Annotated in this window: 50 protein-coding genes and 1 pseudogene (1 of these 51 only partly in view); 19 read left to right on the forward strand and 32 right to left on the reverse strand. The window is 61.6% G+C overall.

The features are described from left to right. Window positions 1–105: 105 nt before the first annotated feature. The 10 genes from AC3IT9_RS03025 to cbiE all read right to left on the reverse strand — a co-directional run bounded on the left by AC3IT9_RS03025 (window position 106) and on the right by cbiE (window position 9066). On the reverse strand, window positions 106–1485 hold the full coding sequence (locus AC3IT9_RS03025) for a PepSY-associated TM helix domain-containing protein (protein ID WP_489271994.1): 1380 nt from the start codon (window positions 1483–1485) through the stop codon (window positions 106–108). A gap of 110 nt (window positions 1486–1595) precedes the next feature. After that, window positions 1596–3713 (reverse strand): TonB-dependent copper receptor, encoded by a 2118-nt coding sequence (locus AC3IT9_RS03030; protein WP_489271995.1) that lies wholly within the window; start codon window positions 3711–3713, stop codon window positions 1596–1598. A 108-nt stretch (window positions 3714–3821) separates the two neighbouring features. Beyond that, window positions 3822–4265, reverse strand: coding sequence for a DUF2946 domain-containing protein (locus AC3IT9_RS03035; RefSeq protein ID WP_489271996.1), 444 nt, complete (start codon window positions 4263–4265; stop codon window positions 3822–3824). A 21-nt stretch (window positions 4266–4286) separates the two neighbouring features. Then, complete coding sequence (locus AC3IT9_RS03040; protein ID WP_489271998.1) at window positions 4287–4766, reverse strand: copper chaperone PCu(A)C; 480 nt, start codon at window positions 4764–4766, stop codon at window positions 4287–4289. Window positions 4767–4813: 47 nt separating this feature from the next. Then, window positions 4814–5212: a DUF2946 domain-containing protein gene (locus AC3IT9_RS03045; RefSeq protein WP_489271999.1), complete on the reverse strand. Its 399-nt coding sequence runs from the start codon at window positions 5210–5212 to the stop codon at window positions 4814–4816. Window positions 5213–5322: 110 nt separating this feature from the next. Further along, a complete protein-coding gene (locus tag AC3IT9_RS03050) occupies window positions 5323–5646 on the reverse strand; it encodes a helix-turn-helix domain-containing transcriptional regulator (RefSeq protein ID WP_150727822.1) in 324 nt (107 codons plus the stop codon). 4 nt (window positions 5647–5650) lie between these two features. Then, a complete protein-coding gene (locus tag AC3IT9_RS03055) occupies window positions 5651–5986 on the reverse strand; it encodes a type II toxin-antitoxin system RelE/ParE family toxin (protein ID WP_489272000.1) in 336 nt (111 codons plus the stop codon). A gap of 56 nt (window positions 5987–6042) precedes the next feature. Continuing rightward, window positions 6043–6768 (reverse strand): cobalt-precorrin-6A reductase, encoded by a 726-nt coding sequence (locus AC3IT9_RS03060; protein WP_489272002.1) that lies wholly within the window; start codon window positions 6766–6768, stop codon window positions 6043–6045. Next, window positions 6765–7862 (reverse strand): cobalt-precorrin-5B (C(1))-methyltransferase, encoded by a 1098-nt coding sequence (locus AC3IT9_RS03065; RefSeq protein ID WP_489272003.1) that lies wholly within the window; start codon window positions 7860–7862, stop codon window positions 6765–6767. Before AC3IT9_RS03065 ends, AC3IT9_RS03060 begins: the two co-directional genes overlap by 4 nt. Then, complete coding sequence (gene cbiE, locus AC3IT9_RS03070; RefSeq protein ID WP_489272004.1) at window positions 7855–9066, reverse strand: precorrin-6y C5,15-methyltransferase (decarboxylating) subunit CbiE; 1212 nt, start codon at window positions 9064–9066, stop codon at window positions 7855–7857. Before cbiE ends, AC3IT9_RS03065 begins: the two co-directional genes overlap by 8 nt. A 168-nt stretch (window positions 9067–9234) precedes the next feature. On the opposite strand from cbiE, the gene cobG reads away from it, so the two are divergent. The 6 genes from cobG (at window position 9235) to AC3IT9_RS03100 (ending at window position 15336) form a co-directional block, all read left to right on the forward strand. Next, window positions 9235–10557 carry a precorrin-3B synthase gene (gene cobG / locus AC3IT9_RS03075; protein ID WP_489272005.1) on the forward strand — a complete coding sequence of 441 codons (1323 nt, stop codon included), beginning with the start codon at window positions 9235–9237 and terminating at the stop codon, window positions 10555–10557. Then, window positions 10550–11176: a precorrin-8X methylmutase gene (locus AC3IT9_RS03080; RefSeq protein WP_007979603.1), complete on the forward strand. Its 627-nt coding sequence runs from the start codon at window positions 10550–10552 to the stop codon at window positions 11174–11176. Before cobG ends, AC3IT9_RS03080 begins: the two co-directional genes overlap by 8 nt. Next, window positions 11176–11907, forward strand: a complete 732-nt coding sequence (locus AC3IT9_RS03085) for a precorrin-2 C(20)-methyltransferase (protein ID WP_489273477.1) — start codon at window positions 11176–11178, stop codon at window positions 11905–11907. Before AC3IT9_RS03080 ends, AC3IT9_RS03085 begins: the two co-directional genes overlap by 1 nt. Then, a complete protein-coding gene (gene cobJ / locus AC3IT9_RS03090; protein WP_489272006.1) occupies window positions 11907–13610 on the forward strand; it encodes a precorrin-3B C(17)-methyltransferase in 1704 nt (567 codons plus the stop codon). Before AC3IT9_RS03085 ends, cobJ begins: the two co-directional genes overlap by 1 nt. Window positions 13611–13812: 202 nt before the next feature. Continuing rightward, window positions 13813–14631, forward strand: coding sequence for a hypothetical protein (locus tag AC3IT9_RS03095; RefSeq protein WP_489272008.1), 819 nt, complete (start codon window positions 13813–13815; stop codon window positions 14629–14631). 165 nt (window positions 14632–14796) lie between these two features. After that, entirely contained in the window at window positions 14797–15336 is a 540-nt protein-coding gene (locus AC3IT9_RS03100; protein WP_353742018.1) for a hypothetical protein, read from the forward strand. Window positions 15337–15417: 81 nt separating this feature from the next. Here the strand turns inward: AC3IT9_RS03100 and AC3IT9_RS03105 are convergent, their stop codons facing one another. The 14 genes from AC3IT9_RS03105 to gcbA form a co-directional block, all read right to left on the reverse strand. After that, complete coding sequence (locus AC3IT9_RS03105) at window positions 15418–16014, reverse strand: MarC family protein (RefSeq protein ID WP_150755873.1); 597 nt, start codon at window positions 16012–16014, stop codon at window positions 15418–15420. A gap of 65 nt (window positions 16015–16079) precedes the next feature. Beyond that, window positions 16080–18857, reverse strand: a complete 2778-nt coding sequence (locus AC3IT9_RS03110) for a hybrid sensor histidine kinase/response regulator (RefSeq protein ID WP_150727811.1) — start codon at window positions 18855–18857, stop codon at window positions 16080–16082. A gap of 100 nt (window positions 18858–18957) precedes the next feature. Beyond that, entirely contained in the window at window positions 18958–20253 is a 1296-nt protein-coding gene (gene purD / locus AC3IT9_RS03115) for a phosphoribosylamine--glycine ligase (protein WP_095944207.1), read from the reverse strand. 189 nt (window positions 20254–20442) lie between these two features. Beyond that, window positions 20443–22050: a bifunctional phosphoribosylaminoimidazolecarboxamide formyltransferase/IMP cyclohydrolase gene (purH, locus tag AC3IT9_RS03120; protein WP_489272010.1), complete on the reverse strand. Its 1608-nt coding sequence runs from the start codon at window positions 22048–22050 to the stop codon at window positions 20443–20445. 82 nt (window positions 22051–22132) lie between these two features. Beyond that, on the reverse strand, window positions 22133–22453 hold the full coding sequence (gene fis / locus AC3IT9_RS03125) for a DNA-binding transcriptional regulator Fis (RefSeq protein WP_015093301.1): 321 nt from the start codon (window positions 22451–22453) through the stop codon (window positions 22133–22135). Next, on the reverse strand, window positions 22450–23460 hold the full coding sequence (gene dusB, locus AC3IT9_RS03130; protein WP_489272011.1) for a tRNA dihydrouridine synthase DusB: 1011 nt from the start codon (window positions 23458–23460) through the stop codon (window positions 22450–22452). The genes fis and dusB overlap by 4 nt, the downstream gene beginning before the upstream one ends. A 184-nt stretch (window positions 23461–23644) precedes the next feature. Continuing rightward, the gene (locus AC3IT9_RS03135) at window positions 23645–24898 is read right to left on the reverse strand and encodes a DUF3426 domain-containing protein (RefSeq protein WP_489272013.1); all 1254 of its coding nucleotides are present in this window, start codon (window positions 24896–24898) and stop codon (window positions 23645–23647) included. Window positions 24899–24928: 30 nt separating this feature from the next. After that, window positions 24929–25807 (reverse strand): 50S ribosomal protein L11 methyltransferase, encoded by an 879-nt coding sequence (gene prmA, locus AC3IT9_RS03140; RefSeq protein WP_150727807.1) that lies wholly within the window; start codon window positions 25805–25807, stop codon window positions 24929–24931. Between the two features lie 300 nt (window positions 25808–26107). After that, window positions 26108–27466, reverse strand: coding sequence for an acetyl-CoA carboxylase biotin carboxylase subunit (gene accC / locus AC3IT9_RS03145; protein WP_150727806.1), 1359 nt, complete (start codon window positions 27464–27466; stop codon window positions 26108–26110). 17 nt (window positions 27467–27483) lie between these two features. After that, window positions 27484–27948, reverse strand: a complete 465-nt coding sequence (gene accB / locus AC3IT9_RS03150; protein ID WP_150727805.1) for an acetyl-CoA carboxylase biotin carboxyl carrier protein — start codon at window positions 27946–27948, stop codon at window positions 27484–27486. Between the two features lie 24 nt (window positions 27949–27972). Next, window positions 27973–28428: a type II 3-dehydroquinate dehydratase gene (gene aroQ, locus AC3IT9_RS03155; RefSeq protein ID WP_150727804.1), complete on the reverse strand. Its 456-nt coding sequence runs from the start codon at window positions 28426–28428 to the stop codon at window positions 27973–27975. Between the two features lie 132 nt (window positions 28429–28560). Further along, entirely contained in the window at window positions 28561–30306 is a 1746-nt protein-coding gene (locus tag AC3IT9_RS03160; RefSeq protein WP_489272015.1) for a protein-disulfide reductase DsbD, read from the reverse strand. Window positions 30307–30478: 172 nt separating this feature from the next. Continuing rightward, window positions 30479–32425, reverse strand: a complete 1947-nt coding sequence (locus tag AC3IT9_RS03165; RefSeq protein ID WP_489272017.1) for a methyl-accepting chemotaxis protein — start codon at window positions 32423–32425, stop codon at window positions 30479–30481. A 52-nt stretch (window positions 32426–32477) separates the two neighbouring features. Continuing rightward, a complete protein-coding gene (gene gcbA, locus AC3IT9_RS03170) occupies window positions 32478–34148 on the reverse strand; it encodes a diguanylate cyclase GcbA (RefSeq protein ID WP_150755880.1) in 1671 nt (556 codons plus the stop codon). A 485-nt stretch (window positions 34149–34633) separates the two neighbouring features. Between gcbA and AC3IT9_RS03175 the strand changes: the two genes are divergently transcribed. The 6 genes from AC3IT9_RS03175 (at window position 34634) to AC3IT9_RS03200 (ending at window position 41427) form a co-directional block, all read left to right on the forward strand. Next, a complete protein-coding gene (locus tag AC3IT9_RS03175; protein ID WP_108230350.1) occupies window positions 34634–35701 on the forward strand; it encodes a DUF2333 family protein in 1068 nt (355 codons plus the stop codon). A 3-nt stretch (window positions 35702–35704) separates the two neighbouring features. Then, a complete protein-coding gene (locus AC3IT9_RS03180) occupies window positions 35705–36274 on the forward strand; it encodes an NUDIX hydrolase (RefSeq protein ID WP_150755881.1) in 570 nt (189 codons plus the stop codon). Window positions 36275–36572: 298 nt separating this feature from the next. Further along, a complete protein-coding gene (locus AC3IT9_RS03185) occupies window positions 36573–36944 on the forward strand; it encodes a translation initiation factor Sui1 (RefSeq protein WP_008053936.1) in 372 nt (123 codons plus the stop codon). 219 nt (window positions 36945–37163) lie between these two features. Continuing rightward, the gene (gene speA, locus AC3IT9_RS03190) at window positions 37164–39077 is read left to right on the forward strand and encodes an arginine decarboxylase (RefSeq protein ID WP_056725278.1); all 1914 of its coding nucleotides are present in this window, start codon (window positions 37164–37166) and stop codon (window positions 39075–39077) included. A 233-nt stretch (window positions 39078–39310) separates the two neighbouring features. Further along, window positions 39311–40630, forward strand: a complete 1320-nt coding sequence (locus AC3IT9_RS03195; protein ID WP_489272020.1) for a type VI secretion system Vgr family protein — start codon at window positions 39311–39313, stop codon at window positions 40628–40630. Further along, complete coding sequence (locus AC3IT9_RS03200; protein WP_489272021.1) at window positions 40627–41427, forward strand: DUF4123 domain-containing protein; 801 nt, start codon at window positions 40627–40629, stop codon at window positions 41425–41427. The genes AC3IT9_RS03195 and AC3IT9_RS03200 overlap by 4 nt, the downstream gene beginning before the upstream one ends. 28 nt (window positions 41428–41455) lie before the next feature. Here the strand turns inward: AC3IT9_RS03200 and AC3IT9_RS03205 are convergent, their stop codons facing one another. Together AC3IT9_RS03205 and AC3IT9_RS03210 are read right to left on the reverse strand one after the other, a co-directional pair. Beyond that, complete coding sequence (locus tag AC3IT9_RS03205; protein WP_489272022.1) at window positions 41456–42805, reverse strand: MATE family efflux transporter; 1350 nt, start codon at window positions 42803–42805, stop codon at window positions 41456–41458. A gap of 189 nt (window positions 42806–42994) precedes the next feature. Beyond that, window positions 42995–43288 (reverse strand): hypothetical protein, encoded by a 294-nt coding sequence (locus AC3IT9_RS03210; protein WP_489272024.1) that lies wholly within the window; start codon window positions 43286–43288, stop codon window positions 42995–42997. Between the two features lie 156 nt (window positions 43289–43444). Between AC3IT9_RS03210 and AC3IT9_RS03215 the strand changes: the two genes are divergently transcribed. The 5 genes from AC3IT9_RS03215 to AC3IT9_RS03235 all read left to right on the forward strand — a co-directional run bounded on the left by AC3IT9_RS03215 (window position 43445) and on the right by AC3IT9_RS03235 (window position 47010). Further along, window positions 43445–43747 (forward strand): MazG-like family protein, encoded by a 303-nt coding sequence (locus AC3IT9_RS03215; protein WP_150727795.1) that lies wholly within the window; start codon window positions 43445–43447, stop codon window positions 43745–43747. Beyond that, window positions 43747–44496 (forward strand): methyltransferase domain-containing protein, encoded by a 750-nt coding sequence (locus AC3IT9_RS03220; RefSeq protein WP_150727794.1) that lies wholly within the window; start codon window positions 43747–43749, stop codon window positions 44494–44496. Before AC3IT9_RS03215 ends, AC3IT9_RS03220 begins: the two co-directional genes overlap by 1 nt. Window positions 44497–44508: 12 nt before the next feature. Continuing rightward, window positions 44509–45117, forward strand: coding sequence for a DUF4136 domain-containing protein (locus AC3IT9_RS03225; protein ID WP_223447744.1), 609 nt, complete (start codon window positions 44509–44511; stop codon window positions 45115–45117). A gap of 56 nt (window positions 45118–45173) precedes the next feature. Next, window positions 45174–45737: a DUF4136 domain-containing protein gene (locus AC3IT9_RS03230; protein ID WP_057712146.1), complete on the forward strand. Its 564-nt coding sequence runs from the start codon at window positions 45174–45176 to the stop codon at window positions 45735–45737. A 916-nt stretch (window positions 45738–46653) separates the two neighbouring features. Then, window positions 46654–47010 (forward strand): DUF6124 family protein, encoded by a 357-nt coding sequence (locus AC3IT9_RS03235; protein ID WP_489272026.1) that lies wholly within the window; start codon window positions 46654–46656, stop codon window positions 47008–47010. Between the two features lie 50 nt (window positions 47011–47060). Here AC3IT9_RS03235 and AC3IT9_RS03240 read toward each other — a convergent pair whose 3' ends face one another. Both AC3IT9_RS03240 and AC3IT9_RS03245 read right to left on the reverse strand, forming a co-directional pair. Beyond that, window positions 47061–47915, reverse strand: a complete 855-nt coding sequence (locus AC3IT9_RS03240; RefSeq protein WP_489272028.1) for a MaoC family dehydratase — start codon at window positions 47913–47915, stop codon at window positions 47061–47063. Between the two features lie 2 nt (window positions 47916–47917). Further along, on the reverse strand, window positions 47918–49270 hold the full coding sequence (locus tag AC3IT9_RS03245; RefSeq protein WP_489272029.1) for a 3-oxoacyl-ACP reductase: 1353 nt from the start codon (window positions 49268–49270) through the stop codon (window positions 47918–47920). A gap of 223 nt (window positions 49271–49493) precedes the next feature. Between AC3IT9_RS03245 and AC3IT9_RS03250 the strand changes: the two genes are divergently transcribed. Then, on the forward strand, window positions 49494–50771 hold the full coding sequence (locus AC3IT9_RS03250) for an acetyl-CoA C-acetyltransferase (RefSeq protein WP_489272030.1): 1278 nt from the start codon (window positions 49494–49496) through the stop codon (window positions 50769–50771). A 124-nt stretch (window positions 50772–50895) separates the two neighbouring features. On the opposite strand, the gene AC3IT9_RS03255 is transcribed toward AC3IT9_RS03250, so the two are convergent. Then, window positions 50896–51663: a methyl-accepting chemotaxis protein gene (locus AC3IT9_RS03255; protein WP_371319548.1), complete on the reverse strand. Its 768-nt coding sequence runs from the start codon at window positions 51661–51663 to the stop codon at window positions 50896–50898. Window positions 51664–51753: 90 nt separating this feature from the next. Further along, window positions 51754–52842, reverse strand: a pseudogene (locus AC3IT9_RS03260) (cache domain-containing protein); the annotation flags it as partial. A gap of 446 nt (window positions 52843–53288) precedes the next feature. Here AC3IT9_RS03260 and AC3IT9_RS03265 point away from each other — a divergent pair. Then, a complete protein-coding gene (locus AC3IT9_RS03265; protein WP_150727786.1) occupies window positions 53289–54182 on the forward strand; it encodes a PA4780 family RIO1-like protein kinase in 894 nt (297 codons plus the stop codon). A gap of 149 nt (window positions 54183–54331) precedes the next feature. Here AC3IT9_RS03265 and cueR read toward each other — a convergent pair whose 3' ends face one another. Both cueR and AC3IT9_RS03275 read right to left on the reverse strand, forming a co-directional pair. Further along, a complete protein-coding gene (cueR, locus tag AC3IT9_RS03270) occupies window positions 54332–54745 on the reverse strand; it encodes a Cu(I)-responsive transcriptional regulator (protein ID WP_150727785.1) in 414 nt (137 codons plus the stop codon). After that, on the reverse strand, window positions 54742–56901 hold the 3' portion of the coding sequence (locus AC3IT9_RS03275; RefSeq protein ID WP_489272031.1) for a heavy metal translocating P-type ATPase. The gene runs 234 nt beyond the window's last position; the window shows 2160 of its 2394 coding nt (coding positions 235–2394); its start codon lies beyond the right edge, outside the window; it ends in the stop codon at window positions 54742–54744. The genes cueR and AC3IT9_RS03275 overlap by 4 nt, the downstream gene beginning before the upstream one ends.

A 56901-nucleotide genomic window follows, 5' to 3' on the forward strand; every position in this document is an offset into this window, starting at 1 on the left:
CCACAGGTCTTATGCAATCCCTGTGGGAGCGGGCTTGCTCGCGATGGGGCTGAGTTGATGCGCGGGGAGTTTACAGTGCCTTTCGCCCCGCGCATCTCGCCTGTTTCATGATGAAGATGAGGCGCTCTCAGTCTGCCGGGTGAAGCGCGACAGCAGCACACGATCCAGCACCCACACCGCCACCAGCGAAGCGCCCACCAACGGGAAGGCCACCGCCAGGGCAAACATGATCACCATCGCGGTTTTCCATTTCGGCAGGTCGTGGCGCAGCGGCGGCACGCCGAGTTTTCCTTGCGGGCGGCGCTTCCACCAGATCACCACGCCGCTGACCGCGCTGAGCAAAATCATCAGGCAGATCAGCAACACGACGATCTGGTTGAAGGTGCCGAACATCTTGCCTTCGTGCAGCATCACGCCGATTTCCGTGGCGCGGGCGACGGTGCCGTAGTGCTCGAAACGTACATCGGCCAGGACCTTGCCGGTGTATTGATCGATGTGCAGCGTGGCGTCATTGCGCGGGTCGTCGGCGAACAGGGCGATGGTGAACACGCCGGTTGCAGTGGTCGGCAGGGTGATGCTGTAACCCGGTTCGACCTTGCGCTCTCTGGCGATGTTTTGTACGTCCTGCAGGCGGATGGTCGGCGAGGCCGGGCCGGCCGCTGCACCGTCGTGGGCCATGTGCTCGGCATGGTCGCCGGACATCGGCATTGGCGTGTTTTCCATGGCCCACGGCACGGTCTGGCGGGTGGCGGTGTTGAGGCTGCGCGCCTCGACGTCGGACTTCGGCACGTCATCCCACATGGCTGCCGGGAACACGTTCCACACTTCGGCGTACTGCTTGCCCCAGAAGCCGGTCCAGGTCATGCCGCTGAGCAGCATCACCAGCAGCAGGGACGCGCCCCAGAACCCGGTGACCGCGTGCAGGTCGCGCCACAATACGCGACCACGACTGTTCAGGCGTGGCCACAAGATGCCTGCCGCCTGACCGCGCGGCCACCACAGGAAGATGCCGGACACCACCAGCACCACGCCCCAACCGGCGGCCAGTTCGATCAGCCGATCGCCAACGGTGCCGATCATCAGCTCACCGTGAATCGACCGGGCGATGGCTTGCAGGTTCTTCTTGGCGTCTTGCTCGCCGAGGATGTCGCCGTGGTACGGATCGACGAAAACGTTCAGCTCCTTGTCATCGTTGAGCACGACAAACTGCGCGCTGCGCTCGGCGTTGACCGGTGGCAGGTATTGGGTGACCTGGCCTTGTGGATAAGCTGTTTTCACCCGTGTCAGCAGGTCGTCGGCCGGAACGGTGTGATGACCGGCCGGGACGTTGAGCAGGCTGCTGTACATCAGCGAGTCGAGCTGCGGTTTGAACAGGTAGAGGGTGCCGGTCAGGGCCAGCATCACCATGAATGGCGCAACGAACAATCCGGCATAGAAATGCCAGCGCCAGGCCAGGTTGTAGAAATTCACTTTGGGCTGTTTCATCACGTGTGCTCCGCTTGGCTGGATCTTTTAGTTGTTTGTTTTGCGGTTGCTGCGCAACCGACCGCGAGCAGGCTCGCTCCCCTGTAGGAGCGAGCTTGCTCGCGAAGCTTTTAGAAACTCATGTCCACCTTGGTCCAGAGCGTTCGCCCCGGCTCCTTGATGGCTTGCGGGTCATTGGCCGGGTAGCCGAAGCCGGCGTTGCCGGCCAGGTTCAAGTGCTCGGCGTAAGCCTTGCCGAACAGGTTGTCGACGCCGCTGCTGACCTTCCAGTTGTTGTTGATCCGATAGGCACCGTTGAGGGAGAACACGCCGAAGCCCGGCGTTTTGTCGAAGTCCTTGCCGACCACGTTGCCCTTGTTCTGGTCGATGCGGTTTTGCGCGGCGACCACTCTCCACAGTGCGCCGGCGCTCCAGTTGTCTTCGCTGTAGGTCAGGCCGAAACGGGCATCCAGCGGCGGCATCTGCGGCAATGCACTGCCATCGCTGCTGTTCTTGCCCCAGGCGTAGGCCAGGGTCGCGTCGGCTTTCCAGTTGTCGGTGAAGTCGTAAGCGGCCCCCAGTTCACCGCCCATGATTCGCGCGTCGATGTTTTCGGCTTGCGAGGTCGTACCCATCATTGTCGGGGTGTAGTTGAACAGGATGTAATCGCGCACCTGCCCGACGTAAGCCGAGGCCCAGGCTTCGAGGTCTTCGGTCTTGTATTGCAGGCCAAAATCGAGCTGGGTGGTTTTTTCCGGCTTGATCGAATCGAAGGCATTCACCGAACCGGCGGGGCCGGACTTGGGTGAAAACAGCTCCCAGTAATCCGGGAACCGCTGGGTGTGACCGAGGCCGGCATACAAGGTGGTCGGGCTGTCGGCCAGGTCATGCTCGTAGCGGATGAAACCGCTCGGCAGGGTATCGGCGCGGGTGTCGTCGGCGGTCGGATTCGGGCGGGTCATCATGCCCGAGCCGATGGTCTGCCGAAAATCCTTGGCCGAGGCGCGGTCCAGGCGTGCGCCGCTGATCAGGCGGTCACGGTCGGCGGCGTACCAGGTCAGTTCGCCGAACACACCGTAGTTATGGAAGTCGGCATCCTTGGTGTACGGCAGGTTCTTGTAGGTGTCGACGCCCATGGCGCCGCGCTGGCGATGTTCGTTGGTCTGCGCGTCGATACCGCTGATCAGCTGCACATCAGCCCAGCGCCAGGTGGCCTTGACCCGGGCGCCGAGGGTGCGGCGGTCGACGTTGGAGGCCATGGGGCCGGCCATCATCCCGGTACCGGACGGCGTGCGCAGGGTGTAGTTGTCCATCACGTGGTCGGCGTAGTTGTAGTAGATCTGCGCTTCGACCTTGTCCAGCACCTCGCCGATATTGGACTGCTCGAACCGCAGGCCGAGGCTTTCACGCAGGAACTGCGAACCGTCCATGCCGCGCCCGGCGTAGCGGGCTTCACCATCGCCACGGCCGGCGGTCAGTTCCAGCAAGGTGTCTGTATTCGGCGTCCAGCCGACGGCCACGTCGCCGTTCCATTTGTCGTAGCGCGACGCCACTGTGTCGTTGTTGCCGTCCTGGTAGTCGTCGGAGTGCGCGGTGTTGCCGATGACCCGCACGTAACCCGACTGACCGCCGGCTGCGGCGTCCACCAGTTTGTCGAAGCGGCCGTAGGAGCCGGCCAGCACGCTGGCGTTGACCCGTGTGCCGAGTTCGCCGAAGTGCTCCGGCTCGCGGTCGAACAGAATGGTCCCGGCCGAAGAGCCAGGCCCCCACAGCACGGTTTGCGGGCCCTTGATTACGGTGAGTTTGTCGTAGGTTTCCGGCGAGATGTAGGAAGTCGGGGCATCCATCCGGCCCGGGCAGGCACCGAGCATCATGCCACCGTTGGTGAGGATGTTCAGCCGCGAACCGAACATGCCGCGCAGCACCGGGTCACCATTGGTGCCGCCGTTGCGCACCATGGCAAAGCCGGGGATGGTTTTCAGGTAATCGGCGCCATCGCTGGCCGGCACCGGTTGGCGCGGGTCCTTGGGATTGGTGACGATGGTCAATGGAGAACTGGGCGCAACGGCGGTAATCACTGTCGGGCTCAGTTCTTCAGTGTGACCGGAGTGTTCATCGGCCAGCGCAGAAGGCGCCAGCAAAGCACCGCACAGGATCGCGGTGGCGTGCCTGAAACGAGCGCTGGATTCGTTCAGGGCAAAAGAGGCTTGGGCAGGGCTCAAGCACGGGACAGCGGAAAACCTGGACATGACAATTTCCATCGAACAGTCGTAAACGACACGGCCGGCAGCCTGCACAATCCATGTGGGAGTGAGCGTTGGCTGTCTTGCGGACCGTGCGAAATCAGAAGTGAGTGTTTACGCGACGATGGGCGGGGCGCGGGTACGGGCGCCGGGGAAGAAGGTTTGCCGGGCATGGCCCTGGCGCGCAGAGGGTGTGGTGAAGGTATTGACGGGCGGGATGACGAAGTTGGCGAAAGACACGCCACCGGTCAGCGCCGGGCAATTGAACAGCAGGCTGCAATAGCCGCACTTTTCCCATAGCACATGGTGCCCGGGGGCTGGCGGGCAATGCTCGGCGGTGGCTTGCGTGGCATGGTCGGCATGCTCCATCGCCGACATGTCCATGCTCATACCCGCAGGCATGGTCATCGACATGGCGCGCGAATCCATCGGCATCGACTGAGAAATCAGTGGACCGATAAAGATCATCAGCATGGCGAACAGGCTGATCCAGCTGCCGCGTGTCAGGCTCAATGCCTGATTGCGTGACCTGGATGACCTGGCGCTAAGCGGGCGCATAGGCGTATTCAGCGCAGGAGGTTATTGCGCGTGCTTGTGTTCTTGCATGGCGTCCGGCGCCTGCTTCTGCACCGCGACTTCGACCGTCACGTCACCGGACTTCTCGAAGTGCAGCGTCATGGGGAAACGCTTGCCGTCAACAAGCAGGCTGCGGTCCTTGAGGCCCAGCAACATCACGTGATAGGCCATCGGCGCGAAAGTGACCTCGCCTCCGGCGGGCACTTCCACGCTCGGTACGTGCTGCATTTTCATCATGTCGCCTTGCATCACGTGCTCATGCAATTGCGCTTCGCCCGCAATGGGGGTGTCGACGCTGAGCAGGCGGTCGGCGGTCTTGCCTTCATTGTCGATCACGAAATACGCCGCAACGGTGGGCGCATTGGGTGGCAACTCCTGGGACCACGGATGAGCGATTTCCAGTGTGCCGACCTTGTATTCGTGGGCATTGGCAAAGCAGGCAGGCAGCAGCAACGCAGCCAGAACGATGAGTTTGTTCAACATGGCAGTTCTCCGGAACGATTTAAAACGCAGTCAATTGCGAGAAAAAATCACACCAGAGGGGACGCGCGGGGGTTGAGGCTCGGCCATTGCTGGCGCGGCGACGGGCTTTCGAGGGAGGTGGCGGGCAGGCTTCGGTTGGATTCGAAGTGCGCGAAATACAGCTGTGGCGAATGCCCCGGTAACGCCACCAATGGCGCAGAACCGGAGCAGCACCAGCAATGCTGCATGTTGGAATGATCGTCGTTTTGCGGGGCTTTCTGTTCAAGGTCCCCGATGGAAATCGCCACCATCCTGGTGCCACTGGCGCTGCAGAAACTGCCCCACAACAACTGTTCGGCAGGTGACTTCGCCGTTTGCGCCATCGCTCCGGACATCGGCATGGCGAGCATGTTGAACAGCACTGCGAAGCAGGCTATCCAGGCAATTGCGAGCCGTTGTCGGGACATGGGACAAAATCCGTTTGGGTGGGCGATCAGGCGCGGGCTATTTAGCCTGATCAGGGCCGATAAGTAAAAAGGCGGCGTGCGGTTTGGTGTCGCAGCAAAAAGACGTCAGCTCAGTGCGCACGTACTGCATGTACTTGTATTTCTACTCCAAGCGTAGCGCGAATTACGGCGAATATTGCAGCCAGGTTGTCCATGCTTGGGTTGCCTTTGGCGGACAACATTCGATGGAGGCTTTTGCTGGGCTTTGCCGTTTCCTTTGCCAGTTCTTCAAAACCAACGGTGGCGTTGATGAGGTCGCGCAGGATGATCCGCGCCAATTCGGGTTCGCCGTTAAGAAACAGAGTAGCAGCCTCATCCAACAGTGCCTGGGCGAACTCGGGATCACGTTGGGCACGCTCGGCAATGGTGTGTTTGTAGCTTCGGGTGAGCGCCATGACGTTATCTCCGGTGTCGTTCGGTCTTTTTTCGGGATCGAAACTCGGCTATCAGTACTTTCGCCTGCTTGATGTCAGTTTTTTGTGTGGACTTGTCACCGCCACCAAAAAGGATGATCAGGTGTTTCCCTTCTTGAACGAGATAGATTCTATAGCCCGGGCCCCAATTTATCCGGTACTCGCCAAACCCGTCGAACCACTTGATGTTTGATGTGTTTCCTAACTCAAGGCGCAGCAACTCGGTAGATACCTTAAGCGCGGCCTGCGCATTCAAGTTGGAAAACCAGCGACCAAAGGGGCTGGTTTCGTTTTCCTGTACGTATTCTTCGAGTGTGATCACAGGCGGCCCTGACGGTAACAAATAGGTTACTTATCATGCAAGCCGATAATCCTGACCTAATGAACGAAGATCGACAACGCGCCAAGTGTTTCCTCAGGCGTCAGGAACTCCCAATCAACCCCCGGCAACACCGGTCGTTTCAAGACAATCACCGGCACACCACGTTCACGCGCCACTTCCAGCTTCGGCTCGGTCGCCGTGCTGCCGCTGTTCTTGCTGATCAGCACATCGATGTTTCGCCGTTCGAACAACCCACGTTCATCGTCGATCAGGAAGGGTCCCCGTGCGCCGATCACTTCGCAGCGCTCGTTGCCCGGGTACACATCCAGTGCGCGCAGGGTCCAGAATTGCTCCGCAGGAATTTCGTTCAGGTGTTGCAGGGGCTCGCGACCGAGGGTGAACAGCGGGCGACGGAAGGGCTTCAGGGCTTCGATCAGTCCGGCCCAATCGCTGACTTCCCGCCAGTCATCACCCGCCTGGGCTTGCCAGGCCGGACGCCGTAACGCCCAGCAGGGAATGCCGCTCAAGCGCGCGGCGGTCGCGGCGTTCTGGCTGATTTGGGCGGCGTAGGGGTGAGTGGCGTCGAGCAGCAGATCGATGCCTTCATCGCGAATAAATTGCGCCAGACCCTCGGCACCACCGTAGCCGCCGACGCGAACCCGGCATTGCAGATCCGTCGGCACCCGACCGACACCGGCCAGGCTGTAGATATGTTGCGGTCCCAGCGTGCGGGCAATGGCCATGGCTTCGGTCACGCCGCCGAGCAACAGGATGCGCTTCATTGAAATGCTCCGGCATGGCCAACGATTCCGCCCTGGCGATCGATGGCGAAGACTTCCACCTGAACCTGCGCCGGCACCACGCTACGGGCAAAGTCCAGGGCGTGCTGACAGACTGCATCACCCAGAGCGACCCCGGCTGCGGCGGCCATGGCCAGTGCCTGCTGGCTGGTGTTGGCCTCGCGAATATTCTGCTGCAGTGCCGCATCGGCGCCGACCTGCGCCGCCCACAGCGCCAGTTGCGGCAGGTCAATGCTCGAATGGCGACTGTGCAAATCCATGTGCCCGGCCGCCAGTTTGCTGATCTTGCCGAAACCACCGCACAGGCTGAGTTTATCCACGGGTACTTTGCGCAGGTGCTTGAGCACGGCGCCAACGAAGTCGCCCATTTCGATCAGGGCGATTTCCGGCAGATTGTAGACCCGGCGCATGGTGTCTTCACTGGCGTTGCCGGTGCAGGCGGCGATGTGCAGGTAACCGTTGGTTTTCGCCACGTCGATGCCCTGGTGGATCGAGGCGATGTAGGCCGCACAGGAAAACGGCCGGACGATGCCACTGGTGCCGAGGATCGACAGACCGCCAAGAATGCCCAGGCGCGGGTTCATGGTCTTCAGTGCCAGTGCCTCGCCGTTCTCGACATTGACCGTGACCTCGAAGCCGCCGCTGTAGCCGAGTTCGTCGGCCAGTCGGGCCAAGTGTTCGCTGATCATTTTGCGCGGCACCGGGTTGATCGCGGGCTCGCCGACACCCAGCACCAGCCCGGGCCGGGTCACGGTGCCGACGCCGCGACCGGCCTTGAAGCGAGTCCCCGGTTCGCTGCTCAGGCGCACCTGGGAGTAGAGCAGGGCACCGTGGGTCACGTCCGGATCGTCACCGGCGTCCTTGAGGGTTCCCGCTTCGGCGCCGTCCTCGGTGAGGCGGCAAAACTCCAGGCGCATCTGCACCTGTTTGCCCTTGGGCAACTCGATTTCCACCGCATCGGCCGATGTGCCAGCCAGCAGCAGACGCGCGGCGGCGAGGCTGGTGGCCGTGGCGCAACTGCCGGTGGTCAGGCCACTGCGCAGGGGGGCGGGTTGTTCGGCGGTTTCGTCACGCATCGAAGGGTTTCGTCACGTCCAGCAAGGTAATCGGCAAGGCCTGGCGCCAGGTGTCGAAGTCGCCCAGCGGTTGTGCCTGGGCGATATGAATGCGGGTCAACTCCCCGCCGTGTTGCTCGCGCCAGGCCATCAGGGTCATTTCACTTTGCAGGGTGACTGCGTTGGCAATCAGCCGGCCGCCGGGTTTGAGTTCGGCCCAACAGGTATCGAGCACGCCTTCGCGGGTGACACCGCCGCCAATGAATATCGCATCCGGCCGCTCCAGTCCGGCCAATGCCTGTGGCGCGCTGCCGCGAACCAGTTGCAGGCCGGGAACGCCGAGGGCATCGCGGTTATGTTCGATCAACGCTTGTCGGCCCGCATCCGCCTCGATGGCCAGTGCGCGGCAACCGGGGTGGGCGCGCATCCATTCGATGCCGATCGAGCCACTGCCGGCGCCGACGTCCCACAACAGTTCGCCAGGGACCGGGGCCAGGCGCGCGAGGGTGATGGCGCGCACATCGCGTTTGGTCAATTGGCCGTCGTGCTGGAACGCCGAGTCCGGCAGACCGGCCAGTCGCGACAGGCGCAGCGTGTTCGGCTCGGCGATGCACTCGATGGCGATCAGGTTCAGGTCGGCGATCACAGGATCGGCCCAGTCGCTGGCGGTGCCATCGATGCGACGTTCGGCTTCACCGCCCAAATGTTCGAGCACGGTTATTCGGCTCGGACCGAAGCCACGTTCGCGCAACAGTGCAGCGATGGGGGCGGGGCTGCGGCCGTCGTTGCTCAACACCAGCAAGCGCACGCCACTGGACAATTGCGCGTTGAGTGCGGCGACGGGGCGGGCAACCACCGACAACATGACCACTTCCTGCAAGGGCCAACCCATTCGCGCCGCGGCCAGTGAGCAGGAGGACGGCGCAGGAAGCGTGAGCATCTCGGCCGCGGGGAGTTGCCGGGCGAGGCTGGCGCCGACGCCGAAAAACATCGGATCGCCACTGGCCAGGACGCAAACGGGCTCGCCACGGTGCGACAGCAGCGACTCAAGGCAGAAGGGGCTCGGCCACGGCTGGCGCTCGCCGCGTATGCACGGCGGGAGCAAATCCAGGTGTCGTTGGCCGCCGAAGATTTTCGCGGCGCACAACAACGCATGCCGGGCGTTCTTGCCCAGGCCCTTGAAACCGTCTTCGCCGATGCCTACTACCGTCAGCCAGGGTGCCATGCCATTCCTCAATCACGCGTTCAACGTTGTTGGGCGGCATGATAGCGCGGGTTCCTTGAGCTGACTGCCTTGTCTTCCCGACCGGAGTCTTTTCATGCAGCGAAGTAAAGCAGGCATAATACCGCGCACTTTCGCCGTGAACTGCCTCGCCACCTGAACGGGTCCGCCTTGAACGAACGTCCACTGTCCACTGCCTTACGCCCCTCGGCCTGTCCGGGGTTGCTGCGTATTGTCCCGGCACTGGATGGCGGTATCTGCCGGATCAAGTTGGACGGTGGTTCGATCAGCAGCGACCAGGGCGACGCCGTAGCGTCTGCGGCCGAGCGTTACGCCAGCGGAGCGATCGAGGCGACCAACCGGGCCAATCTGCAGATCCGTGGCATTGGCGATGAGCAAGCGGCGTTGATCGATAGCCTGCTGGCCGCCGATCTGGGGCCGCGCACGGCGGCTGGCGACGATGTGCGCAACCTGATGCTCAGCCCCGGCGCCGGGATCGATCGGCGCATGCTGTTCGACACTCGCCCGCTGGCCGGACAGATTCTCGCCACACTGCAAAGCCAGGAAGCGTTCCACGACCTCAGTGCCAAGTTCGCCGTGCAACTCGATGGTGGCGAAGACCTGACGATGCTCGAGCATCCCCATGACCTGTGGCTCTCGGCGTTTGAACAAGACGGCGAGCAACGGCTGGCGTTCGGTCTGGCGGGATGCCCGACGGACAGCCCCGCCGGTTCGGTTGCACTGGCTGACGGGCACGCGCTGGTGGTCGCGGTCCTTGAGTTGTTCCTTGAACTGGCGTGTCCCGAGCAGACGCGGATGCGCCATTTGTTGGCTGAGTGCCCGATCGAGGGCATTGTGCTTCGACTGGCCGAGCGAGTGCCGCTGCAAGCTGTTGTCGGTTGGCAGCGGGTTTCGGGTTCCAGTGATTTGCACCTGGGTGCCCATCCCCAGGCCGAGTCCGGTGTTGTCTATGTGGGAGCCGTCCCGCCGCTGGGGCGGCTCGATCCGGCGATGCTGCGGGGGGTGGCACAACTGGCGCGCGAGTTCGGTGATTCCAGTCTGCGCTTCACACCCTGGCAAAGCCTGCTGCTGCCCAATGTCCGCATGGAAAACGCCGCCGAAGTCATACGGCGTTTGCAACGTCTGGGCTTGTCATGTGAAGCCGGTCAGCCATTGTCCCGGCTGATCGCCTGCACCGGTTCCAGCGGTTGCGCCAAGGGGGTGGCCGAGACCAAGGGCGATGCCCTGCAACTGGCCACACTGCTGCACCGCCATGGACCGGCGCTGAACATGCACCTGAGCGGTTGCCCGCGTTCCTGCGCCGCTGCACATACGGCGCCCGTCACATTACTGGCCGTCGCCCACGGTCACTACGATCTCTATTTTCGCGATGCAGCGCAGCCGGGCTTCGGCGCGCTGCACGCACGCAACCTTACTATTGAAGCGGTCGCGGCCCTGCTCGACGCCCGCTCACGGAGCCCCCTTGATGCTTGATTACATCCGCGACGGTCAGGAGATCTATCGCAACTCCTTCGCGATCATTCGCGCTGAGGCCAACCTTGACCGAATCCCGGCCGATCTGGAGAAACTCGCGGTCCGTGTGATTCACGCCTGCGGCATGGTCGAGGCCATCGACGGTTTGCAGTTTTCCGAAGGGGCGGGCAAGGCCGGGCGTGATGCGCTGGCGGCCGGCGCGCCGATTCTGTGCGATGCGCGGATGGTCTCCGAAGGCGTGACCCGCGCACGGTTGCCGGCGAACAATCCGGTGATCTGCACCTTGCGCGACGAGAGTGTTCCGGAACTGGCGCGTGAATTGGGTAACACTCGCTCAGCCGCTGCGCTGGAACTGTGGCGTCCGCACCTCGAAGGCAGCGTGGTGGTCATCGGCAACGCCCCGACGGCACTGTTTTACCTGCTGGAAATGCTCGACGCCGGAGCACCGAAACCGGCGCTGATCCTCGGTTTTCCAGTGGGCTTCGTCGGTGCCGCCGAATCCAAGGCAGCGCTGGCGGCGGATAGCCGTGGCGTGCCTTTTGTCATCATGCAGGGTCGCCTGGGCGGTAGCGCCATGGCCGCCGCTGCCGTCAATGCCCTCGCCACGGAGATCGAATGATGCAGCAACCTGGACGTTTGATCGGCCTCGGCGTCGGCCCCGGTGATCCGGAACTGATTACCATCAAGGCTCTGCGTTTGCTGCGCGAGTCGCCGGTGGTGGCGTATTTCGTGGCCAAGGGCAAGAAAGGCAACGCCTTCGGCATCATCGAAGAGCATCTGCAGGAAGTGCAGAATCTGTTGCCGCTGGTATATCCAGTGACCACCGAGGCGTTGCCGGCGCCGTTATCCTACGAGCAAGTGATCAGCGACTTCTACGATGACGCCGCCGACGAACTGGCGACGCATCTCGATGCCGGTCGCGACGTGGCGGTGATCTGCGAGGGCGATCCGTTCTTCTACGGCTCCTACATGTACCTGCACGACCGGCTCGCTGAGCGTTATCAGGCCGAAGTCGTGCCGGGCGTGTGCTCGATGCTCGGCGGGGCCTCGGTGCTCGGTGCGCCGCTGGTGTATCGCAATCAGAGTCTGTCGGTTTTGTCCGGTGTGCTGCCGCACGACGAACTCAAGCGTCGCCTGGCCGATGCCGATGCGGCCGTCATCATGAAACTGGGGCGCAACTTTCCCAAGGTTCGCCAGGTGCTGGAGGAACTCGGCCTGGCCGAACGTGCGTTGTACGTCGAGCGCGCAACCATGGCCAATCAGAAGATCGTGTCGCTGGATCAGGTCGAGCCGATGTCCTCGCCGTATTTCTCGCTGATCATCGTTCCCGGTGAAAGGTGGCAAGGCTGATGACCCGTCCAGTTCCGGCGATTGTCATTCTCGGCAATGGCAGCCTCGCTACCGCACGCAGCATTCAGCAGGTGTACCCTGCAGCCCTTATCCATGGCCTGGCCGAACGGGTCGAAGGCGCGGATCGGGCCTATCACGAATTCGGCGCGACCCTGCGCGAGCTCTATCAACAGGGCACACCGATCATTGCCCTGTGCGCGGCGGGGATCGTGATCCGCACGCTGGCGCCCCTGTTGCTGGAAAAGGGCGCCGAGCCACCGGTATTGGCGGTGGCTGAAGACGGCAGTGCCGTGGTTCCACTATTGGGCGGTCTCGGTGGGGTGAATGTGATGGCGCGGGAGATTGCCGCCGTGCTTGAAGTCGCCGCGGCGATCACCACCAGCGGCGAGTTGCGTTTCGGCACGTGCCTGCTCAACCCGCCCAGCGGTTATGCCCTTGGCGATCTGGAACTGGGCAAGCGGTTCGTTTCCGATTTGCTCGCCGGCGAAACCGTGCGCATCGAGGGTGAGGCTCCGTGGCTGGCGCAGGCGCAGTTGCCCGAAGATGCGCAGGCTCGACTGGCGGTGCATGTCGGTCATGTCGAACGGACACCCGCGGCCAACGAATTGTTGATCTACCCGCGCAATGTGGTGGTCGCCGTGGACGCTGGTCTGGTGAACGTCGTGGAGGTGGTGCGGGAGGCGTTGCATCAGGCAAGAATCGCCGTGCAGTCGCTGGCCTGCCTGTTGGCCGCCGACACCGAGATGGCCAGCGCGGCGTTGCGCGAAGCTGCGCTTGAATTGGGCGTGCCGTTGCGCTTTGGTCACGCTGAGGAGGGCCTTGGAGAACGTCTGCGTACTGCCGTGGGCCAACCCGTTTCCATGTTTGGGAACGACACTGTTGCCATTGCGGTAGCAGAGCAACCGCTGGACCCGTTGCAGATCGGCCACCCTCGCGGACGCCTGGCGGTGATCGGCCTCGGGCCGGGTGCTGCCGAGCTGATGGTGCCGGCCGTGAAGGCTGAACTGGCCCGGGCAACCGACGTGCTGGGCTACGAAACCTACGTGCGCATGGCCGGGCCGTTTCGCGCCGATCAGGTGTTGCATTGCACGGACAACCGCGAAGAGATGCAGCGCGCCCGTCACGCTTTCGAACTGGCGGCCCAAGGGCGTTCGGTGGTGGTGGTTTCTTCAGGTGATCCGGGGGTGTTCGCCATGGCAGCGGCGGTGCTGGAAGCGTTGCATGAATCCAGCGACGCCCATTGGCATAACGTTGATCTCGAGATTTTGCCGGGGGTTTCCGCCTCGCTGGCGACAGCCGCCCAGGCAGGTGCGCCGCTGGGGCATGACTTCTGTGTGCTGTCGCTGTCGGATAACCTCAAGCCCTGGGCAATCATCGAGAAACGCCTGGACCTGGCCGCTCAAGCCGATCTGGCCTTGGCCTTTTACAACCCGATTTCCCGTTCGCGGCCATGGCAACTGGGCCAGGCGCTGGACATCGTCGCCCGGCACCGTGTGCCTGAGACTCCTGTGGTGTTGGGCCGGGACATCGGGCGTCCGGGGCAGACGCTGCGGGTCACCACCCTTGGCCAGTTGACCCCGGATCAGGTCGACATGCGCACCATGGTGTTGATCGGTTCATCCCTGACCTGCGTTTTTCCACGCACTGGCGGCGGGGAGTGGGTCTACACGCCACGCTGGTATGGCAGTAAACCAGTATCCTGAGTTGTAGCGGCCTGGTTTTCCGGGCCGCTGTTTCAAAAAATACAAACTAACGATTAGCCCATGGTCAATGAAAGTTGTCGTGGGTTTTTTGATGCTTGCTATTTGAAATAAGTTTTAAGTGTTTTTGTTTTGAATGGGGCGGTGTTTTGTTTTAGTTTGAGGTTGTCGCATGGAGTGGCAAGTTAATTAAATGGAGATTTAAATGAGCGATATAAGTATTCAACCAGTTACTCAAATGGCATTTGATGATGCGATGCAGGATAAGTACTTCGAAGGCATTGCGGCAGAACTGCAAAACGTCGCGCCAGGGCGGCGGACCAAGCGTTCCACCTCGATCCTGGAGACGGCATCGAGTGATTCGTCGGCGCAAGGTGTAGGGACTTCGGTAGTAGGACCCTCGCTGGTGGTCTTCGAACAGGCGCTTTCGGAGGACGACAGGCAGGCTGCGCTGGAGTGCCAGCAGTTTGCCGAAGCAGTGGTCCGGAATCGACTGCCCCAGGGAGCCAGCAACGAAGAACGCTACCGGATGTACAACGAGGCATTGTTGTCGCTGGGCTGGGTGACGCAAAGCTACACCTACAAGAAATACGTCAGCAAACAGCTCACCATCACGATGAATGAAGCGATTTTGCAAGTGCTTGAGACCGTTGTTTCTGGTGGAGCAAGCAGCGTCCTGAACCTGGTGGCATCGGGTTTCAGCAAGCTTAAGGGCGATAAGGACGCACTGAAGATTGTCGATGCCGGCAGCAAGAAAAACGATGTCGTCAGCTTCAAGGCTGTGCCTTGCATTACGACGGCTGACGGCGGCATGTCCATGTTGATGGGTGGCCTGGACTTGGTGGACAAGGAATACAACGGCAACTTCTTATTCGTGACTTACAAGACCCAAGGGGTGCAGATTTTTCAGGGAGCGGGTGTGCGCAATTTTAATCGGCGTGCATTCGAGCGAAAGAAGAATACGATATACGAGTATAACGACAAGTTTGCCGATGGCCTTTTCAAACAATTAACAGGGCAGTGAGGCTGGCTTTTTATCGGTAATGCCGGTTTCAAGCGCTGACTGTGAGTGGTAAATATGTCTGCAACTGTCAATGCCACCGTAGTGGGTGGCTGTCTGTTGTCTTTTACACAAGGTGTGAGTCCGCAAGATCAACAGGATATACAGGACTGTTTGCTGTACGCAGAGTTGGCCGCTAACGAAAAGTATCCGGGCAAGGTCTCGAAGAAAATCTGGTTCGATTATTTTCAAGGGCGATTGCTCAAGGCGGGATACTCGCTCAAGACCATCGTTCCGACCGATCCGATCCTGGTCACGAGTGTCCGTCAATTGCTCAGCGCCAGTTACAGTGTGATGGGTCGCTTGGGCGTGGAGCGCCTAGGCCAGCTCTTCGAGGACACCTTTAAGGCGTTGCGGCTGGATGAGTTTGCCTGGGATTTCTTTCGCAGCAATGTTGCCAATGGCGGCTCGGGTATCCTCAAATGCGCGCCTTGCGAGCGGCTCGCTTCGGGTGAAGTGGTCGTCTGCCTGCTTGGCTTGCGCTACAGCGCGACCGTGATGGAAAGCGACTTTTTCCTGTGGAGTGAGTTCGATCGAGTGCTGGAGATCATTCCCGATGGCGGGGTGTTTGTGTTCGACCGACGGGCGTTTGAAAACTACCGTAAACGGGTTCACGAGAAAATCGAGGCTTATTCGAACAAGGTGTTCGTGCGCAAACTCCAGTCCTGATTGAAAGCTTTGCACGCAATAAAAGACAAGGCCCTGTGATTGACACACAGGGCCTTGTTTTTGGAATTGGGTAAACGTGCTTTAAGGCACCAGATAACCCTTCACCCCGGTGAAGATGATCTGCGCCGCCAGTGCACACACGAACAACCCCATCAAGCGGCTGACGATCTGCAGCCCCTGGTCGCCAAGAATGCGCTCGATACGACCGGACAAAAACAGCACCACGCCCACGGTGAAACTGGCCAGGGCAATGCTGACAATGGCAGTGAGCTTGTCGTCCCAGTGCGGCTGGCTCACGCCCATCACCAGCAAGGCGCCGATGGTGCCGGGGCCGACCGTCAGCGGAATGGTCAGCGGGACGATGGTCACATCCTGCTGCACGTTGTCGGTCTGTACCGCCGATTTACCTTGCGCCATCCCTAGTGCGGAGATGAACAGGACACTGCCGGCGCCGATGCGAAAGGCATCCACGGTAATGCCGAAGACAGTGAAAATCACTCGGCCGAACAAGTACAACAGAACACTGGAGACCAGGGTAGCGACCGCTACTTTCCAGGCCAGCCGTCGTTGTTCCTTGCGCGAATAACCACGGGTCAGACTGATGAAGCAGGACAACACGAAGAATGGGCTGTAGAGCACCAGCATCTTCAGATAAACGCTGAACAACACATGGAGCATGGTGCCGGGCTCACTGGCGAGGGAATTCGAGTGGGAGTCTATCAGGGGTTGCGAAGTCTGTCGGCTCAGGACGTTTGGGTCGTTGTGCGATTCTGCTGGTCACGCTGGGCGACCCAATGCTCGATCAGTTCGCGCAACTGCGACAGTTCCACCGGCTTGGCCATGTGTCCGTCCATGCCGGCCTGGCGCGCACGCTCTTTGTGTTCGGCAAGGATATGGGCGGTCAACGCCACCACAGGGGTGCGAGTCCGCTGGTTGCCGACTTCCCAGGCGCGCAGCTGCTGGGTAGCCGAAAAGCCATCGAGGATGGGCATTTCGCAGTCCATCAGCACCAGGTCGTAGCGTTGGGCCTTCATCGCCTGCAAGGCTTCTTCGCCGTTGCAGGCGGTATCCGGTTGCAGGTTGAGCTTGCTCAGCATGCCGCGGATCACCTTGGTCGAAATGCTGTTGTCTTCGGCCACCAGAATGCGGAAGTCGCAGGGGACCTTGACCGGCAGGGCCGGATCGCTTTGCACTGGGTGGGTGGCGACGAGACCGTTGTTGCGTTGGGTCAGTTCGTCGGCCAGTGTGGTCTTGAGGGTGTAGCCGGCCACCGGTTTGGCGAGGATGCGCTTGATCCCGGAGTTGCGCGCGATGATCTTGCTCGGTGCGTTGCTGATGCCTGTGAGCATGATCAGCAGGATGTCATGGTTCAGGCTCGGGTCTTCCTTGATCTTGGCCGCCAGTTGCATGCCGGTCATGCCGGGCATGTTCTGGTCCAGCAGGACCACATCGAAGTAATCGCGCAAATGAGCCTTGGTGCGCAGCAGTGCGAGTGCCTCCTTGCCGGAAGGCGCGGCGCTGACATTCAGGCCCCAGGCGCTGCATTGCTGCACCAGCACCTTGCGACAGGTTTCATTATCGTCCACCACCAATACCCGCGCACCTTGCAGCGGGCCGTCGAGGTCGGAGGTCGGGTGTTCGAGGCGATCCGGGTCCAGCGGCAGGGTCAGCCACAGGGTGCTGCCCTGGTTGCTGCCACTCTTGATCCCGAATTCCCCCTGCATCAAGCGGATCAGCTGGCGGGCAATCACCAGCCCCAGGTTGCCGCCCAGGTGGGTGGCCGAAAGGAAATGCCGGCTGTGCAGTTCGGCGTGCATCAGGGCGTCGCGTTCTTCGGCGTTCATGGGCTCGCCGCTGTCCTGCACGGCGATACGCAGGCGTGGCTTGGTGTTGCGCTCGTCGAGCGCCACGACGATCAGGATTTCGCCCTCATCGGTTTTTTTCAGGGCGTTTTCAAGCAGGCTCAACAGCGTCTGGCGCAGGCGTGTGGGGTCACCGCTGATCACCCGCGGCACTTGCGGCTGGATGAAGCTGATCAGCTCGACGTTTTGCTGCTCGGCCTTGGCGCGGAAGATGTTCAGGCAGTCTTCGATCAGCGCGTTGAGGTCGAACTGCACATCGTCCAGCTCGATCTGCCCGGACTCGAGTCTGGAGATGTCGAGAATTTCGTTGATCAGTGTCAGCAGCTCGTTGCCCGCGCTGTGGATCGTCTGCACATAGTCGCGTTGCTTGACCGAAAGCGGCGTGCCCAGCAGCAGCTCGGTCATGCCGAGGACACCGTTCATCGGGGTGCGGATTTCATGGCTGATCTTCGCCAGGAACTCTGCCTTGGCGTTGATCTCGGCGTTGCTGGCCGCCAGGTCACGACTGATGCTGAAACGGTCTTCGGTGATGCGGCGCTGGCGCTCGCTCAATGCAATGCTCATCAGCAGGCCGCTGATGCAGATGACCAGCAGCAAGGTGGTGAGCAGGCCATGGGGTTCGATCAGGGTCAGCCCCAACAGCGCCGGCAGGATGACCAGTGTCCCGAGGTTGAACACCACCATGGCCGCCACGAAGAGGCGAGCCGGGCGATAACCTTTTTGCCAGTGGTAGGCGCTGATGAACAGCATGGTCAGGCCTGCCAGGGCCACCAGGCCATAGGTAATGAAGTTCAGCGGCAGGGTATTGACGAACAGCAGCATCAGGCCGCAGGCGGTGATGAGCAGGACCTCGCCGAGCAGCAACCGATTCAGCGGATGCGGCCCGAGCGGGGAGAAGAAACGATGGGCAAGCATCAGGCCGCAGGGCGCAGTCATTAACAATGCCAGGTAAGCCCCCGGCGTTTGCAGTGCATGCCAGTCCGGTAGCCAGGGACCGGCGAGGTTCAGCAACAACAGCAGGCTGAGCATCAACAGCCCTTCGCACGTCGCCAACCAGAGGGCACTGTGCGAGCGGGTGTAGGTGTAGCGGATGAGATTGTGCAGGATCAACATGGCGATGCAACCGAACAGCAGGCCATAGATCAGCGTCTGGATCTGGTTGGCAGCCGCGAGGATCGCCGATTGCAGGGTGATATAGGGTCGTAACTGGTGATCGGAGGCCAGCCGCAGGTAAACGTCGAGGGGGTTGTCGCTTTGCGGCAGAGCCAGCATGAAGTCGCTGCTGGGCAATGGTCGCTCGGATTGCGGCTGTTCGTTGCCCGTGCTGGATTGATCGATCAGCTTGTCGCCGTCCAGTACGTACATGTTGAACTGGCGCAGGTCAGGCGCGAACACCCGCAGCAACTGTTCGTGTTTGCCCGGCGCGAGCCTGAATCGCAACCATAACGCGCCATCGGGTTCGGCCGCGGTAATGCGGTCGAGTTCGATGGGGCTGAATTGATTGGTGTAACGTGCGGAACGGATGTCGCTCAGTTGCAGGTCGCCCTGTTCGTCGAGCAATACCGCCCAGCCACTGCCTTGCGTGGCCTGGGCCGGTAGCATGCAGAGCAAGGTCAGCAAAGTGACAGTCAAGCTTATGGCAATCCTGAGCCAGCGCACGGCGAAATCCCTTCGTTAGGTTGATGCCAGAATATAACGATGCGCGACGCCGGAACAGCCAGGCAATAAACCGTGTTCATTGCCTGGCGCGGTGTTTACCTTATTCCTGATTTTCGCCACGCTCGCGGGCAATGGCACGGTAGCCAATGTCCTTGCGATAGAAACAGCCTTCCCAGTCAATCGATGCCGCCAGTTTGTAAGCCTGCTGCTGTGCAGCGTCGACGCTGGCGCCCATGGCCGTGGCGCAAAGCACCCGACCACCGGCCGTTACGACTTGACCGTCCTTGAGCGCAGTACCGGCGTGGAAGACTTTGCCTTCCAGTGCTGCTGCTGCATCCAGGCCATTGATGGCCACGCCTTTGGCGTAGTCACCAGGATAGCCGCCTGCGGCCAGCACGATACCGACGCTCGGACGTGGATCCCATTGCGCTTCTACTTTATCCAGCGCCTGCGCAAGGGCGGCTTCGACCAACAGCACCAGGCTCGACTGCAGGCGCAGCATCACCGGTTGGGTCTCAGGGTCGCCGAAGCGGCAGTTGAATTCGATGACTTTAGGGTTACCAGCCTTGTCGATCATCAGGCCGGCGTACAGGAAACCAGTGTAGACGTTGCCTTCCTCGGCCATGCCGCGCACGGTCGGCCAGATCACCAGGTCCATGACGCGCTTGTGCACCTCGGCGGTGACCACTGGCGCCGGGGAGTAAGCACCCATGCCGCCGGTGTTTGGACCGGTGTCGCCGTCGCCGACGCGTTTGTGATCCTGGCTGGTGGCCATCGGCAACACGTTCTTGCCGTCGACCATGACGATGAAGCTGGCTTCTTCGCCGTCGAGGAACTCTTCGATGACCACGCGCGAACCCGCATCGCCGAAGGCATTGCCCGCCAGCATGTCGCGCACGGCGTCTTCGGCTTCGGCCAGGGTCATGGCGACGATCACGCCTTTACCAGCGGCCAGGCCGTCGGCCTTGATCACGATCGGAGCGCCTTTTTCACGCAGGTAAGCCAGGGCCGGCTCGATTTCGGTGAAGTTCTGGTAGTCGGCAGTCGGGATCTTGTGGCGAGCCAGGAAGTCCTTGGTGAAGGCTTTCGAACCTTCCAGCTGTGCGGCGCCAGCGGTCGGACCAAAGCAGTCCAGGCCACGGCTGCGGAACAGATCCACAACACCGGCAACCAGCGGCACTTCAGGGCCAACGATGGTCAGGGAAACGTTTTTCTCGGCAAAGTCTGCCAGTTGCTCAAGCGCCAGTACGTCGATGGCGACGTTCTCGCACTTGGCTTCGATGGCGGTACCGGCGTTGCCCGGAGCCACGAATACCTTCTGCACACGCGGATCCTGAGCCACTTTCCAGGCCAGGGCGTGTTCACGGCCACCGCTGCCAATGATCAAAACATTCATTTCAAAAACCTCGGATGACGCTAATTCTGTTTTAGAACCTAAAGCGCTTTACGCCCTAGGAGGTTGCAATGACGCCGGTAGATGCAAGGCGGAGCCCACCTCGATGAGCGGAGTTGCCTTTTGGCAATGAGCATCATCGAGGTGGGCTCCAACGCAGCAGATGCCGGCGTCAGTGCGACCGTTGCCGTATTAGTGACGGAAGTGGCGCATGCCGGTGAACACCATCGCGATGCCGGCTTCGTCGGCAGCAGCAATCACTTCGGCATCACGCATCGAGCCGCCTGGTTGGATCACGGCAGTCACGCCCGCCTTGGCCGCATTGTCCAGACCGTCGCGGAACGGGAAGAATGCGTCGGAAGCCATCACCGAACCGGCTACCTGCAGGCCCGCGTGCTCAGCCTTGATGGCAGCAATTCGCGCGGAGTTCACGCGGCTCATCTGGCCGGCGCCGACACCGATGGTCTGGCGATTCTTGGCGTAGACGATGGCGTTGGACTTGACGTACTTGGCGACTTTCCAGGCGAAGATCAGGTCGTGGATTTCCTGTTCGGACGGTGCACGCTTGGTCACCACTTTCAGGTCATTGGCGCCGATCATGCCGATGTCGCGGCTCTGTACCAGCAGGCCACCGTTGACGCGCTTGTAGTCCCAGGCCGCCGCGCGGTCAGCCGACCACTCGCCGCAGGCCAGCAGGCGTACGTTGGCTTTGGCGGCGACGATGGCGCGGGCTTCTTCGCTGACCGACGGAGCGATGATCACTTCGACGAACTGACGCTCGACGATGGCCTTGGCGGTCTCGGCGTCCAGTTCACGGTTGAAGGCGATGATGCCGCCGAACGCCGATTCAGTGTCGGTAGCGTAGGCCAGTTCGTAGGCCTGACGGATGCCGCCTTCGGCATCAGGGCTGACAGCCACGCCGCACGGGTTGGCGTGCTTGACGATTACGCAAGCCGGCTTGACGAAGCTCTTCACGCATTCCAGCGCGGCGTCAGTGTCTGCCACGTTGTTGTACGACAGTTCCTTGCCTTGCAGTTGGGTCGCGGTGGCGATGCCGACTTCGGCAGGCTTGGCTTCAACATAGAACGCCGCGCTCTGGTGCGGGTTCTCGCCGTAGCGCATTTCCTGGGCCTTGATGAACTGGCTGTTGAAGGTGCGCGGGAATTCGCTGCGACCGGAGGTCGAGAGGGTTTCGGCTGCCTGGTTCACGGTGCCCATGTAGTTGGCGATCATGCCGTCGTAGGCGGCGGTGTGCTCGAAGGCCTTGAGCATCAGGTCGAAACGCTGGGCGTAGGTCAGGCCACCGGCCTTGAGGCTTTCCAGGACGCTGGCGTAATCGCCGGCGTTGACCACGATGGCCACGTCTTTATGGTTTTTCGCTGCCGAACGAACCATGGTCGGGCCGCCGATGTCGATGTTCTCGATGGCGGTCGGCAGGTCGCAGCCTGGCTTGCTGATGGTGGCTTCGAACGGGTACAGGTTGACCGCTACCAGGTCGATCGGCTTGATGCCGTGCTCGTTCATGATGGCGTCGTCGATACCGCGACGACCGAGGATCCCGCCGTGGATTTTCGGGTGCAGGGTCTTCACCCGGCCGTCCATCATTTCCGCAAAGCCGGTGTAATCAGCGACTTCCACTGCGGCAACGCCGTTGTCCTGCAGCAGCTTGAACGTTCCGCCGGTGGAGAGGATCTCGACGCCCAGGGCTTCAAGCTCCTTGGCGAATTCGAGGATCCCGGTCTTGTCGGAAACGCTGATCAAGGCGCGGCGGATCGGCAGGCGGGTAGTCTGGTCGGTCATCTCAATTTCCATCAAAAGCAAAGGAAGTCAGCAAAAAAGGCGACCGGTTTTACGCGGGCGCCTTTCTGGTTTGATTGAATGCTTACAGCAAATCGTACTGCTTGAGTTTCTTGCGCAGCGTGCCCCGGTTCAGCCCGAGCATCTCGCTGGCCTTGGTCTGGTTGCCCTTGACGTAATTCATCACGCACTCGAGCAGGGGAGCCTCGACTTCGGAGAGCACCAGGTTGTACACATCCGTGACGGCAGCGCCCTCAAGGTGGGCGAAATAATTGTGCAGCGCCTTCTCGACACTCCCGCGAAGGGTCTGGCCTTCTTCGCTTGGCGTATTGAGGTGCTGTTTCAAATTTACGTTGTCGCTCACGGGTGTTGTTCCACTCACTAAAGTCTCGGTCATCATCGTCATGCGGCCACCCACTCTCCGTCCCCTGTCAGGCTCTTGTAACGCTCGGCGAAAAACGCCCGAACGTTGGCGCATTGTGTATCCGTACCATCCAAACGATTGAAGTGGGCGCGAAACTCCCTGGCGCCCGGCAGGGTTGCGAGATACCAGCCCACATGCTTTCGAGCAATGCGCACACCCATGACATCGCCATAGAAGGCGTGCAGGGCGGCCAGATGCTCTAGCAGAATGCGTTCCACCTCGATCAGTTCCAGCGCCGGGAGTTTCTCGCCGGTACGCAGGAAATGGTCGATCTCGCGAAAAATCCATGGCCGCCCCTGGGCAGCCCGGCCAATCAACAGGCCATCGGCACCGGTCGCGTCGATCACGTATCGGGCCTTTTCCGGCGAATCGATATCGCCATTGGCGAAGACCGGAATCGACACCGCCTGCTTGATCGCGGCAATGGTGTCGTACTCGGCTTCACCGGTGTACAGGTCGGCTCGGGTGCGGCCATGCACCGCCAGCGCCGTAATGCCTGCCTGTTCGGCGATCTTCGCCACCGTCAGGCCGTTCTTGTTGTCCCGGTCCCAGCCGGTCCGGATCTTCAGGGTCACCGGCACATCGACCGCAGCCACGACGGCCTGCAGGATCTCGGTGACCAATGCTTCATCCTTCAACAGGGCGGAACCGGCGGCCTTGTTGCAGACCTTCTTCGCCGGACAACCCATGTTGATATCAATAATCTGTGCGCCCAGCTCGACGTTGGCCCGGGCCGCGTCCGCCAGCATCTGCGCATCACCACCGGCGATCTGTACCGAGCGTGGCTCGGGATCGCCTTCGTGGATCATGCGCATGCGCGATTTGCGGGTGTTCCACAAACTCATGTCGCTGGTGACCATTTCCGAGACGACCAGGCCCGCGCCCAAGCGCTTGCACAGCTGACGAAAGGGCTGGTCGGTGACTCCCGCCATGGGGGCGAGAATCAAGCTGTTATGTAATGTGTATGGGCCGATGCGTACCGCCGACATAGGACTTCCCTGTTGTGGGGCCGGATCATGAGAGTTCGAAAAAGGGTTGGCATGATACCCGCTCTCGATGACTGGATAAAGGCTGAATTGAACAAAATCTGAACAGTTATTCTGTTATTACCCGTGGTTTGGTTGGCCAGGGGGCGTCAGAAAACCGACGTTAATCCCGGAACGATGAAGCGTTTCACTCCGGAGAGTGAAAGCTCAAACTGTAGTTCACGGCCTTGGCACCAGGGTCGAGAATGTCCAGGGCAATGTGGATCGGCGTTTGCGGAGGCATTTCCGCCATGCCTTCGAGATCGCCATTGAGGTACTCGCCGGGTTTGAAGCGGCGACTGGCGATCAGGTGGCCATTGAGGTCGGCGAAGCGCAGTTCCAACAGCGGGAAGGGCTGGGAGAAGGGCGCGCGGTTATAGATGATCGCATCGACCACCAGGGCGCCATTGAACTCGGGATGGCTGCGCACCACCAGGTTGCTGCTCTTGATTTTCGCGATGTCGACCTTGGAGGGCACGGTGCAGCCGATTTGCGGGCACAGTTGCTGGAACCACGGGCGATATTGATCCTGTCGCGCCAATTCGTCGAAATGGTAGGCGATGTACTGGCCGGCGAGGGCGCCAGCGGCAATCAGCACCAGCAGCAACCACAACAGCCGCCGCCCCCAGGGCGAGCGGCGTTTTTGCCAGTCCAGTTGCAGCGGATCGTCGGTCAGGTCTTGCAGCATCTCGGCGCGCACGCCCGGTTCGCTGCGTTCGCGTCGCTTGCGCAGCGGTTCGATCGAGGGCAGGTCGTCGTCGATTTCGCTCTCGTCGGCGGCCGACAGGCGTTCGTGGTTCAGCGGTGCATCGAGCGGGTCGTTCAGGCGCAGCTGGGGTGGTTGCTGCTCGTCGTCGAGATCAACCGGTTCCAGGGACAGCGAAGGTTCGGTGCGCGAGGCTTTGCTCGGTTCAGGTGTCGGCTCTGGCGCTTCAAGGCTGTCGAGTGGTTCGTCGACTGGCGCACGATCGGCCGCCGACGCACTGAACAGGCTGTCGGACCACGGCCCCTCGTCGTCCTGCCCGGTGCTATCGCGACGGGCACTCAGCGAGTCGTCGCGATGGCGGCCGAACTCGGTGGTCGGCTGGATTTCCCGCTGTTCGAGCCGGGCGAGCTCTTCGTCGAGGTCGAGACTGTCCAGGTCCAGTTCGGTCGCGCTCCATTGCTTTTGGCTGATGGCGCGCGGCGGCGTTGGATCGAGGGGCTCCGCAGGCTGCACAGGCGGGAGCGGCGTCGCGACCGGTGATTCCTTGCCGGCCTGCTCAAGCAACTGCCTGGCGGCATTGAACACCTGCAGGCAGGAGCCGCAACGAACCACCCCGCGCGCCACGCTCAACTGGGCATGGCTGACGCGGAAGCTGGTTTGGCAATGCGGGCACTGAGTGACGAAGCTATCGGTCATGCGGCGATCCGGATTATGCAGGCGCTCATTCTAGCGCCGACGGCCAGTGATGCGCACCCAGCCATCGCGATTGGCGATCGGGTCCAGATCGAAGTCTTTGGCATAGGCCGCAGCGACTTCATCGCCTTGCTCGGCGAGGATGCCCGACAGCGCCAGGCGCCCGCCCGACTTGACCAGGCCTGACAACTGCGGCGCCAGGGAAACCAGCGGACCAGCGAGAATGTTGGCCACCAGTACGTCGGCCTGCACCTGCGGCAGGTCTTGCGGCAGGTACAGCGGGAACAGGTGTTCGGCAATGTTGTTACGCCCGGCATTGTCGCGCGAGGCTTCCAGTGCCTGCACGTCGATGTCGGTGCCGACCGCTTCTTTCGCGCCCAGCAGCAGGGCGGCAATCGCCAGAATCCCCGAGCCGCAGCCAAAGTCCAGCACGTTGCAGTCCTTCAGGTCCTGGCCGTCGAGCCATTCCAGGCACAGCGCGGTAGTCGGGTGGGTGCCGGTGCCGAACGCCAGGCCCGGGTCTAGCAGCAGATTCACTGCGTCAGGTTCCGGCGCGGCGTGCCAGCTCGGCACGATCCACAGGCGCTGGCCGAAGCGCATTGGCTGGAAATTGTCCATCCAGCTGCGTTCCCAGTCCTGGTCTTCGATCACTTCGCTGTGGTGTTCAGGCAGCGGGCTGCCGGTCAGCAGCTCCAGATGGGCCAGTACCGGGCCTGGCTCGGTGCCACCTTCGAACAGGGCCAGCAGGTGCGTGTGAGACCACAGTGGCGTGGTGTTGAGTTCCGGCTCGAAGATCGGCTGATCTTCGGCGTCCATGAAGGTCACCGACACGGCGCCCACTTCAAGGAAAGCGTCTTCATAGGTTTCGGCTTGTTCTGGGCTGATGGCGAGACGTACTTGCAGCCAAGGCATGGCGGGCACCTTTGAAAAATATTGATTGCAGCCTAGCGGGCTGCGAGAAGGGCGCAAGTTTACGCGAGAGAGCGGGTTTTGTGGGAGTGGGTTGACCTGGGGCTGTCGCGACTTCCGGTTAAGCCCGAAACCCTGTGGGAGCGAGCTTGCTCGCGATGGGGCCGGTACATCCAGTATCGGCGTTGACTGATACACCGCTATCGCGAGCAAGCTCGCTCCCACAGGGTCGGTGTTCAGTTGGATGAAATGTCCAGATACAACAAAGCCGCCCGAAGGCGGCTTTGTCGATCGGGTCGAAGCTTAGTGCTTCTCGCCAGCCAGCTTGTGCTCGAGGTAGTGAATGTTCACGCCCCCTTTGCAGAAGCCTTCGTCGCGGGTCAGGTCGCGGTGCAGCGGGATGTTGGTCTTGATCCCGTCGACCACGATTTCGTCCAGCGCATTGCGCATGCGCGCCATGGCTTCGTCGCGGGTTGCCCCGTAAGTGATCAGCTTGCCGATCAACGAATCGTAGTTCGGCGGAACGGCATAACCACTGTACAGGTGCGAGTCAACGCGAACGCCGTTGCCGCCTGGGGCGTGGAAATGCTTGACCGTGCCCGGGCTCGGCATGAAGGTTTTCGGGTCTTCGGCGTTGATCCGGCATTCCAGCGCGTGACCGCGGATGACCACGTCATCCTGGGTGAACGACAGCTTGTTGCCGGCGGCGATGCTGAGCATCTCCTTGACGATGTCGATGCCGGTGACCATTTCAGAAACCGGGTGCTCTACCTGGACACGAGTGTTCATCTCGATGAAGTAGAAGCGACCGTTCTCGTACAGGAACTCGAAAGTGCCTGCGCCACGGTAACCGATGTCGATGCACGCCTTGACGCAGCGGGCGAGGACTTCCTCACGTGCGTTCTCGTCGATGCCCGGTGCCGGCGCTTCTTCGAGAACCTTCTGGTGGCGGCGTTGCAGCGAGCAGTCGCGGTCGCCCAGATGGATAGCGTGGCCCTGGCCATCGGAAAGCACCTGGACTTCCACGTGACGTGGGTTGGTCAGGAATTTTTCCAGGTAGACCATCGGGTTGCCGAACGCAGCGCCCGCTTCGGTACGGGTCAGTTTCGCGAAGGAGATCAGGTCTTCTTCTTTATGCACAACGCGCATGCCGCGACCACCGCCGCCGCCAGCGGCCTTGATGATCACCGGGTAACCAACTTCGCGACCAATGCGCAGAGCGGTTTCTTCGTCTTCCGGCAGCGGGCCGTCAGAACCCGGAACAGTCGGTACGCCGGCAGCGATCATGGCGTGCTTGGCCGATACCTTGTCGCCCATCAGGCGAATGGTTTCGGCTTTCGGGCCAATGAACGCGAAGCCGGAGTTCTCGACCTGTTCGGCGAAGTCGGCGTTTTCCGCAAGGAAGCCGTAGCCCGGGTGAATGGCGGTGGCGCCAGTCACTTCGGCCGCGGCAATGATTGCCGGAATGTGCAGGTAGGAGTGGGCGGCCGATGCCGGACCGATGCAGACGGATTCGTCTGCCAGGCCCAGGTGCATCAGTTCCTTGTCAGCCTTGGAGTAAACGGCGACGGTCTTGATGCCCATTTCTTTGCAGGCGCGCAGGATCCGCAGGGCGATCTCACCGCGGTTGGCGATCAGAACTTTTTCCAACTTCGCAGTCATCAAAGGCTCTCCGCGGTTCAAACGATGGTGAACAGCGGTTGGTCGTACTCAACCGGCTGGCCGTCTTCGACGAGGATGGATTCGATCACACCGCTGGTTTCAGCTTCGATGTGGTTCATCATCTTCATGGCTTCAACGATGCACAGGGTGTCGCCTTTCTTCACGGTCTGGCCGACTTCCACGAAGGACGGCGAGGTTGGCGAAGACTTGCGATAGAAAGTACCGACCATCGGCGAACGGGCAACGGTGCCGTTCAGTGCTGGAGCGGCGGCAGCAACAGGTGCGGCAGCGGCAGCCGGAGCGGCGGCAGCGACAGGCGCGGGGGCTGGAGCATGCATTGGAGCTGGCGCGTAGTACTGCTGAGCCGGGGTCTTGCTATGACGGCTGATGCGTACGGACTCTTCGCCTTCCTTGATCTCGAGCTCGTCGATGCCGGACTCTTCCAGCAATTCGATCAGTTTCTTAACTTTACGGATATCCATGAATCATCAACTCCCAAGGGTCGGTCAGGGGCGGTTAACTTGTTGTTCAAGCTGTTCCAGGGCGGCCTCCAGGGCCAGTCGATAACCGCTGGCGCCAAGGCCGCAGATCACTCCCACCGCTACGTCGGAGAAGTAAGAGTGATGGCGGAAAGGTTCGCGTTTGTGCACGTTAGACAAATGCACTTCGATGAATGGGATGCTCACCGCCAGCAGCGCGTCACGTAATGCGACACTTGTATGTGTAAAAGCTGCTGGGTTGATCAGAATGAAGTCCACGCCTTCACTGCGGGCAGCGTGGATGCGGTCGATCAATTCGTACTCGGCGTTGCTTTGCAGGTGCAGCAAATGGTGACCGGCTTCGCGGGCACGGCGTTCCAGGTCCTGGTTGATCTGCGCCAGCGTCGTGGAGCCGTAAGTGCCCGGTTCGCGGGTGCCGAGCAAATTCAGGTTGGGTCCGTGCAGAACGAGTAGCGTCGCCATCGGCGGTTCCTATGTTATCTGTGAGCAATTGTCAGAACCCGGCGACTATGCCGCAAAGCCTTTGTGACTGTCCAGTTCTCTGCAATAGCCAGCACGATGACCGATGTTTGCGCGAAATATATGACTGCTTAATTAAATTTGGTCATTCGCCCTGGTTACACGTTCGGCGAAGTCCTTGGCGTTGATCTCGCCGATCACTCGCACATCGGCGCGTTCGACGCCGTCCTTGCCGAAAAACATCAGGGCCGGTGGGCCGAACAACTGGTAACGGTCGAGCAGGGCGCGTTGCTCGACGTTGCTGGCGGTGATGTCGAAGCGGATCAGCCGGTAACCCTTGAGGCGTTCGATGACGATAGGGTCGTCCAGCACCTCACGCTCGATGACTTTGCAGCTGATGCACCAGTCGGCGTACCAGTCGAGCAGCAGCGGTGTGCCGGATGATCGTGCGTCGGCGAGTGCGCGATCCAGTTCGGCCGGCGTGCTGAGGGTTTGCCAGGTGCTGGCGTTTTGCGCTTGTCCGTTGCTGTCAACGATACGGGGCTGGCCAATCGGGTTGAGCGGGTCGGTCTGGCCGCTGAAGGCGCCGTACCAGCAGGCCAGTGCATAAAACAGCAAAAACATGCCGAGCAATTGGCCCAGGCGTTTGCGCGGCGGTTTATAGACGAACTCCAGCGCCCCCATGAACAAACCGACACCGCCGGCCAGCAAACCGATCAGCAGCAAGGTGACCTGACCCGGCAAGACGCGGCCAAGCAGGCCGATGGCCAGCCCGAGCAACAACACGCCAATCGCGTTTTTCACGTAGACCAGCCACGGACCGCTTTTTGGCAGCCAGGCTGCGCCACCGGTGGCCACCAGCAACAGCGGTGCGCCCATGCCGAGGCCGAGCATGAACAGTTTCAAGCCGCCGCCCAGCGCATCGCCACTGGCGCTGATGTACAGCAGCGCCCCGGCCAATGGCGCCGAAACGCAGGGTGAAACCAGCAAGCTGGAGACCACGCCCAACACTGCGGCGCCCCACAGTGACCCGCCTTTGGTGCGACCGGCGATGTGGTCCAGGCGACTGCTGATGGCATGTGGCAACTTGAGTTCGAAGACGCCAAACATCGCCAAGGCAAACACGGCGAAAAACATCGCGAACGGCGCCAGCACCCAGGCCGATTGCAGTCGCGCCTGTAGATTGAGCTGGGCACCGAACAGGCCCATCAGGGCTCCGAGCAGGGCAAAGCAGGCGGCCATCGGCAGCACATAGGCCAGTGACAGATTGAAACCGCGCCAGCCACCGCTCTGACCGCGCAGCACCACACCAGAAAGGATCGGCAACATGGGCAGCACGCATGGCGTGAACGTCAGACCCAGGCCCGCGAGGAAAAACAACGCCAGTTCGCGCCAGCTCCATGGATAAACCGTGACCGGAGCGCCGCTGCCATCGATGCTCAGGCGCTCGGTTTCCGGTGGATAACACAGGCCTTTGTCGGCACATCCCTGATAAGTCACGACCAGGGTGAAGGCGCGTTGGTCGGTGCGCGGCAACTCGACGTCGAGAATGCCGTGATAGACCTCGACATCGCCGAAGTATTCATCGTGCTTTTTCTGACCGTCAGGCAGTTTCGCCGCGCCGAGGACAACATCGGCTGGATCGGCGCGAAATTGAAAGCGGTGACGGTAGAGGTAATAACCTTCGGTGGCGACGAAACGCAGCTTGATCGATTGCGGCGTGCTGTCTACCAGGCTCAGCCGGAATGCTTCGCGTACCGGCAGGAAGTCGGCGCTGTTGTTGATCGAGCCCAGGCTTGAGCTGGGGCGGTTCTCCAGCAAGCCAGTGGCGCTGGCCGGCAGGGCGAACACTAAAAACAGCAGGCAAAGCAAACGGCGCATGACGATCTCGCGTATCGGAATTGGGGGGATGATAGCGGACGGCGGCGTGGTATGCAGGAGGGGAGTCTGAGGTGTTTGTTCTGACGCCATCGCGAGCAGGCTCGCTCCCACAGGGGATCTGCGCCGTGCACAAATCAAATGTGGGAGCGAGCCTGCTCGCGATGGCGGTCTGTTAGACGCGGAAAGCCTGAACGGCCGTGTGCAATCGCCCACCCAGCACCAGCAAGTTCTCCCCTTGCTCACGCCCTTCGCCAATACGCAGCAAGTTATCCCCACCCAACTGATGAATCCGCTCACTGTGGTCACGGATTTCGCTGACAGCGCCGCTCTGCTGGGCGGTGACATCGGCGATGCGTACCGCCGTGTTGGAAATGGTCTGGATCGCCCCGACGATTTTATCCAGCGCGCCGTCAGCGGCCTGGGCCTGGCTGGCCGTGGCTTCGGCGTGTTCGACCTGGGCGCGCATGCCTTCCACCGATTGCCGCGCGGCGGTTTGCAGCCCTGCGATCAGCGTCTGGATTTCTGCCGTGGCCCCGGCGGTACGTTGCGCCAGTGAGCGCACCTCTTCTGCCACCACGGCAAAGCCACGCCCCATCTCTCCGGCCCGGGCCGCTTCGATAGCGGCGTTCAAGGCCAGCAGGTTGGTCTGGTCGGCAATCGAGCGGATCACCGTCAACACGCCGCCGATGGTGGCCGACTCTTCGGCCAGGTGTTCGATCATTTGCGCATTGCCTTGCACCTCATCCACCAGCGCATGCAGGCCGGTGAGGCTCAGGCCGATGACTTTCTGTCCGTGCTCCACGGCCAGGCCGGCGTGGCGGCTGGCGTCGGCGGCCTGACTGGCATCGCCGGCGACTTGTTGAATGGTCGCCTCCAGTTCGCTGAGGGAATCGCGGATCAGTGCCGTGTCGCCGGCCTGATGCTCGGCACCGTCATGCAGGTCATTGCTCAGCTCGGCCAGGGTGCGACTGCTGCCGGCCACCTGTTCGGCATTGCGGCGAATGGTCCCCACCAAGTCCACCAGATAAGCGCGCAAGCGGTTGAGCGAAGCTTCAATGTCATGCAATTCGCGGTTGGTATTGCCCAGTTGAATGTCGCGGCTGAAGTCGCCTTCGGCCCAGGTCGAGAGGGCCGGGGCGAGGTTGGTCAGGGTCCGTGCCAGTTTGCGCTGCAGGGTGTCGATCAGCAGGGCGATCAACAGAATCAACCCGATCATCACGCCTTGCATCAGCCGCACTTCACCCTGGATCTGCCCGTGCTGGGCGCGCACCACCGGTTCCAGCCCGGCAATGGCCTGTTGCACATCGGCGATTTTCAGGTGGGTAGCCGCGCTGAGGTCGGCGCGTTTGCGGATTTGATCGCGAGTGCGCGAGAGCTCGGCCGGGTAGCGGGTGAGCAGGCTGTTGAGCTCGCGCTTGAGGCCGACGCCGGCATCTTCGGCGACGGTTTTTTCCTTGTTCTCAAGGCCCATCATCGAGGCGAAATCATCGGTGTTCGACTCGCTGCTGGCGGTCACGCCCAGCAATGGCAGGGCGTCGAGTTTCTCTGCCTGGGCACGGATATTGGCCACTTCGCGTTCGACATCGGCGGCCAGTTCACTGCGGCCGCTGCTGACCAGTTTGTCCCGGGCCAGGGACAATTTACCCAGGTGCTGCGATGCGGTGAGCAGAGGCGTCAGGTAGGCCGCATTGCCACTGGCGTACTGGCTGAGCTGATCGAGACTGGCACCCAGTTCGCGCTCGGCCTGCAGCAGCAAGGCCTGCGGATCACCTGCCAGTTTGCCGGCGGCCAGCAGGTCGGTTTTGCTGAACTCTTCAAGGTTCGACAGGCTGGGGCGCAAGGTCTCGGCCAAGGCCGGTGGCAATTCGCCGAGTTCTTTTTGCAGGCTGTCGATGCCTTGGGCGGCACTGCTCAGGCGCAGCGCATCGCCGCTGCCCAGGTAATCCTCGACGCTGCGGGCGACTTCATTCTGAAACTGCTGCGACAGGCCCAGGTAGCGCTCCATTAATAGATACGGACGCTCAAGGGCTTTCTGCGACCACCACAGCGTAGCGCCGAGGGCCACGCACACGGCCACCAGAAGGAGGGTATTAAGATTGGTCAGCAGCTTCAGGCGCATTACGGACTACCAACGGCAGAAATGGTAAGTGCCTGAAGTTATTGCGTTTCTGTTACAGGGTTATGACCGAATGGGTCGATTGAGATGAAAAAGTGGCACTTTGCTTTGACGCCAGTGCCGCCTGGACGCGGTTGCGTCCGGCACCTTTGGCACGATACAGCGCCTCGTCTGCCTGACTGGCCATCAACAGACTGTCAGAGTCTTCGCACAGCTCGACCACCCCGGCGCTGAAGGTGCACCACAGATCCTGCGGTTGGGCGGGGTAGTGGATTTCGGCAAAGCGCTGACGAATTTCATCCAGTACGTTCCAGGCCGCTTCGAGGTCGGTGTCCGGCATGACAATGGCGAACTCTTCGCCGCCGTATCGACCGATGAAGTCGGTCTTGCGCAACCGCTGCTTGAGGAACAGCGCCAGGCTCTTGATCACCCGGTCGCCCATGGGGTGGCCGTGGCTGTCATTGACCCGTTTGAAATGGTCGATGTCGAGCATGGCAAAGCTCAGCGGCTTGCTTTCGCGACGGGCGCGGAACGAGCAGTCTTCGAGCAATTGCAGGATATGCGTGTGGTTGTACAACCCGGTGAGGCTGTCGCGGACCATCCGTGCCTTGAGGTTGCGTGCCCGCGCCGCGCGGTTGCGCACGGTGGTGATCAGGTGCCGGGGCTTGATCGGTTTGGTCAGGAAGTCATCGCCGCCCTCGCTCATGGCGTCGAGCTGCTTGTCCAGGTCGTCTTCGGCCGACAGGTAAATGATCGGCACGCTGACGTAACGGTCGTTGTGGCGAATGACCTTGGCCAGTTCCGTACCGGTGCAGGCCGGCATGTACATGTCGAGGATGATCAGGTCCGGCTGGAAATCCGCCAGTTCGGCCATGGCCTGGATCGGCTCGATCAAGGTCCGGGTGACGATCCCGGCGCTGTTGAGCAGGCGCTCGGTGTGCAAGGCCTGGGCGCGGGAGTCGTCGATGATCAGCACTTTATAAGGCTCGTACTGGGCAACGCAGGTCAGGACTTCGATTTTCTCCAGCAGGCTCGACGCATCGAGGGTGCCGGTGAGGAACTCCTGGCCACCGGCACGCACGGCGGCCAGGCGGGTCGGGGTGTCGGTTTCGTGCAGGCTGAAGAACAGCAGCGGCAAGCGATGGTCCAGGCCTTCCTGGGCTTCGGCGGCCAGTTTCAGGCCGACACCGGCGCCACTGAAATCCACGTCCATGACAATCGCCGCCGGCAAGCGCTCGACCATTGATGAGCGAAACGCATCTACGCTGTCCAGGGACTGGGCGCTGAGGCCGAAGAATTCCAGTTGCTTGGCCAGGCGCTCGGCGCGGTCGTGATCCTGCAACATCACGTAGATGGGCTTGCGCAGCGGTGGCAGGAAGGTTTGATCGAGTTGGTCGCCATGGCGCAGGCCGGTGCGTGACAGGCGCTGCATCAAGCGATTGAGGTCGGTGATCAGGCCGCTGCTCAGGCGTCCGCGATTGGCGTCGACCGCCTCCAGGGACTGACCGATATGGCGTGCCAGTTGCGTGTGTTCCGGTTGTTCGAAACGCTCGGCGAAACGCAGCAGGCGCAGATTGGCCTCGCTCAGTTCCGAAAGGTCGGCGGTAGACCACTCACTGCGTTGCAGGCGCTGCCATATCTCAAGAATCTGACGAGCCTGATGAATTACCCGCTGGGCAAAGTGGTGCTTGAGGCGCTCGCGGCTGGGGTCTTCTGGCTCGGTCATAACCTGACTACTAGTTAGGGTGCACGCTGAGGTCGAGTGGTGGCTCTATGCTAGCACCACTTTTCCATTGCATGAGTGCTGTACGTCAATAATCTGCAATGCGACTTCATTCAGTTTGTGACCTGATGGTCTGATTCGAGTCGTTGAAGTCGTGGTGTGCAGGGGGCGAACTGCTTGAATCAGGGCATTTGGCGGGCGTGGGGTGGGAATGGGCGAGTGACTGAATTTAGGCCATTCATGATTTTTTGCCAGTGCCGATCGGCCCGGTTTTTTGGATTTAAGAGTGTCGGGGATCCCCTTAGTGTGGCAATCCAAACCATTAGTAGGGGGGTGAGGACCGCAGCGTCGTCGGGTGGGCAGGAACACTTTTCATCCGCGAGCCCGGTAATTTTCCGCATCGATGCAATGGCGGGTGCCGGGCCAAGGCACGTTGTTGTATGGTTGTGGTCGAACCGTTGACCTCAAGAGCTTGAAAGGAAATCGCCATGCTGGACTGGAAGAACCGCACAGGCAGTGCGCCTGAACGTGCCGCTGAACCGAAGTCGGAGACCCGCAGTTATCTGGGCGGTCTGTTGTTCAGCCGGGCGCTGGCCACTCTGCTGGGCATCTACCTGTTGGTGGCGAGTGTCCTGGGCTGGTACTGGAGCCAGGAGCCGGCACTGTTTCCGGTCCAGCAAACCGCGCAACTGGCGGCCGAGAAAGAAGGCAAGCAGATGGTCGTCGGCTACACCACGGTGGAAACCCTCAAGACCGTCGCCGGCACCTTGCTGACCAAGCCGGGCGGCTATATTTCCAACGACCGATTCCCGCCAGGTCTGTGGATGGACAACATGCCGAGCTGGGAATATGGCGTGCTGGTGCAGGTTCGCGACCTGAGCCGGGCACTGCGTAAAGACTTCGCCCGTTCGCAGTCGCAGTCCGCCGAAGACGCCGACCTGGCCAAGGCCGAGCCGCGTTTCAACTTCGACAACAAGAGCTGGGTGCTGCCGTCCAGTGAGTCCGAGTACCAGGAAGGCATCAACTCCCTGAGCCGCTATCAGGCGCGCCTGTCCGATCCGAACCAGAAGAGCGCGCTGTTCTATGCCCGCGCCGACAACCTGAACAACTGGCTGGGTGACGTCGGCACTCGTCTGGGTTCGCTGTCGCAACGGCTGTCGGCCAGTGTCGGCCGGGTCAAGCTCAACACTGCGTTGAAGACCGAGGTGGTGGCACCGGGTGTGGCGCCGCAAGTCGATGAAGAAATCGTCGAAACGCCATGGCTGCAGATCGACAACGTGTTCTACGAAGCTCGCGGCCAGGCCTGGGCCTTGTCGCATTTGCTGCGCGCCATTGAAGTGGACTTTGCCGATGTGCTGGCCAAGAAGAACGCCACGGTCAGCGTGCGCCAGATCATTCGTGAACTGGAAGCGTCGCAGGAACCGGTGTGGAGCCCGATGATCCTCAATGGCAGTGGCTTCGGCGTACTGGCCAACCACTCGCTGGTCATGGCCAACTACATTTCCCGGGCCAACGCGGCAGTGATCGATTTGCGTCAATTGCTCAATCAGGGCTGAGTCATGGTTGATAACTCTGTCGATGGAATGCGAGAAGCCGCGCACCGTGCGGCTTCCGATGCCGAACAGATCGCCTGGGTCGACGAGCAGGACAACCTGCTCGGCGCTCTGGTCCGTTCCGATTTGCGCGAGCGTGGGCTGATCGGGCGCGGTACCTACATCATGTTGTTCAACTCCGCTGGCGAGTTGTGCGTGCACCGGCGCACCCTGAGCAAGGCAATCTATCCCGGTTTCTGGGACGTGGCGGCGGGCGGCATGGTGCTCGCCAGTGAAACCTACGCCGAATCGGCGGCCAGGGAACTGGAGGAAGAACTGGGAGTGAGTGGTGTGGAACTGACCGCCCATGACCACTTTTTCTTCGAGGACACCGGCAATCGCCTGTGGTGTTCGGCGTTCTCGGCGGTGTGGGACGGCCCGTTGATCCTGCAACCGGAAGAGGTGCTCGAAGCGCGCTTTATCCCCATCGATCAGGTCATGCTGGAAATCGAGCAAAAGCCTTATTGCCCGGACTCACTGGCGGCGTTGAAGCGCTATCTGAAGGCTCAACAAAGCAACGTCGCAAAACAGCTATAAATTGGCGCCGATTGGCTCTTAGCAATCGACGTTTTTGCCGTTACACTGCGCGACCTTTTTAAACTGAACCGGTATTGCTTCACCTGTAGGAGCGAGCTTGCTCGCGATGGACGTCAACGATAACGCGGGCATCCAGAGTGAACGCGTCGCCTTTGAGCTCATCGCGAGCAAGCTCGCTCCTACAGTGAAGTGAATGTTGTACCGTTTCAGTAGCGCTGCCCCTGCCTGAGTGGGGCTTCGCGGTCGATAGCCTTCCCAAGTGCTGCGACCAGTCTTTGTCCTCCGAAGAGGATTGCCGGTGGCCAAAAAAGCCGCATCCTTCGCCGCCCTGGGCGGCCTGGTATTTTCCACCGACGCAGGTCGTCATTGCCCGGAATGCAGTAAACCGGTGGACGCCTGCATCTGCAAACAGACCGTTATCCCGGCCGGCGACGGCATCGCGCGCGTGCGTCGCGAAAGCAAGGGCCGTGGCGGCAAGACGGTGACCACCATCACCGGCGTGCCGTTGGCTGAAGACGCGCTCAAGGATCTGGCCACGACGTTGAAGAAACGTTGCGGTACCGGTGGGGCGCTGAAAGACGGTGTCATCGAAATCCAGGGCGATCATGTCGAGCTACTCTTGGCAGAACTGATCAAGCTCGGTTTCAAAGCGAAGAAGTCCGGCGGCTAGCAGCCTCTGTGAAAACCACCCTCGGCTTGATCCGGTCCTGATGACATTCAGGTCCGGCATCGTCTACATGGTTTTCACAGAGCCTGTTCATGACCGGTATCTAAACTCACTGCGGTCGGCGAGGTCTATTGCCTCGTTGACGAACCGTCATTTTCATTCTTTAGACTGCGCCGGCCTGAACCCAGGCGACGCACTATGACTTCTTTATAGGGGACTTCGATGTCCGTACGACGCACACGCAAAGACGATGGCAGCCAATGGACAGTTGCGGACAGCCGCAGTGTTTACGGGATTCGCCATTGGGGGGCCGGGTATTTCGCGATCAATGACGCCGGTCGCGTCGAAGTTCGTCCGAACGGTCCGAGCAGCTCGCCTATCGACCTGTACGAGCAAGTCGACCAGCTGCGCAAAAGCGGCCTGTCCTTGCCGTTGCTGGTCCGTTTCCCGGACATCCTGCAAGACCGCGTGCGTCAGCTGACCGGCGCGTTCGATTCGAACATCGAGCGTCTGGAATACCAGAGCAAGTACACCGCACTGTACCCGATCAAGGTCAACCAGCAGGAAGCGGTGATCGAGAACATCATCGCCACCCAGAACGTTTCCATCGGCCTGGAAGCCGGCTCCAAGCCTGAACTGCTGGCCGTGCTGGCACTGGCGCCGAAGGGCGGCACCATCGTTTGCAACGGTTACAAGGACCGCGAGTTCATCCGCCTGGCGCTGATGGGCCAGAAGCTCGGTCACAACGTGTTCATCGTGATCGAGAAAGAATCCGAAGTCGGCCTGGTGATCGAAGAAGCCAACTCGCTGAAGGTCAAGCCTCAGGTCGGCCTGCGCGTGCGCCTGTCGTCCCTGGCCTCGAGCAAGTGGGCGGACACCGGCGGCGAGAAATCCAAGTTCGGCCTGTCGGCGGCGCAACTGCTGTCGGTGGTCGAGCGTTTCCGTGCGGCGGGCCTGGACCAGGGCATCCGCCTGCTGCACTTCCACATGGGTTCGCAGATCGCCAACCTCGCTGACTACCAGCACGGCTTCAAGGAAGCGATCCGCTACTACGGCGAGTTGCGTAACCTCGGCCTGCCGGTCGATCACATCGACGTCGGCGGTGGCCTGGGCGTGGACTACGACGGCACACACTCGCGTAACGCCAGTTCGATCAACTACGACATGGACGACTACGCCGGCGTCGTGGTCGGGATGCTCAAGGAATTCTGCGATGCGCAGAGCCTGCCGCACCCGAACATCTTCTCCGAAAGCGGCCGTTCCCTGACGGCGCACCACGCCATGCTGGTGATCCAGGTGACCGACGTCGAGAAACACAACGACGACGTGCCGCAGATCGAGAACAAGGAAGCGCTGCCGGAAACCGTGCAGTGGCTGGTGGACCTGCTGGGTCCGACCGACATCGAGATGGTCACCGAGACCTACTGGCGCGCCACGCACTACATGAGTGACGTTGCCTCCCAGTACGCCGACGGCAAGCTGACCCTGGCCGAGAAAGCCCTGGCCGAGCAGTGCTACTTCGCCGTGTGCCGTCGCCTGCACAACTCGTTGAAGGCGCGTCAGCGTTCCCACCGTCAGGTGCTGGACGAACTCAACGACAAGCTGGCCGACAAATACATCTGCAACTTCTCGGTGTTCCAGAGCCTGCCGGACACCTGGGCCATCGACCAGGTCCTGCCGATCATCCCGCTGCACCGTCTCGACGAAGAACCGCTGCGTCGCGCGGTACTGCAAGACCTGACCTGTGACTCCGACGGCAAGATCAACCAGTATGTCGACGAGCAGAGCATCGAGACCAGCTTGCCGGTGCACGCGTTGAAAGAAGGTGAGGACTACTTGCTGGGTGTGTTCCTGGTCGGTGCCTACCAGGAAATTCTTGGCGACATGCACAACCTGTTCGGTGACACCGACTCTGTGAACATCTACCAGAACGCCGACGGCAGCGTGTACCACGCCGGTATCGAAACCCACGACACCATCGAAGACATGCTGCGCTACGTGCACTTGTCCCCGGAAGAGCTGATGACCCACTACCGCGACAAGTGCGCCAGTGCCCGCATCAGCGCCACCGAGCGCACGCAGTTCCTCGATGCCTTGCGTCTGGGGCTGACCCGTTCGTCTTACCTGTCTTCTTGAGGTAAGGCGCCGCGCACATCAGGTTGTCTGAAAACTCTCCGTACGTTGCGGAAAACTCGGATGACCTGGTGCGGCGCTTCTTCTTTTTCAAGCGAAATGACCCTCAGACTGGGCTATCCAAGCGATGTGGTCTTCTTTTCGCGTAGGTCATTTCCTAAGTTGTACTTCGGCACTCTACTCGGCCATGTCTCTCAGCGAGAATCCCCGGCCGCCCCTCCTGTAGAGAATCGCCGATGTTCGATCCAGTCAACGAGCCTCCATTTCGTCTGGATGTAGCGGGTCTTCCCGACCCCTTCGAGGTCTTGGCCTTTACCGGCAGTGAAGCCATCAGCGAGCCGTTCGTGTTCGACCTGGAACTGCTGATCGATGACCCGGTGCTTGACCTTGCCAGTTTGCTGTACCGCCCGGCCTCCCTGCATTTCGGGCCAGCCGGATGCCTCGTGCATGGACAACTGCATGAGCTCGTCCAGCGTGATCATGTCTCGGGACCCCGACTCTGCCAGGTGCGCCTGGGGCCAAGACTGGCTTGCCTGGCCCAGCGCTTCAGCCAGCGAATCTTCAGCGCCCGTTCCGTGCCGCAAATCCTTGACCAGGTGCTCAAGGAGCACGGTATTACCGGCAAGGATCGACGCCTGGAGCTGAGCGGCGAATACCCGCCCCGGGATTTTTGCACACAATATCGAGAGTCAGACCTGCAATTTCTCCAGCGACTGTGCGCCCAGGAACGGCTTCACTACCACTTCGAACACCGGGCCCGCGGGCACTGTGTGGTGTTTGGGGATGACCAGCAGCATTTTCCAACCGGCGAACCTGCGGTATTGCGCAGCGAGGGCGAACGGCCGGCGGTGCGGCAGTTCGAACGTCAGCACCGCGGTGGGACAGCGGTGCAGAGCGCCGAATGCCGGACGGATCTGGCGACCCTGCGCAGCGGTCGGTTGATGCCGTTGTCTGGTCATCCGGTTGCCGATTGCAATCGGCTCTGGCTGCTGACCCGCGTCGAGCATTGGGGCAGCCAGGATACGACGACGCCTTACCACAATCAGGCCCGTGCCCTGCAGTGGCCGGCACCCATCGAGCCGCCCTGTGCGACGGTCAAACCACAGATGCATAGCCTGCAACGGGCGTGGGTCGTCGAGGTCGATGAACCAGGCCCCGACCCGGCAAGGCCGGTGCCGGTGCAATTCGACTGGCTTTATCAGGGCGAAGGGGCGACGCCCAGTCATTGCTGGCTGCCCCTGGCCAGGCAGTTGCAGGCCTCGACGTTCTCGCCATTGCGCGAAGGAACCGAGCTGGTGGTGAGTTTTATCGAGGGCGACCCCGATCAACCGCAGATAACCGGGGTGCTGCATGCACCGGCAACGATCGAGGTGACGGACGCTGACACCCCACAGCCCATCTGCGCCCATGATGAGGGGCTGGAGCAATGGTTGCGCTCGGGGGAGCCATTGCTGATGTTGTGCCTGCTACCCGGTGGCGGCAGCTTCAACCATTGCGCGCAGGCTTTGTGCACCTGTCGTCTGGCGACGCAGCTTGGCCAGAGCTCTGGAGCATGATCGCCACACGCACGCCCGAGGCACCCCCGCAGTGGCTGTTGCTGGATGTGCCGGGCACGCCGCAGGCGGGTGTCACACTTCGGCAGATGTTTGCCCAGGCCCGATGGTTCGGGCTGTTCGAAGGTACGGAGTGGCATGCGCTGCATGAACAGGGACCGGTCCTGGTCGATCTGCGCACCTGCCCGGCACTGGCCGATCTATGCATCGTCGACGGACAACGCTGGCCTGGATTGCTGATGGCCAGCGAGGCCGGCGCTGCGTCGTTGCTGGTGCATTTGCGGCGCCTGCTTACGGTCACGCTTGGCCTGCACCGGGCCCTTTTGAGTTACTACAACCCAACCACGGCCAGCTATTTTTTCGATGCCAGCGACGCCGTTGAACTGAGTCGCTGGCTAGGGCCTATCCACCAGTTACGCTGGTTCGGCGGCAGTTGGGCCGACCGTGCGATGGGGTGTGAAGGCTGGCAGCGCTTGTCCAACCCGGGGTTGGCGGTCAGTCCGTTGGCAGTCGAGGAAAGCCTCAGCGCAGGGCAGCAGGGGAAATTGCAAACCTGCCTGCTCGAACAGCATGCCTGGCGCTGGAACCGATCCACCGGTGTCGATTTTCCCCGTCTGTGGACCTATGTGCAGGAAGGGCTGGTGCTGGGTTTCAGCGAGCGCCCGGTGCTCGATGGCTGGATATGGCTACGCCTGCAGTATCCCGATGCCGTTCCCGTGCAGCCGCTGCCGAGCGGGACTCAACAGGAACGACTCGATAGCCTGCGTCGCCTGTGGCAGAACGATCGCCCCTGGCCATGAGGTCGAATATTGCCGGGGCCGCGCCCGATCAGTGAATGCCGCCGGCGAACCAGCCATCGTTACGGCGCAGGCGCCAGGCGATCATGCCGAGGGTCAGACTGCGCAGCAGCATGAACAACAGAAAGGTTATCCACAGGCCATGGTTGCCCCCGCCTTGCAGTGCCCAGCCGAAGGGCAGCACCAGCGCCACGGTCAGCAGCATGCCGTTGCGCATTTCCCGGGCGCGGGTGGCGCCGATGAACAGGCCGTCGAGCAGGTAACTCCAAACGGCAATCAGCGGCAGTACGGCGAGATAGGGCAGGTAGATGAACGCGGTGTCACGCACACTCTGAATGTCGGTCTGCATCTCGATGAACAGATGCCCGGCGAACAGAAACAACGCGGCAAAGCCCAGGCTTGCCAGCAACGACCAGCCACCGGCCACCACCAATGAACGGCGCAGGGCATCGCGGTCACGTGCGCCAAGCGCATGTCCGCACAGGGCCTCGACGGCGTGGGCCAGGCCATCGAGGGCGTGGGCGGTCAGCAGCAGGCCATTGAGCAGCAGGGCATTGGCCGCGACCGTGGCGTCGCCCAGCCGTGCGCCTTGCACCGTGATCAGGAAGAACACCGACTGCAGCGCCAGGCTGCGGATGAAGATGTCGCGGTTGACCGCCAGCAATGGCCGCCAACTCTGCCACAGCGCCAATGCCGCCCAGACGATATGCCCGGGGTAGGCGCGCAAGGCTTTGCGGGTCATCAGCAAGCCGATCAGTGCACCGGTCCATTCGGCAATCACCGAGGCCCGGGCCGCACCGACCACACCCCATTCCAGGCCGAGGACGAACCACAGGTTCAGGGCAATGTTGACCAGGTTGGTGCTCAGCAAAATCGCCAGCGGCGCCTGGGCATTCTGGGTGCCGAGAAACCAGCCGACCAGTGCATAACTGGCGAGCGCCGCCGGCAGGCCGAACAGGCGGGTGTGGAAGAACTCGCGGGTCAGTTGATCGAGCTCCGCCGACGGTTGCATGAAGTGCAACGCGACCCCGCTCAATGGTACGCCCACCGCCCCCAACAGCACGGCCAGGCCGATGGCGAGCAACAGGCCTTGCAACAGAATCTGCCGCAGGGCCGCGCCATCCCCGCGCCCGGCCGCTTGGGCGGCGAACCCGGTGGAGCCCATGCGCAGAAAGCCCATGGCCCAGGCAAGGAAGGTGTACAGACTGGCCCCGACCGCGACGGCACCGAGTTGATGGGCGTGGGGCAGGTGACCGATGACGGTGCTGTCGACCAATGCCACCAGCGGTACGGAAATGTTCGAGAGAATCATCGGCGCAGCGAGCGCCCAGACCCGGCGATGGGTAGGGCGGTCGCGCCAGTCGGCGGTCAGGTTGGACATGCAGGCTCCTTGGGAGCAGGCATTGTAGCGGCACATCTAGAGCAAACCGCGATCAATTGTGGGAGCGGCGGTGCGGCGATCCGACTTGCTCGCGAAAGCGGTCGTCCAGTCAATAATGATTCGACTGACATGCCGTCTTCGTCGGAACGCCGCCCGGAGCAAGCCCGCTCCCACAGGAGTTCGGTGGTATCAGTGGATGATCCAGCTCAGCAACCACAGCCCCAGCACCAACCAGATGAAACCCATGATGAACGACGCATTGAGAAAGGCGCGGATCGCCGACCACAGCAGTATCAGCCCGAGGATCAAGGTCACGATGCTGACGACCGAGGTGTCCATGCCCAGCGCCTGGGACAGGCCTTCGACAAAATTGCTGCTGGCGTTGCTCAACAGACTGAACAGCCCGCTGAGGGCATCAACGATGAAGCGGATGATCGAGCCGAGTACCTGGCCGAGCCATTCGGAAAAACCTTCTACCTGCATGGAGTAAACGTCCTGATTAAAGAGAATTGAGTCTTGGGCTGTCGATCATGCTGCCGAGTTCCCACAAGCATAGAGGGTTGCACAGAGAGCATGCATCTTCTGCCCCTTGCCTTCACCTGTGATCCCCCCGAAGCTATACGCCTTCAGGAGAGCCCGATGAACCTTGTTGAACTGACCGAACGCCTGCACGCCATCCGTGACCGCAATGACTGGCGGCAATTTCACAGCCCGAAAAACCTCGCCATGGCCGCGAGCGTGGAAATGTCCGAGCTGGTGGAAATTTTCCAGTGGCTGACCGAAGACCAGTCACGCCAGTTGTCGGCGGACAAACTCGCCCACGCCGGGCAGGAAGTCGGTGACATCGTGCTTTACCTGTTGCTGTTGTGCAGCGAGCTGGGCCTGGACATGGAAGCAGTGGTGCGCAGCAAACTGGCGGACAGCGAACGGAGGTTCAGCTGATGAGCGACCGTCATTTCGATCAACTGGCGACCCGTTTCGCCGAAAAAATCTACGGCGGTGCCAAAGGGGCGATCCGTCTGGCGGTGTTGCAGGCCGATCTGGTCGAAATCCTGCCCGACCGGCCGCTGCGTGTGCTGGACATCGGCGCCGGCCTTGGTCACATGTCGTTGTGGCTGGCCCAGCGCGGCCATCAGGTGACCCTCGCCGAGCCTGCCGAGCCGATGCTCGAAGGCGCCCGCCAACGTTTTGCCGACGCCGGGCAGAGCGCCACGTTCATTCAGGCACCCTGGCAGGACCTGTTGGGGCAGCTCACCGAACCCTACGACCTGGTGCTGTGCCACGCCGTGCTGGAATGGCTGGCCGAACCCCACGCCATCCTGCCGGTGCTGCATCAACTGACCAAGGCGGACGGCTGGCTGTCCCTGGCGTTCTACAACCGCGACGCGCTGATTTATCGCAACTTGCTCAAGGGCCATTTCCGCAAGATGCGCAAGAACGACATGGCCGGCGAAAAGCAGAGCCTGACCCCGCAACAGCCCCTTGATCCGCGCGAGCTGGCGGCGCAACTTGAAGGTCTGTGGCAGGTCGAAACACAGAGTGGCGTGCGGGTTTTTCACGATTACATGCCGGTGGAATTCCAGGCCCGCGTCGAGCTGGCGGACCTGTTGGAAATGGAGTTGGCCCACCGCCGTCATCCGAGCTTTGCCGGGCTTGGGCGTTACTTGCACTGGATCTGTCGGCCTGTCTGATCGGAGCACGCAATGAAAAATCATTCAGGTGTACTGGTGTTCTGCCTGGGGCTGGCCGCTTGTCAGGGCAGCAACCCTTATGTCGCCACCTCGAATCCTTTGCCACCGGCGCCGCCCCAGGCTGCCAATACCTTCGATCGAAGCGCCTACCCGGCGGCGCCACGTGACTATGGACGATACCGCAGTTGGGCGTGGCTCAATGGGCATCTGCCACCGGGTACCGCCTGGGCCGACTCGGCGCAGGTTGCCGAAGCGGTCAGCAATGCGCTGGATCAGCGGGGTTTGCGTCCGCTGCATGACAATCGTCCAGCGGACCTGTTTGTCAGCGCCGACCTGCGGATGGAAACCCGCTTGCGTCAGGTTCAGGACGACTATTACGGCGGCGGTTATGGCGGCTACAACGGCTACGGCCCTGGATATGGCGGATACGCCACAGTGCCTATCATCCGTACCTATCAGGAACAGGTCGTAGTGGTTCAGGTGGACATGTTTGACGCCAAAAGCGGTCAGCCGGTGTGGAGCTCCAGCGCTGAAACCGGCAACCGGGGCAGCGAAAGCGAGCGGGCCGATGCCATACGGGAGGCTGTGGAAAAGGCAATGTCGGCGTATCCTCCTAGTTAGCTTCTTGTAGAATAAGAAGCATTCCGCAGGATCATGCCTTCAACCGGAGACTCATCATGTTCCGCCGTTTTGTTTTACTGGCAGTGGCCGCGCTGCTCAGTGCCTGCGCCGCCAACCAGGTCAATCATGACTTCGACGCCAGCCGCGACTTTGCTGCCTATCGCAGCTGGACCTGGAAAGAACCTGCCCTGCAATACCGTCCCGATGATCCTCGAATCAAGAGCGACCTGACCGAACAGCGCATCCGTCAGGCGGTTGCCGATCAACTGGATCAGCGCGGTCTGCGTCCGGCCGCCGCAGGTGCCAAGGGTGACTTGAATGTGCAGACCTACCTGATTGTCGAAGAGCGGCAACAACAGGTGACCACCAATTACGGCGGTGGCTGGGGTAACCCGTGGTATGGCTACTACGGCGCACCGATGTACAACGAAACCCGCAATGTCAGCTACAAAGTGGCGACCATCCAGATCGATCTGCTCGATGGCAAGGACGGCAAACTGGTGTGGCGCGGCAGTGACGAGCAGATACTCAGCCGCACGCCGAACCCGACGGATCGTCGCGATGCGATCTGGGAAACGGTCACGCGGATATTGGCCAACTATCCACCGCACGCGTCCTAGAATCAGCTGGCCTCTCAACCCCTGTGCTCCCCGCAGGGGTTTTTTGGATGGTGTACATATCCATTGCTGCGGTAACGGTGGCTGGCGGTTTCGCCCTGACGGCGACTCACTTTTTTTACAAGCGCCTAAAAAAAGTAAGCAAAAAAACGCTCGCCCCGAACGTCCGGCCCCTCGCCAAGGCTCGGGGTTCCTTCGCTCCGGCATTCATCCGGGGGCATTGCCCTCCGGTCGGCTTCGCGCGACCTACATGCAATGAGTTCGACTGCGTCGAACGGCGCTGCGCGCCCATCCCCGGATGAACACCTCCGCTCAGCCTGCCGAGGGGGCGGGTGGATCAAGATCAAGAGCTGCAGGCGAGCTAACGCTCGGCCTGTTGAGTGGTTAGAAGCGTGGGTGTACGCCGACCTGCTTTTGCTCTTCTGTGGGAGCGAGCCTGCTCGCGAAGACGGCCTGACAGCCGACCAATATCTTTCAGATGTACCCGGCCCAACTGTGGGAGCGGGCTTGCCCGCGAAGGCGGCCTGACAGCAAGCCAATTTCTCCCAGATGTACCCAACCCAACTGTAGGAGCGAGCCTGCTCGCGATGAGGTCCTGACAGTCAATCAATCCTGTGTAGTTTTCCTCAAGTCCCGAGGAAACCTCCGACACGTTTTTCAGGTTGTCCGTCGGAAGCGCGATCTCTAGCCTTTGTCTGTCGCTGCAAAATCAGTGATCGGGTTTGGTCGCCCGGGTTTAGAATGGCGCACAGTGCCGCGCGAGCGGCATTTTTGTGCTTGCTTAATGGCGAGCTGTGCGTGGGAGGGCCTAGGCCCTGCCGGGTTTCCATTCCCTGGTCGACCAACCTGCGTACGGTTCGCCACCCTTCTGCTTGGTCGCAGTGATGGCGAACTCCAAATTCAAGAATGGAGCTTCACCATGTTCAAACCCACCCCAAATCCCCCCGAAACCGACGACGTTTCCCCCTATCAATCCCCCCACTCAAACAAACTCCACGAAGCCGCCGACCGCGCCCTCGATCACTATCTCAATCCACCCAGGCAATCTGTCACCCACAAGCCCAGCACGATGTTCGTCATTGCCCCTGGCATCGACACCGAAACCCTGCTGGCCCACGCCTGTGAATCACTGGCGTCGGCGAGTGTGATGGCGAGTGATTTCGCGGGGTTTCTGGAAGGCTCGCAGCGCAATACGATGCTGGGGATTGCGCAGGTGATCATGCTGGGTGAGCTGGCGGTGAACCGGGCGTTGGACAATCTCGATCCGCAAGACTGACTACGCAGCTTTTGTGGCGAGGGAGCAAGCTCCCTCGCCACAGATCAGGATCAGGCAACCGGCCGCCAGTGCCCGACCATATGCTCCAGATCCTGGGCACCCACCAACTGAAAATCCCCGCTCGGCCCTGGCGCACTGGCCAGCAACGTCACTTCACTGGGCAACCGTACCGGCTTCTTGAACTGCACCGCGATCTCGACATTCGCCACAGGCAGATGCCCGGCCAGCGCAGCCACCGTGCGCGCCTTGTTCCACAGGCCATGGGCGATGGCGGTCGGGAAACCGAAGAGCCGGGCGCTGGCCGCGCTGAGGTGAATCGGGTTGTAGTCGCCGGACACCTTGGCGTATTGCCGGCCGATGTCCGAGGGCGCTTTCCAGTGCTCGACTTCGCTCAGGGCCAGGCTCGATTCCAGGTTCTCTTCGAGCGGTTCGCTCTCGAGTTTGACGCCGCGGCAGAGCATTCGGCTTTCTGCTTCCCACAACGGTCCCAACTGATCGTCGAGGGTGGTCAGCAGATCGAACGTCGCGCCTTTGGCGTGGGGTTGCAGGTTCTGCACTTGCACGCTGACGCGCACCCGACTCACCCCGCCCAAGGGGCGTAGTACGCGAATGCGATTGCTCAGGTGAATCAGGCCCAGCAGCGGGAAGGGGAAGTCCCTGGCCGTGAGCAATTGCATCTGCAAGGCAAACCCGAGGATGTGCGGGTAAGTCGGCGGCAGCAGGCCGTTGTCGGCGAAACCACAGACCTTGCGATAGGCCGCCAAGCGCTTGGGATCGACTTCGACCCAGCAACGCAAACCCGAGTCGGGCAGGCGGCTGCCAGTGATTTTTCGCCGTGTCGCCGCGCGTGCGTACAACCCCGTCAGGCTGGGTTCACGGTTGAGTGTGTGCCAGTCAGTGATCATGCCTAAGCCCCCAGAGCGTTTTGCCCACACACGCGCAACGCTTGCCCGGTGAACGCGCCGGTGCCCGGTTGCGCGAGCCAGGCCACGGCTTCGGCGACGTCCTGCGGCAGGCCGCCCTGGCCGAGGGAGCTCATGCGGCGTCCGGCTTCGCGCAGGCCGAAGGGGATGTGCGCGGTCATCTGCGTTTCGATGAAGCCCGGCGCCACGGCGTTGATGCTGATGCCGCGCTCGTGGAGCAGCGGCGCCCAGGCTTGCGCGAGGCCAATGAGCCCGGCCTTGCTCGCCGCGTAATTGGTTTGCCCGCGATTGCCGGCGATGCCGCTGATGGACGCCAGCAGGATCACCCGGCCGTTGTCGTGCAGGGTGCCGCTGTCGAGCAGGGCTTTGGTCAGCACTTGCGGCGCGTTGAGGTTGACCGCCAGCACCGCGTCCCAGAATTCCGGGGTCATGTTGGCCAGGGTTTTATCCCGGGTGATGCCGGCGTTGTGCACCACGATGTCGAGGCCGTTGGGCAACTGTTCGACCAACTGCGCGGCGGCGTCTTCGGTGCAGATGTCGAGGGTGATGCTGCGCCCGCCGAGGCGCGCGGCGAGGGCTTCGAGATCGGTTTTGGCCGGGGGCACGTCGAGCAGGATGACGTCGGCACCATCACGAGCCAGGGTTTCGGCGATGGCGGCACCGATACCGCGTGCTGCGCCGGTGACCAGTGCCTTGCGCCCGGCGAGCGGGCGCGTCCAGTCGGCGACTGGCGTCGCGCACGGATTCAAGCGAATGACCTGCCCGGACACGAAGGCGCTTTTGGGCGAGAGGAAAAACCGCAGCGGGCCTTCCAGCTGCGCCTCGGCCCCTTCGCCGACGTAGATCAATTGCAGGGTGCCACCGCTGCGCAACTCCTTTGCCAGCGAACGGCTGAAACCTTCCAGGGCACGCTGCGCACTGGCGGCGAACGGGTCGCGCAGGGTTTGTGGATCGCGTCCGAGAATCACCAGGTGCGCACAGTGGTCGAGGTTCTTCATCAGCGGCTGGAAAAACTCGCGCAATTGCTTGAGCTGATCGGTGTGCAGCAGGTCACTGGCGTCGAACACCACGGCCTGGAGTTTCGGTCCGTGGCCGGGAATCCAGGCCGTGGCCATCGAAGGCTCGGTGCCGTAGCTGTATATCGCGTCGGTCAGGCGGTTGGCGAAGGCGCTGACGTGTTCGGTCAATGTCCCGCCGCCGATCAGCAGAGCGCCTTCTACAGGTCGCAGCCGGCCTGCTTGCCAGCGCTCCAGTCTGCTCGGCACCGGCAGCCCCAGGGCGCCGACCAGGCGATGGCCAATGGACGAATTGGCGAAGTCGATATAGCGGTCAGACATGGAACGCGCTCCGAAAGCAGGGGATCAAAGTGTGGACCACGAATGGCGATCAGTCGTTCGATCCACGAGATAAGGCCTACGCTTGGTTACATTGTAGGAGCGAGCTTGCTCGCGATGGCGGTGTATCAGCCAACATCGATGTTGCATGTGCTGATCTCTTCGCGAGCAGGCTCGCTCCCACAGGGGTTAGTGTTTACATCAGGTCTTTTGTCAGGAGCTCTTCATGACCCAACTGCGCCGCGTCGCGATCATCGGCGGTAACCGAATTCCCTTCGCCCGCTCCAACGGCCCCTACGCCACGGCCAGTAACCAGGTGATGCTCACCGCCGCCCTCGAGGGCCTGATCGAACGTTACAACCTGCACGGCCAGCGCATCGGCGAAGTGGTCGCCGGGGCGGTGCTCAAGTTGTCGCGGGACATGAACCTCACACGCGAGTGCGTACTGGGGTCGCGACTGTCGCCCGCCACTCCGGCCTATGACATCCAGCAGGCGTGCGGCACCGGGCTGGAGGCGGCGTTGCTGGTGGCGAACAAGATTGCCCTGGGGCAAATCGACTGCGGCATCGCCGGTGGCGTGGATACCACCTCGGATGCGCCGATCAGTGTCAGCGAGGGCCTGCGCAAAATCCTCCTGCAAGCCAACCGCGCGAAAACCACCGGCGACAAACTGAAAACCTTCCTGCAATTGCGTCCCAAACATCTGATTCCCGAATTCCCGCGCAACGGCGAGCCGCGTACCGGGTTGTCCATGGGCCAGCATTGCGAGCTGATGGCCCTGACCTGGAACATCCCTCGTGAAGCACAGGATCAATTGGCGCTAGAGAGCCATCAGAAACTGGCCGCGTCTTACGCCGAGGGCTGGCACAACGATCTGATGACGCCGTTCCTGGGCCTGACCCGCGACAACAACCTGCGCCCGGACTCCACGCTGGAAAAGCTCGCCGCGCTCAAGCCGGCCTATGAAAAAAGCGCCAAGGGCACCCTGACCGCCGGCAACTCCACACCGCTGACCGATGGCGCGTCACTGGTGCTGCTGGGCAGCGAGGAGTGGGCCAAGGCACGCGGGTTACCGATTCTGGCCTACTGGCGTGACGGCGAGGCGGCGGCGGTGGATTTCGTCAATGGCGCCGAAGGGTTGTTGATGGCACCGGTCTACGCCGTGCCGCGGTTGCTGGCGCGAAACGGCCTGACCTTGCAGGACTTCGACTACTACGAAATCCACGAAGCCTTCGCCGCGCAAGTGCTGTGCACCTTGAAGGCCTGGGAAGATCCGGAGTACTGCAAAACCCGTCTCGGGCTCGATGCGCCGTTGGGCTCGATCGACCGCAGCAGGCTCAACGTCAAGGGCAGCTCATTGGCGGCGGGGCATCCCTTTGCCGCCACGGGCGGGCGCATCGTCGCCAACCTGGCGAAGTTGCTGGATGGGGCGGGCAAGGGGCGGGGACTGATTTCGATCTGTGCGGCGGGCGGGCAGGGTGTGACCGCCATTATCGAACGTTGAACAATCGCAACTGTGGGAGCGAGCCTGCTCGCGAAAGCGGTGTCTCATCCGACATGGATGTTGACTGACACGGCCAATTCGCGAGCAGGCTCGCTCCCACAGGGTTTAGTGGTGAGGTTGCGAATCAGGTACGGAACCTGCGCACCAACCCGTCCAGCTCATTCGACAACCCGGCCAGGCTCTGGGAATCCAGGCGCGCCGAGTTGGCCAGTTCCGCCACCAACTGCGCATCGCCATGGATCTGGCTGATGTGCCGGTTGATGTCTTCGGCCACCTGATGCTGTTGTTCCGCCGCCGTGGCGATCTGGGTGTTCATGTCGCGGATCACGTCCACCGACTCGCGGATCTGCCCGAAGCTGTTGCGCGCCTCGCCGATGCGCGTCACCGATTGCTGGGACACTTCCAGGCTGGCGTGCATCTGTTGGGTCACCTGGCTGGTGCGTTTGGCCAGGTTGCCCAGCAGTCCGTCGATTTCCGCCGTGGAGTCGGCCGTGCGCTTGGCCAGGGCCCGCACTTCGTCAGCCACCACGGCAAAGCCGCGCCCCTGTTCACCGGCCCGGGCCGCTTCGATCGCGGCGTTCAGCGCCAGCAGGTTGGTCTGTTCGGCGATCGAGCGGATGGTCCCCAGGATCGACTGAATGTCGTTGCTGTCGCGTTCGAGCTGTTGCATCGACTGGGCCGACTGTTCGATTTCCTGGCTCAGGCGATCCACGCTGTTCACCGCCGCATCGATCTGCTGCTGACCTTCGCGCGCCTGGCGCTGGCCACTGTCGGCAGACTCCGCCGCCTGGCTGCAAGAGCGCGCGACTTCGTTGGCGGTGGCGACCATTTCGTGGAACGCCGTGGAGACCATGTCTACTGCCTCACGCTGGCGTCCGGCGGCTTCGGCCATGTCGCTGGAGACCTGGGTCGAACTCTTGGACGTGGCGAGGATCTTGCCCGCCGCGCCGCCGATGTTCTGGATCAGGTTGCGAATCGCGGTCAGGAACTGGTTGAACCAGTTGGCCAGTTGCGCGGTTTCATCGTTGCCACGGATTTGCAGGTTCTGGGTCAGGTCGCCTTCGCCTTGGGCGATGCCTTCCAGGCCGCTGGCCACGCTGCGGATCGGGCGCACGATGAGGCTGGCAAAACTGGCGCCGACGATGGCGAAGATCACGGCCAGGACGGCGGCGATGATGGCGATCAACCAGGTCAGCTGGGTCGCGGAGCTCATCACGTCGTCCTGTTTGATCAGGCCGATGAAGGTCCAGCCCAGTTGCTCCGACGGCCAGACGTTGGCCATGTAGTGCTCGCCGTTCAACTCCACTTCCACCAGGCCCTTGCCGGCCTTGGCCAGTTGCGCGTAGCCGTCGCCAAGGCTGTTCAGCGGTTTGAAGTTGTGTTCCGGTTGTTTCGGGTCCACCAGGACCATGCCGGTGTTTTCCAGCAGCATCAGGTAGCCGGTTTCACCGAGCTTGATCTGTTTGACGATTTCGGTGAGCTGCTTGAGCGTCACATCGATGCTGACCACACCGCCGTTGGTACCCAGCTTGTTGTCGATGGTGCGCACGGTGCTGACGTAGGTCGCGTCGTCCTGGGCCCAGTAGTAGGCCTCGGTGCGGAACGGCTTGCCCGGTTTGGCCTGGGCCGCCTTGTACCAGGGGCGCTGGCGCGGGTCGTAGTTATTCAGCTTCGGATCATCCGGCCACGACACGTAGCCGCCCGCCGCCGTGCCGAGGATGGCATATGCGTAGGCCGGGTGGCTGTTGCCCAGGTCCTGGAGCAGGGCGAAGACTTTTTTGTCAGCCTCGCCCTGGGGGACGCTCTCGGCGTTGGCGCTCATGTAGGTCTTGAGGCTGTCGTCGGAGTTTCGGATCAGCGGCTGTTTGGCCAGGTAATCGACGTTCTGGCTGATGCCGTCAAAGAACAATTGCATGGCGTTGCTGACCTGACGAATCTCGCGGGCACTGCCGTCGATGAATTCGTCCCTGGCATCACTGCGCAGGTTCAGCACAACGAGGGTGGCGACCAGCACCACGGGCAGGCAGGCGATGATTGCAAACGCCCAGGTCAACTTCTGTTTGATGTTCATCCGCGCTCCAGATTTTCTTGTAGGCCCACGCAGTGCAGATGACTCGCGGTTTTATTGGCAGCCGTAAACGTTCTTGGTCAACCCGGGTCCTTGAGTGCGGCATCGCTATTATTGGGGGAGCGATTGTCGGACAAATCACTTTGTCACTTAAGGCTTCGGCTGTTGTTGGAGGAAATTGAGGTCTGTTGGGAAAAATCCTACGGAAGGCATGAGCTGTGGTGTCAGCTTCTGTCGCAATTGCTCTCAATGCCCCTGCACAACAAGTGACGCAGGCTCGGCTATGATCTGGAACGACCATGGCGGTCGTCGGTTTTACTTGATGAAATCGGCACATTGTGTGCTTCTGCAATGTTCATAAGTCGGCAACCCCTCCCCCCGGTGAGTGGATTGCCGTATAACGAATGACTTTCGCGTGTTTGGTAATAAAGGACCCACAATAAAAGCTGATGAAGACTCCAAAACGCATTGAACCCCTGATCGAGGACGGTCTGGTCGACGAGGTGCTGCGCCCACTCATGAGTGGTAAAGAAGCAGCTGTTTATGTGGTGCGCTGCGGCAACGAGTTGCGTTGCGCGAAGGTCTACAAGGAGGCGAATAAACGCAGTTTCCGTCAGGCGGCCGAGTACCAGGAAGGCCGCAAGGTACGCAACAGCCGTCAGGCCCGTGCGATGGCCAAGGGCTCCAAGTTTGGCCGCAAGGAAACCGAGGACGCCTGGCAGAACGCCGAAGTGGCGGCGCTGTTCCGTCTGGCCAATGCCGGTGTGCGGGTGCCCAAGCCGTTCGACTTCCTCGAAGGCGTGCTGCTCATGGAGCTGGTGGCCGACGAGTACGGTGATGCCGCGCCACGCCTGAACGATGTGGTGCTGGAGCCGGACCAGGCCCGGGAGTATCACGCGTATCTGATTTCCCAGATCGTGCTGATGCTGTGTACCGGTCTGGTGCACGGCGACTTGTCCGAGTTCAACGTGCTGCTGACGCCGACCGGCCCGGTCATCATCGACCTGCCGCAGGCGGTGGACGCGGCGGGCAACAACCACGCGTTCAGCATGCTGGAGCGGGATGTGGGCAACATGGCGTCCTACTTCGGGCGGTTTGCGCCGGAGTTGAAGAAGACCAAGTACGCCAAGGAAATGTGGGCCTTGTACGAGGCTGGCACCTTGCACCCGGCCAGTGTCCTGACCGGCGAGTTCGCCGACACGGAAGAGTTGGCCGACGTGGGCGGAATCATGCGCGAGATCGAGGCCGCGCGCCTGGATGAAGAGCGCAAGCAAGCCGTACGTGCGGCGGACGATGCTCCGCCGGGCAAGACCGAAGAACCGCCTCCACCGTGGATGCAGTGATCGGTTAAAGAAAAACCCGGCTTTGGCCGGGTTTTTTGTGCGCAACACAAATCCAGTGTGGGAGCGAGCCTGCTCGCGAAGACGTCGGTACATCCGACATCAAGGTGACAGATACACCGCTTTCGCGAGCAGGCTCGCTCCCACAGGGATCAGGCTTGAGTCGGAGTGGCACAACACCCCGACTCCAGATTCTTAAGAATCGGGCAATCCGGGCGATGATCGCCCTGACAGTGCTCAACCAGGTCCTGCAAGGTGTCGCGCAACTGGCCAAGTTCACGGATCTTCTGGTTCAACTCATCGATGTGCTGGCGGGCCAGGGCTTTCACATCGGCGCTGGCGCGTTGGCGGTCTTGCCAGAGGGTCAGCAACTTGCCGACTTCTTCCAGGGAAAACCCCAGGTCCCGCGAGCGCTTGATGAACGCCAGGGTGTGCAGGTCGTCATCGCCGTATACCCGGTAGCCGCTGTCGGTGCGATGGGCCGCCTTGAGCAGGCCGATGGATTCGTAATAACGGATCATCTTTGCGCTCAGGCCGCTGTGGCGGGCCGCTTGGCCGATGTTCATCGGTTGTCCTCCAGGTCCTTGGGTTTCCAGGTTTTCAACAATAGCGCATTGCTCACCACGCTGACGCTCGACAACGCCATCGCCGCACCGGCCAGCACTGGATTGAGGAAGCCGAACGCCGCCAGCGGAATGCCGATCAGGTTATAGACGAAGGCCCAGAACAGGTTCTGCCGAATCTTGGCGTAGGTCTTGCGACTGATCTCCAGCGCGGCCGGTACCAGTCGCGGATCGCCGCGCATCAGGGTGATACCGGCCGCGTGCATGGCGACGTCGGTGCCGCCCCCCATGGCGATGCCGATGTCGGCGGCGGCCAGTGCCGGGGCGTCGTTGATGCCGTCGCCGACCATCGCCACCACACCGGTTTGTTTCAGTGCGGCGACCGTGGCAGCTTTGTCTGCCGGCAGCACTTCGGCATGCACATCGTGGATGCCCAGCGCCTCGGCGACCACCTTGGCGCTGCCGCGATTGTCGCCGGTCAGCAGGTGGCTGCTGATGTTCCTTGCGCTGAGTTGTTGCACCGCTTGCAGCGCGCCGGGCTTGAGGGTGTCACCAAAGGCGAACAGGCCCAGCACCTGTGGTTCTGGGGATTGCTCGATCAGCCAGGACAAGGTCCGGCCTTCTTTTTCCCACGCTTTTGCCGAGTCGGCCAACGGCCCGGCATTCAAGCCGCTGTCCTCCAGCAGGCGACGGTTGCCCAGTGCCAGGCGACGCCCTTCGAGGTTGCCGGCGATGCCGCGACCAGTCAGGGATTGGCTGTCGCTGACATCGGCCACCTTCAATCCACGCTCGGCACAGGCATCCAGAACAGCCTTGGCCAGCGGGTGCTCACTGCCGCGTTGCAGGGCGCCGGCCAATTGCAGCAGGCTCGCCTCATCACCGTCGATGGCACTCAGATGCGCAATGCGCGGGGCGCCGGAGGTCAGGGTGCCGGTCTTGTCGAACACTACCGCGCTGACTTCATGGGCACGCTCCAGTGCTTCGGCGTCCTTGATCAGAATCCCGTACCGTGCCGCCACGCCGGTGCCGGCCATGATCGCCGTCGGCGTGGCCAGGCCCAGGGCGCACGGGCAGGCGATCACCAGCACCGCCACGGCGTTGATCAGCGCGGTTTCCATCGGCGCGCCATACAGCCACCAACCGATCAGGGTGGCCAGGGCAATCAGCAGCACGGTGGGCACGAACACCTGGCTGACTTTATCCACCAGTTTCTGGATCGGCGCTTTTGCGGCCTGGGCGTCTTCCACCAAGCGGATGATCCGCGCCAGCACGGTTTCCGCACCGAGGGCCTGGGTACGCACCAGCAACCGGCCTTCACCGTTGATCGCGCCACCGGTGACTTTGTCGCCGGGCTGCTTGGGCACCGGCAGGCTCTCGCCGCTGATCAGGGCTTCGTCGGCATGGCTCTGGCCTTCAACCACTTCGCCGTCCACCGGGAAGCGTTCGCCGGGTTTGACCATCACCAGGTCATTGAGGCGCAGGGCGCTGATGGCGACGTCTTGCTCGTGGCCATCGATCACCCGGATCGCCCGTTCCGGGCGCAAGGCTTCGAGGGCACGGATGGCGCTGGCGGTCTGGCGCTTGGCGCGGCTTTCCAGGTACTTGCCCAGCAGCACCAGGGCAATCACCACCGCCGAGGCTTCGAAATACAGATGCGGCATGCGCCCGGCGGCGGTGGCCCATTCGTACAGGCTCAAGCCATACCCGGCGCTGGTGCCCAGGGCGACCAGCAGGTCCATGTTGCCGGCTCCGGCGCGCACGGCTTTCCAGGCGGCGACGTAAAACCGTGCACCGAAGATGAATTGCACCGGCGTGGCCAAGGCGAATTGCACCCAGGCCGGGAGCATCCAGTGCACGCCGAATGGCTGCAGCAGCATCGGCAATACCAGCGGCAAGGCGAGGGCAATGGCGATGATCAAGGCCAGGCGTTCGCGATGCAGGCGCTGTTGCTGATTATCGGTTGTCGGGTGTTCGGCTTCCCATATGGTGGCGCTGTAGCCAGCCTTGGCCACCGCGGTGATCAAGGTTTGCGGATCGATCTGGCCGAGCAGTTCAAGGTGGGCGCGTTCGTTGGCCAGGTTGACGCTGACACTTTTCACTCCGGCAACCTTGCCCAGCGCACGTTCGACGCGACCGACGCAGGATGCGCAGGTCATGCC

The sequence above is a fragment of the Pseudomonas sp. KH_046_1 genome (assembly GCF_057839025.1).

What these genes read in the sequence shown, in the direction of transcription:
- AC3IT9_RS03025 (WP_489271994.1), bottom strand. Translation starts at nt 1,485, where the DNA reads ATGAAACAGCCCAAAGTGAATTTCTACAACCTGGCCTGGCGCTGGCAT.
- AC3IT9_RS03030 (WP_489271995.1), bottom strand. Translation starts at nt 3,713, where the DNA reads ATGTCCAGGTTTTCCGCTGTCCCGTGCTTGAGCCCTGCCCAAGCCTCT.
- AC3IT9_RS03035 (WP_489271996.1), bottom strand. Translation starts at nt 4,265, where the DNA reads ATGCGCCCGCTTAGCGCCAGGTCATCCAGGTCACGCAATCAGGCATTG.
- AC3IT9_RS03040 (WP_489271998.1), bottom strand. Translation starts at nt 4,766, where the DNA reads ATGTTGAACAAACTCATCGTTCTGGCTGCGTTGCTGCTGCCTGCCTGC.
- AC3IT9_RS03045 (WP_489271999.1), bottom strand. Translation starts at nt 5,212, where the DNA reads ATGTCCCGACAACGGCTCGCAATTGCCTGGATAGCCTGCTTCGCAGTG.
- AC3IT9_RS03050 (WP_150727822.1), bottom strand. Translation starts at nt 5,646, where the DNA reads ATGGCGCTCACCCGAAGCTACAAACACACCATTGCCGAGCGTGCCCAA.
- AC3IT9_RS03060 (WP_489272002.1), bottom strand. Translation starts at nt 6,768, where the DNA reads ATGAAGCGCATCCTGTTGCTCGGCGGCGTGACCGAAGCCATGGCCATT.
- AC3IT9_RS03065 (WP_489272003.1), bottom strand. Translation starts at nt 7,862, where the DNA reads ATGCGTGACGAAACCGCCGAACAACCCGCCCCCCTGCGCAGTGGCCTG.
- cbiE (WP_489272004.1), bottom strand. Translation starts at nt 9,066, where the DNA reads ATGGCACCCTGGCTGACGGTAGTAGGCATCGGCGAAGACGGTTTCAAG.
- AC3IT9_RS03080 (WP_007979603.1), top strand. Translation starts at nt 10,550, where the DNA reads ATGCTTGATTACATCCGCGACGGTCAGGAGATCTATCGCAACTCCTTC.
- AC3IT9_RS03085 (WP_489273477.1), top strand. Translation starts at nt 11,176, where the DNA reads ATGCAGCAACCTGGACGTTTGATCGGCCTCGGCGTCGGCCCCGGTGAT.
- cobJ (WP_489272006.1), top strand. Translation starts at nt 11,907, where the DNA reads ATGACCCGTCCAGTTCCGGCGATTGTCATTCTCGGCAATGGCAGCCTC.
- AC3IT9_RS03095 (WP_489272008.1), top strand. Translation starts at nt 13,813, where the DNA reads ATGAGCGATATAAGTATTCAACCAGTTACTCAAATGGCATTTGATGAT.
- AC3IT9_RS03105 (WP_150755873.1), bottom strand. Translation starts at nt 16,014, where the DNA reads ATGCTCCATGTGTTGTTCAGCGTTTATCTGAAGATGCTGGTGCTCTAC.
- purD (WP_095944207.1), bottom strand. Translation starts at nt 20,253, where the DNA reads ATGAATGTTTTGATCATTGGCAGCGGTGGCCGTGAACACGCCCTGGCC.
- purH (WP_489272010.1), bottom strand. Translation starts at nt 22,050, where the DNA reads ATGACCGACCAGACTACCCGCCTGCCGATCCGCCGCGCCTTGATCAGC.
- fis (WP_015093301.1), bottom strand. Translation starts at nt 22,453, where the DNA reads ATGACGATGATGACCGAGACTTTAGTGAGTGGAACAACACCCGTGAGC.
- dusB (WP_489272011.1), bottom strand. Translation starts at nt 23,460, where the DNA reads ATGTCGGCGGTACGCATCGGCCCATACACATTACATAACAGCTTGATT.
- AC3IT9_RS03135 (WP_489272013.1), bottom strand. Translation starts at nt 24,898, where the DNA reads ATGACCGATAGCTTCGTCACTCAGTGCCCGCATTGCCAAACCAGCTTC.
- prmA (WP_150727807.1), bottom strand. Translation starts at nt 25,807, where the DNA reads ATGCCTTGGCTGCAAGTACGTCTCGCCATCAGCCCAGAACAAGCCGAA.
- accC (WP_150727806.1), bottom strand. Translation starts at nt 27,466, where the DNA reads ATGACTGCGAAGTTGGAAAAAGTTCTGATCGCCAACCGCGGTGAGATC.
- accB (WP_150727805.1), bottom strand. Translation starts at nt 27,948, where the DNA reads ATGGATATCCGTAAAGTTAAGAAACTGATCGAATTGCTGGAAGAGTCC.
- aroQ (WP_150727804.1), bottom strand. Translation starts at nt 28,428, where the DNA reads ATGGCGACGCTACTCGTTCTGCACGGACCCAACCTGAATTTGCTCGGC.
- AC3IT9_RS03160 (WP_489272015.1), bottom strand. Translation starts at nt 30,306, where the DNA reads ATGCGCCGTTTGCTTTGCCTGCTGTTTTTAGTGTTCGCCCTGCCGGCC.
- AC3IT9_RS03165 (WP_489272017.1), bottom strand. Translation starts at nt 32,425, where the DNA reads ATGCGCCTGAAGCTGCTGACCAATCTTAATACCCTCCTTCTGGTGGCC.
- gcbA (WP_150755880.1), bottom strand. Translation starts at nt 34,148, where the DNA reads ATGACCGAGCCAGAAGACCCCAGCCGCGAGCGCCTCAAGCACCACTTT.
- AC3IT9_RS03175 (WP_108230350.1), top strand. Translation starts at nt 34,634, where the DNA reads ATGCTGGACTGGAAGAACCGCACAGGCAGTGCGCCTGAACGTGCCGCT.
- AC3IT9_RS03180 (WP_150755881.1), top strand. Translation starts at nt 35,705, where the DNA reads ATGGTTGATAACTCTGTCGATGGAATGCGAGAAGCCGCGCACCGTGCG.
- speA (WP_056725278.1), top strand. Translation starts at nt 37,164, where the DNA reads ATGTCCGTACGACGCACACGCAAAGACGATGGCAGCCAATGGACAGTT.
- AC3IT9_RS03195 (WP_489272020.1), top strand. Translation starts at nt 39,311, where the DNA reads ATGTTCGATCCAGTCAACGAGCCTCCATTTCGTCTGGATGTAGCGGGT.
- AC3IT9_RS03200 (WP_489272021.1), top strand. Translation starts at nt 40,627, where the DNA reads ATGATCGCCACACGCACGCCCGAGGCACCCCCGCAGTGGCTGTTGCTG.
- AC3IT9_RS03205 (WP_489272022.1), bottom strand. Translation starts at nt 42,805, where the DNA reads ATGTCCAACCTGACCGCCGACTGGCGCGACCGCCCTACCCATCGCCGG.
- AC3IT9_RS03210 (WP_489272024.1), bottom strand. Translation starts at nt 43,288, where the DNA reads ATGCAGGTAGAAGGTTTTTCCGAATGGCTCGGCCAGGTACTCGGCTCG.
- AC3IT9_RS03215 (WP_150727795.1), top strand. Translation starts at nt 43,445, where the DNA reads ATGAACCTTGTTGAACTGACCGAACGCCTGCACGCCATCCGTGACCGC.
- AC3IT9_RS03220 (WP_150727794.1), top strand. Translation starts at nt 43,747, where the DNA reads ATGAGCGACCGTCATTTCGATCAACTGGCGACCCGTTTCGCCGAAAAA.
- AC3IT9_RS03225 (WP_223447744.1), top strand. Translation starts at nt 44,509, where the DNA reads ATGAAAAATCATTCAGGTGTACTGGTGTTCTGCCTGGGGCTGGCCGCT.
- AC3IT9_RS03230 (WP_057712146.1), top strand. Translation starts at nt 45,174, where the DNA reads ATGTTCCGCCGTTTTGTTTTACTGGCAGTGGCCGCGCTGCTCAGTGCC.
- AC3IT9_RS03235 (WP_489272026.1), top strand. Translation starts at nt 46,654, where the DNA reads ATGTTCAAACCCACCCCAAATCCCCCCGAAACCGACGACGTTTCCCCC.
- AC3IT9_RS03240 (WP_489272028.1), bottom strand. Translation starts at nt 47,915, where the DNA reads ATGATCACTGACTGGCACACACTCAACCGTGAACCCAGCCTGACGGGG.
- AC3IT9_RS03245 (WP_489272029.1), bottom strand. Translation starts at nt 49,270, where the DNA reads ATGTCTGACCGCTATATCGACTTCGCCAATTCGTCCATTGGCCATCGC.
- AC3IT9_RS03250 (WP_489272030.1), top strand. Translation starts at nt 49,494, where the DNA reads ATGACCCAACTGCGCCGCGTCGCGATCATCGGCGGTAACCGAATTCCC.
- AC3IT9_RS03255 (WP_371319548.1), bottom strand. Translation starts at nt 51,663, where the DNA reads ATGGCCGAAGCCGCCGGACGCCAGCGTGAGGCAGTAGACATGGTCTCC.
- AC3IT9_RS03265 (WP_150727786.1), top strand. Translation starts at nt 53,289, where the DNA reads ATGAAGACTCCAAAACGCATTGAACCCCTGATCGAGGACGGTCTGGTC.
- cueR (WP_150727785.1), bottom strand. Translation starts at nt 54,745, where the DNA reads ATGAACATCGGCCAAGCGGCCCGCCACAGCGGCCTGAGCGCAAAGATG.